The 56,155-nt window shown below is 72.0% G+C and carries 53 protein-coding genes and 7 tRNA genes (2 of these 60 running past the window's edge); 44 read left to right on the top strand and 16 right to left on the bottom strand.

The annotated features are described in order from the left end of the window. Nucleotides 1-47: the 3' end of a GNAT family N-acetyltransferase gene (locus tag ACWD11_RS12845; RefSeq protein ID WP_389419524.1), read on the top strand. The gene continues 451 nt to the left of window position 1, outside the view; the window shows 47 of its 498 coding nt (coding positions 452-498); its start codon lies beyond the left edge, outside the window; the stop codon is at nt 45-47. A 69-nt stretch (nt 48-116) separates the two neighbouring features. Here the strand turns inward: ACWD11_RS12845 and ACWD11_RS12840 are convergent, their stop codons facing one another. Together ACWD11_RS12840 and ACWD11_RS12835 are read right to left on the bottom strand one after the other, a co-directional pair. Next, nucleotides 117-539: a hypothetical protein gene (locus ACWD11_RS12840; protein ID WP_389419294.1), complete on the bottom strand. Its 423-nt coding sequence runs from the start codon at nt 537-539 to the stop codon at nt 117-119. A 1-nt stretch (nt 540) separates the two neighbouring features. Then, on the bottom strand, nt 541-900 hold the full coding sequence (locus ACWD11_RS12835; RefSeq protein ID WP_389419293.1) for a hypothetical protein: 360 nt from the start codon (nt 898-900) through the stop codon (nt 541-543). A gap of 69 nt (nt 901-969) precedes the next feature. On the opposite strand from ACWD11_RS12835, the gene ACWD11_RS12830 reads away from it, so the two are divergent. From ACWD11_RS12830 to ACWD11_RS12790, 9 genes are all read left to right on the top strand, one after another. Beyond that, nucleotides 970-1,620 carry an HAD family hydrolase gene (locus ACWD11_RS12830; protein WP_389419292.1) on the top strand — a complete coding sequence of 217 codons (651 nt, stop codon included), beginning with the start codon at nt 970-972 and terminating at the stop codon, nt 1,618-1,620. A 319-nt stretch (nt 1,621-1,939) separates the two neighbouring features. Beyond that, nucleotides 1,940-2,974, top strand: a complete 1,035-nt coding sequence (locus ACWD11_RS12825) for a methionine ABC transporter ATP-binding protein (RefSeq protein ID WP_451282886.1) — start codon at nt 1,940-1,942, stop codon at nt 2,972-2,974. After that, entirely contained in the window at nt 2,971-3,696 is a 726-nt protein-coding gene (locus ACWD11_RS12820; protein WP_250078125.1) for a methionine ABC transporter permease, read from the top strand. Before ACWD11_RS12825 ends, ACWD11_RS12820 begins: the two co-directional genes overlap by 4 nt. A gap of 54 nt (nt 3,697-3,750) precedes the next feature. Next, nucleotides 3,751-4,581: a MetQ/NlpA family ABC transporter substrate-binding protein gene (locus ACWD11_RS12815; protein WP_451282884.1), complete on the top strand. Its 831-nt coding sequence runs from the start codon at nt 3,751-3,753 to the stop codon at nt 4,579-4,581. Nucleotides 4,582-4,721: 140 nt separating this feature from the next. Next, complete coding sequence (locus ACWD11_RS12810) at nt 4,722-5,360, top strand: GNAT family N-acetyltransferase (protein ID WP_389419289.1); 639 nt, start codon at nt 4,722-4,724, stop codon at nt 5,358-5,360. Nucleotides 5,361-5,428: 68 nt separating this feature from the next. Then, nucleotides 5,429-6,640 (top strand): precorrin-6y C5,15-methyltransferase (decarboxylating) subunit CbiE, encoded by a 1,212-nt coding sequence (gene cbiE / locus ACWD11_RS12805; RefSeq protein WP_451282882.1) that lies wholly within the window; start codon nt 5,429-5,431, stop codon nt 6,638-6,640. Nucleotides 6,641-7,006: 366 nt separating this feature from the next. Then, entirely contained in the window at nt 7,007-10,630 is a 3,624-nt protein-coding gene (gene cobT / locus ACWD11_RS12800) for a nicotinate-nucleotide--dimethylbenzimidazole phosphoribosyltransferase (RefSeq protein ID WP_451282880.1), read from the top strand. A 182-nt stretch (nt 10,631-10,812) separates the two neighbouring features. Then, a complete protein-coding gene (gene cobA / locus ACWD11_RS12795) occupies nt 10,813-12,045 on the top strand; it encodes a uroporphyrinogen-III C-methyltransferase (RefSeq protein WP_451119585.1) in 1,233 nt (410 codons plus the stop codon). Nucleotides 12,046-12,109: 64 nt separating this feature from the next. Then, nucleotides 12,110-12,928 (top strand): TrmH family RNA methyltransferase, encoded by an 819-nt coding sequence (locus ACWD11_RS12790; protein WP_389419285.1) that lies wholly within the window; start codon nt 12,110-12,112, stop codon nt 12,926-12,928. Here the strand turns inward: ACWD11_RS12790 and ACWD11_RS12785 are convergent, their stop codons facing one another. After that, a complete protein-coding gene (locus ACWD11_RS12785; protein WP_451282878.1) occupies nt 12,929-14,332 on the bottom strand; it encodes a protein kinase domain-containing protein in 1,404 nt (467 codons plus the stop codon). A gap of 195 nt (nt 14,333-14,527) precedes the next feature. Between ACWD11_RS12785 and ACWD11_RS12780 the strand changes: the two genes are divergently transcribed. The 4 genes from ACWD11_RS12780 (at nt 14,528) to ACWD11_RS12765 (ending at nt 17,445) form a co-directional block, all read left to right on the top strand. Further along, the gene (locus tag ACWD11_RS12780; RefSeq protein ID WP_389419283.1) at nt 14,528-14,803 is read left to right on the top strand and encodes a hypothetical protein; all 276 of its coding nucleotides are present in this window, start codon (nt 14,528-14,530) and stop codon (nt 14,801-14,803) included. 195 nt (nt 14,804-14,998) lie between these two features. Next, nucleotides 14,999-15,178, top strand: coding sequence for a hypothetical protein (locus tag ACWD11_RS12775; RefSeq protein WP_389419282.1), 180 nt, complete (start codon nt 14,999-15,001; stop codon nt 15,176-15,178). A 948-nt stretch (nt 15,179-16,126) separates the two neighbouring features. Next, on the top strand, nt 16,127-17,074 hold the full coding sequence (locus ACWD11_RS12770) for a phosphotransferase family protein (RefSeq protein WP_451282877.1): 948 nt from the start codon (nt 16,127-16,129) through the stop codon (nt 17,072-17,074). Nucleotides 17,075-17,154: 80 nt separating this feature from the next. After that, the gene (locus ACWD11_RS12765; protein WP_389419280.1) at nt 17,155-17,445 is read left to right on the top strand and encodes a TFIIB-type zinc ribbon-containing protein; all 291 of its coding nucleotides are present in this window, start codon (nt 17,155-17,157) and stop codon (nt 17,443-17,445) included. A gap of 75 nt (nt 17,446-17,520) precedes the next feature. On the opposite strand, the gene ACWD11_RS12760 is transcribed toward ACWD11_RS12765, so the two are convergent. The 5 genes from ACWD11_RS12760 to ACWD11_RS12740 all read right to left on the bottom strand — a co-directional run bounded on the left by ACWD11_RS12760 (nt 17,521) and on the right by ACWD11_RS12740 (nt 17,984). After that, a tRNA-Val gene (locus ACWD11_RS12760) sits at nt 17,521-17,592 on the bottom strand. 34 nt (nt 17,593-17,626) lie between these two features. After that, nucleotides 17,627-17,698: transfer RNA gene (locus ACWD11_RS12755), tRNA-Val, on the bottom strand. A gap of 26 nt (nt 17,699-17,724) precedes the next feature. Next, nucleotides 17,725-17,796: transfer RNA gene (locus ACWD11_RS12750), tRNA-Val, on the bottom strand. A gap of 1 nt (nt 17,797) precedes the next feature. After that, nucleotides 17,798-17,871 (bottom strand) — tRNA-Cys (locus tag ACWD11_RS12745). A 40-nt stretch (nt 17,872-17,911) separates the two neighbouring features. After that, a tRNA-Gly gene (locus ACWD11_RS12740) sits at nt 17,912-17,984 on the bottom strand. A gap of 189 nt (nt 17,985-18,173) precedes the next feature. On the opposite strand from ACWD11_RS12740, the gene ACWD11_RS12735 reads away from it, so the two are divergent. The 3 genes from ACWD11_RS12735 to ACWD11_RS12725 are packed head-to-tail and all read left to right on the top strand — an operon-like array spanning nt 18,174 to nt 20,993. Next, on the top strand, nt 18,174-19,298 hold the full coding sequence (locus ACWD11_RS12735) for a chorismate-binding protein (RefSeq protein ID WP_389419279.1): 1,125 nt from the start codon (nt 18,174-18,176) through the stop codon (nt 19,296-19,298). Next, nucleotides 19,295-20,116, top strand: a complete 822-nt coding sequence (locus ACWD11_RS12730) for an aminotransferase class IV (RefSeq protein WP_451282874.1) — start codon at nt 19,295-19,297, stop codon at nt 20,114-20,116. Before ACWD11_RS12735 ends, ACWD11_RS12730 begins: the two co-directional genes overlap by 4 nt. A gap of 52 nt (nt 20,117-20,168) precedes the next feature. After that, the gene (locus tag ACWD11_RS12725; RefSeq protein ID WP_389419277.1) at nt 20,169-20,993 is read left to right on the top strand and encodes a GNAT family N-acetyltransferase; all 825 of its coding nucleotides are present in this window, start codon (nt 20,169-20,171) and stop codon (nt 20,991-20,993) included. Nucleotides 20,994-21,059: 66 nt separating this feature from the next. Here ACWD11_RS12725 and ACWD11_RS12720 read toward each other — a convergent pair whose 3' ends face one another. Next, complete coding sequence (locus ACWD11_RS12720) at nt 21,060-21,587, bottom strand: DsbA family protein (RefSeq protein ID WP_389419276.1); 528 nt, start codon at nt 21,585-21,587, stop codon at nt 21,060-21,062. Between the two features lie 189 nt (nt 21,588-21,776). Between ACWD11_RS12720 and ACWD11_RS12715 the strand changes: the two genes are divergently transcribed. Together ACWD11_RS12715 and ACWD11_RS12710 are read left to right on the top strand one after the other, a co-directional pair. After that, on the top strand, nt 21,777-22,208 hold the full coding sequence (locus ACWD11_RS12715; RefSeq protein ID WP_451282872.1) for a hypothetical protein: 432 nt from the start codon (nt 21,777-21,779) through the stop codon (nt 22,206-22,208). A 155-nt stretch (nt 22,209-22,363) separates the two neighbouring features. Continuing rightward, nucleotides 22,364-22,516, top strand: coding sequence for a hypothetical protein (locus tag ACWD11_RS12710; RefSeq protein WP_176711650.1), 153 nt, complete (start codon nt 22,364-22,366; stop codon nt 22,514-22,516). Between the two features lie 740 nt (nt 22,517-23,256). On the opposite strand, the gene ACWD11_RS12705 is transcribed toward ACWD11_RS12710, so the two are convergent. Then, nucleotides 23,257-23,817, bottom strand: coding sequence for a CGNR zinc finger domain-containing protein (locus tag ACWD11_RS12705; RefSeq protein WP_389419274.1), 561 nt, complete (start codon nt 23,815-23,817; stop codon nt 23,257-23,259). A 293-nt stretch (nt 23,818-24,110) separates the two neighbouring features. Then, entirely contained in the window at nt 24,111-24,524 is a 414-nt protein-coding gene (locus ACWD11_RS12700) for an SsgA family sporulation/cell division regulator (RefSeq protein WP_004002642.1), read from the bottom strand. Between the two features lie 191 nt (nt 24,525-24,715). Between ACWD11_RS12700 and ACWD11_RS12695 the strand changes: the two genes are divergently transcribed. The 7 genes from ACWD11_RS12695 to ACWD11_RS12665 all read left to right on the top strand — a co-directional run bounded on the left by ACWD11_RS12695 (nt 24,716) and on the right by ACWD11_RS12665 (nt 32,213). Further along, complete coding sequence (locus ACWD11_RS12695) at nt 24,716-25,168, top strand: TIGR02611 family protein (protein ID WP_389419273.1); 453 nt, start codon at nt 24,716-24,718, stop codon at nt 25,166-25,168. Between the two features lie 88 nt (nt 25,169-25,256). Next, nucleotides 25,257-25,328: transfer RNA gene (locus ACWD11_RS12690), tRNA-Val, on the top strand. 340 nt (nt 25,329-25,668) lie between these two features. Next, entirely contained in the window at nt 25,669-26,955 is a 1,287-nt protein-coding gene (locus ACWD11_RS12685) for an ABC transporter substrate-binding protein (RefSeq protein WP_389419272.1), read from the top strand. A gap of 14 nt (nt 26,956-26,969) precedes the next feature. After that, a complete protein-coding gene (locus ACWD11_RS12680; RefSeq protein ID WP_389419271.1) occupies nt 26,970-27,926 on the top strand; it encodes a carbohydrate ABC transporter permease in 957 nt (318 codons plus the stop codon). Beyond that, nucleotides 27,923-28,798, top strand: coding sequence for a carbohydrate ABC transporter permease (locus tag ACWD11_RS12675; RefSeq protein ID WP_389419270.1), 876 nt, complete (start codon nt 27,923-27,925; stop codon nt 28,796-28,798). Before ACWD11_RS12680 ends, ACWD11_RS12675 begins: the two co-directional genes overlap by 4 nt. 2 nt (nt 28,799-28,800) lie before the next feature. Further along, nucleotides 28,801-29,391, top strand: a complete 591-nt coding sequence (locus ACWD11_RS12670) for a hypothetical protein (RefSeq protein ID WP_451282868.1) — start codon at nt 28,801-28,803, stop codon at nt 29,389-29,391. 83 nt (nt 29,392-29,474) lie between these two features. Next, nucleotides 29,475-32,213: an exo-rhamnogalacturonan lyase family protein gene (locus tag ACWD11_RS12665; protein WP_451282866.1), complete on the top strand. Its 2,739-nt coding sequence runs from the start codon at nt 29,475-29,477 to the stop codon at nt 32,211-32,213. Nucleotides 32,214-32,274: 61 nt separating this feature from the next. Here the strand turns inward: ACWD11_RS12665 and ACWD11_RS12660 are convergent, their stop codons facing one another. After that, complete coding sequence (locus ACWD11_RS12660; RefSeq protein ID WP_451282864.1) at nt 32,275-34,569, bottom strand: SCO7613 C-terminal domain-containing membrane protein; 2,295 nt, start codon at nt 34,567-34,569, stop codon at nt 32,275-32,277. An 84-nt stretch (nt 34,570-34,653) separates the two neighbouring features. On the opposite strand from ACWD11_RS12660, the gene ACWD11_RS12655 reads away from it, so the two are divergent. Both ACWD11_RS12655 and ACWD11_RS12650 read left to right on the top strand, forming a co-directional pair. Continuing rightward, entirely contained in the window at nt 34,654-35,100 is a 447-nt protein-coding gene (locus tag ACWD11_RS12655) for an SRPBCC family protein (protein ID WP_389419266.1), read from the top strand. A 39-nt stretch (nt 35,101-35,139) separates the two neighbouring features. Continuing rightward, nucleotides 35,140-35,211: transfer RNA gene (locus ACWD11_RS12650), tRNA-Val, on the top strand. 38 nt (nt 35,212-35,249) lie between these two features. Here ACWD11_RS12650 and ACWD11_RS12645 read toward each other — a convergent pair. Next, nucleotides 35,250-35,975 carry an exonuclease domain-containing protein gene (locus ACWD11_RS12645; RefSeq protein ID WP_451282862.1) on the bottom strand — a complete coding sequence of 242 codons (726 nt, stop codon included), beginning with the start codon at nt 35,973-35,975 and terminating at the stop codon, nt 35,250-35,252. A gap of 168 nt (nt 35,976-36,143) precedes the next feature. Here ACWD11_RS12645 and ACWD11_RS12640 point away from each other — a divergent pair, with 168 nt between their 5' ends. The 3 genes from ACWD11_RS12640 (at nt 36,144) to thrS (ending at nt 39,995) form a co-directional block, all read left to right on the top strand. Next, complete coding sequence (locus ACWD11_RS12640; protein WP_451282860.1) at nt 36,144-36,710, top strand: DUF4365 domain-containing protein; 567 nt, start codon at nt 36,144-36,146, stop codon at nt 36,708-36,710. Next, nucleotides 36,707-37,927: a hypothetical protein gene (locus ACWD11_RS12635; protein ID WP_451282858.1), complete on the top strand. Its 1,221-nt coding sequence runs from the start codon at nt 36,707-36,709 to the stop codon at nt 37,925-37,927. Before ACWD11_RS12640 ends, ACWD11_RS12635 begins: the two co-directional genes overlap by 4 nt. A 91-nt stretch (nt 37,928-38,018) precedes the next feature. Further along, on the top strand, nt 38,019-39,995 hold the full coding sequence (thrS, locus tag ACWD11_RS12630) for a threonine--tRNA ligase (protein ID WP_389419262.1): 1,977 nt from the start codon (nt 38,019-38,021) through the stop codon (nt 39,993-39,995). 25 nt (nt 39,996-40,020) lie between these two features. On the opposite strand, the gene ACWD11_RS12625 is transcribed toward thrS, so the two are convergent. Next, on the bottom strand, nt 40,021-40,677 hold the full coding sequence (locus ACWD11_RS12625; protein ID WP_389419261.1) for a potassium channel family protein: 657 nt from the start codon (nt 40,675-40,677) through the stop codon (nt 40,021-40,023). A gap of 67 nt (nt 40,678-40,744) precedes the next feature. Between ACWD11_RS12625 and ACWD11_RS12620 the strand changes: the two genes are divergently transcribed. Continuing rightward, nucleotides 40,745-41,305 (top strand): HIT family protein, encoded by a 561-nt coding sequence (locus ACWD11_RS12620; protein ID WP_451282855.1) that lies wholly within the window; start codon nt 40,745-40,747, stop codon nt 41,303-41,305. A 42-nt stretch (nt 41,306-41,347) separates the two neighbouring features. On the opposite strand, the gene ACWD11_RS12615 is transcribed toward ACWD11_RS12620, so the two are convergent. Beyond that, the gene (locus ACWD11_RS12615) at nt 41,348-43,003 is read right to left on the bottom strand and encodes a hypothetical protein (protein ID WP_451282853.1); all 1,656 of its coding nucleotides are present in this window, start codon (nt 43,001-43,003) and stop codon (nt 41,348-41,350) included. 209 nt (nt 43,004-43,212) lie between these two features. Continuing rightward, nucleotides 43,213-45,411, bottom strand: a complete 2,199-nt coding sequence (locus tag ACWD11_RS12610) for an elongation factor G-like protein EF-G2 (RefSeq protein ID WP_389419258.1) — start codon at nt 45,409-45,411, stop codon at nt 43,213-43,215. 219 nt (nt 45,412-45,630) lie between these two features. Between ACWD11_RS12610 and pgsA the strand changes: the two genes are divergently transcribed. The 12 genes from pgsA to secD all read left to right on the top strand — a co-directional run. After that, nucleotides 45,631-46,380 (top strand): phosphatidylinositol phosphate synthase, encoded by a 750-nt coding sequence (gene pgsA / locus ACWD11_RS12605; RefSeq protein ID WP_389419523.1) that lies wholly within the window; start codon nt 45,631-45,633, stop codon nt 46,378-46,380. Next, nucleotides 46,377-47,285, top strand: a complete 909-nt coding sequence (locus ACWD11_RS12600; protein WP_389419257.1) for a phosphatidylinositol mannoside acyltransferase — start codon at nt 46,377-46,379, stop codon at nt 47,283-47,285. The genes pgsA and ACWD11_RS12600 overlap by 4 nt, the downstream gene beginning before the upstream one ends. Then, on the top strand, nt 47,282-48,454 hold the full coding sequence (locus tag ACWD11_RS12595; RefSeq protein ID WP_451282851.1) for a glycosyltransferase family 4 protein: 1,173 nt from the start codon (nt 47,282-47,284) through the stop codon (nt 48,452-48,454). The genes ACWD11_RS12600 and ACWD11_RS12595 overlap by 4 nt, the downstream gene beginning before the upstream one ends. Nucleotides 48,455-49,570: 1,116 nt before the next feature. Then, the gene (locus ACWD11_RS12590; protein ID WP_389419255.1) at nt 49,571-50,113 is read left to right on the top strand and encodes a LemA family protein; all 543 of its coding nucleotides are present in this window, start codon (nt 49,571-49,573) and stop codon (nt 50,111-50,113) included. A 115-nt stretch (nt 50,114-50,228) separates the two neighbouring features. Then, nucleotides 50,229-51,134, top strand: a complete 906-nt coding sequence (gene pdxS, locus ACWD11_RS12585; protein ID WP_389419253.1) for a pyridoxal 5'-phosphate synthase lyase subunit PdxS — start codon at nt 50,229-50,231, stop codon at nt 51,132-51,134. After that, nucleotides 51,134-51,739 carry a pyridoxal 5'-phosphate synthase glutaminase subunit PdxT gene (gene pdxT, locus ACWD11_RS12580; protein ID WP_389419252.1) on the top strand — a complete coding sequence of 202 codons (606 nt, stop codon included), beginning with the start codon at nt 51,134-51,136 and terminating at the stop codon, nt 51,737-51,739. The genes pdxS and pdxT overlap by 1 nt, the downstream gene beginning before the upstream one ends. Nucleotides 51,740-51,787: 48 nt before the next feature. Further along, the gene (locus ACWD11_RS12575) at nt 51,788-52,540 is read left to right on the top strand and encodes a YebC/PmpR family DNA-binding transcriptional regulator (RefSeq protein WP_389419251.1); all 753 of its coding nucleotides are present in this window, start codon (nt 51,788-51,790) and stop codon (nt 52,538-52,540) included. Nucleotides 52,541-52,657: 117 nt separating this feature from the next. Continuing rightward, nucleotides 52,658-53,188, top strand: coding sequence for a crossover junction endodeoxyribonuclease RuvC (ruvC, locus tag ACWD11_RS12570; RefSeq protein WP_451282848.1), 531 nt, complete (start codon nt 52,658-52,660; stop codon nt 53,186-53,188). Then, on the top strand, nt 53,185-53,790 hold the full coding sequence (gene ruvA, locus ACWD11_RS12565) for a Holliday junction branch migration protein RuvA (RefSeq protein ID WP_351980922.1): 606 nt from the start codon (nt 53,185-53,187) through the stop codon (nt 53,788-53,790). Before ruvC ends, ruvA begins: the two co-directional genes overlap by 4 nt. A gap of 21 nt (nt 53,791-53,811) precedes the next feature. Continuing rightward, nucleotides 53,812-54,882, top strand: coding sequence for a Holliday junction branch migration DNA helicase RuvB (gene ruvB, locus ACWD11_RS12560; RefSeq protein WP_389419248.1), 1,071 nt, complete (start codon nt 53,812-53,814; stop codon nt 54,880-54,882). A 185-nt stretch (nt 54,883-55,067) separates the two neighbouring features. Next, the gene (gene yajC / locus ACWD11_RS12555) at nt 55,068-55,559 is read left to right on the top strand and encodes a preprotein translocase subunit YajC (protein ID WP_389419247.1); all 492 of its coding nucleotides are present in this window, start codon (nt 55,068-55,070) and stop codon (nt 55,557-55,559) included. Between the two features lie 131 nt (nt 55,560-55,690). Continuing rightward, nucleotides 55,691-56,155: the 5' end (the start) of a protein translocase subunit SecD gene (gene secD, locus ACWD11_RS12550; RefSeq protein ID WP_389419246.1), read on the top strand. The gene runs 1,281 nt beyond the window's last position; 465 of the gene's 1,746 nt are visible here — the first part of the coding sequence; the start codon lies at nt 55,691-55,693; the stop codon falls past the right edge of the window.

The raw sequence follows: 56,155 nt of genomic DNA, 5'->3' as shown, positions 1-56,155 counted from the left end.
TGATCATCCTGGAGAAGGCGGTCGGCGACTACGCGGCCACGGCCTGACGAACGCGCCTCGAAGGGGCGCGGGGAACTGCGCGACCAGCCACGACCGGCCGGGTGTCGCCCGACGACTCAGGCGGCATCCCCCGGCCGCGCGGCCTTGCGCAGCCAGTAGATCGCCGACAGCGGCAGCAGCACCGGGATGAACAGGTAGCCCATCCCGTAGTCCGACCACACCGTCGCGTCCGGGAACCTCGACGGCTCGACCAGCGTCCAGGTGCCGACCACCAGCACGCCCAGCAACTCCGCGGCGCAGCACACCAGCGCCGCCTTGCGGGCCATCTCCCCGCCCCGGACCAGCGTGTACGTGATGAAGCCGTACACCAGCCCCGCCACCGCCGACAGCGAGTAGGCGAGCGGGGCCCGGTCGAACTCCGTGGCGATCTGCACCGCCGACCGCGACACCGCGCCGACCACCATCACGCCGTACAGCCAGACGAGCAGCATGCCGGGCCCGCTGATGAGCCGGGTGCGCTTCCCCTCCACGGCCGTCATCTCAGCCTCCCCAGATGTCGTAGAGCCGGACCTGGAGCACCGCGAGCACCACGCCCCCGGCCGCGACCGTGATCGACCCCCACTTGGTCCGCTCGGCCAGCGACAGGAACCCCGCGGCCGGCACGCACGCGAACGAGCCCAGCAGATAGGCGACGAAGATCGTCGTCCCCTGCTCGGGGTCCTCGCCGCGCGCCAGCAGCACGATCCCGACCACCAGCTGGACCAGCGCCAGCAGGGTCACCACGGCCATGCCGATGAAGTGCCAGTCCTTCGTCGGCTGGTCGCGGTACGCGGCGAAGCCGCACCACGCGGCGAGCAGCAGGGCGAAGACGCCGGTCACGAGCGTCAGGGCAGCAAGCATGCAGCGACCCTATTACGGGCCAAAAGGCCTGGTGCGGGCGGCCCCGGGTGGCACCGTAGGGTCGAGGGCATGCACATCCACGCCGAAGCCCTGCTGTTCGACAACGACGGCACCCTCGTCTCCTCGCTCGCCTCGGTCGACCGCTGCTGGACGCGGTGGGCGGGGGAGTACGGAATCACCGCCGAGGAGTTCGCCCGTATCGAACTGCACGGCCGGCCGGCCGCCGAGATAGCCGCCGACCTGCTGCCCGCAGGCATCGTGCCGCAGGCCGTGGCCCGGATCGAGACGCTGGAGGTGGAGGACGTGCCCGACGGGGGAGTCGAGCTGCTGCCCGGCACCCGCGCCTTCCTCGACTCACTGCCAGCCGACCGCTGGGCGGTCGTCACCTCCGCCACCCGCCGGCTCGCCGAGGCCCGTCTGGACGCCGTCGGCATCCTGCCCAAGACCCTGATCGCCGCGGACGACATCACCCGTGGCAAGCCCGACCCCGAGCCCTATCTGCTCGCCGCCCGCCGGCTGGGCGTCGACCCGGCCCGCTGCGTCGTCTTCGAGGACGCGCCCGCCGGTCTGCAGGCCGGCCGTGCCGCCGGGATGACCACCGTGGCCTTGGCCACAACCCACCAGGCCCACGAGCTGGACGCAGACCTGGTGGTCACCGACCTCTCGGTCCTGTCCGCGCTGGTCACCGCCCGGGGCGTGGAGATCTCCGTCCGGGGCTGACGCCTGTCCACCGCTGTCCGGATGCCGGACAGCGGTTCTCGCTCACCGCTCCATGTCTGCTTTACTGATCGCATGACCACGACGAGCTGCCGCACCCTTGCGACCGAGGCGACCATGACGCCCGGTGCTCGTTGTATGTGTCGAATGTGCGCCTTCTAGAGGGCCCCCGCACCACTTTTCGAGCCTCGCGCCCCGAAGCGAGCCGCCACGGCCTGTCCGTACGCCTCCAGCCGTACGTGACCCAGCTGCCCCGCGCACCTTTTCCCTCCCGTACCAGGGCACACCCACGCCCGCGTACTCGACAGTGACGGAAACCCCAGTGATCACCACATCGGGCCTGACCAAGGTCTACCGCACCCGAGGTCGAGAGGTCACCGCCCTCGACGGCGTCGACCTGCACGTCCGCGAAGGCGAGGTGTACGGCGTCATCGGCCAGTCCGGCGCCGGGAAGTCCTCGCTCATCCGCTGCGTCAACCTCCTGGAGCGCCCCACCGCCGGCACGGTCACCGTCGCCGGCCAGGACCTCACCGCGCTCGCGGGGCGCGGCCCGCGCGCCGGCCGGGAACTGCGGCAGGCGCGCAGCCGTATCGGCATGGTCTTCCAGCACTTCAACCTGCTGTCCTCGCGGACCGTGCGGGACAACGTCGAACTGCCGCTGGAGATTCTCGGCAGGTCCGGCAAGGAGCGCACCCGCAAGGCGCTCGAACTGCTCGACCTGGTCGGCCTCGCCGACAAGGCCGGGGCCTACCCCGCCCAGCTCTCCGGCGGTCAGAAGCAGCGCGTCGGCATCGCTCGGGCGCTCGCCGGCGACCCCAAGGTGCTGCTCTCCGACGAGGCCACCAGCGCCCTCGACCCGGAGACCACCCGCTCCATCCTCCAGCTGCTGCGCGACCTGAACCGCCAACTGGGGCTCACGGTCCTGCTCATCACCCATGAGATGGACGTCGTGAAGTCGGTCTGCGACTCCGCCGCGCTCATGGAGAACGGCCGCATCATCGAGTCCGGCACCGTCAGCGAACTGCTCGCCACCCCCGGCTCCGAACTGGCCTCCGCGCTGTTCCCGGTGACCGGCGACGCCACCGGCACCGACCGCACCGTCGTCGACGTCACCTTCCACGGCGAGGCCGCCACCCAGCCCGTCATCTCCCAGCTGGCGCGCACCTACAACGTCGACATATCGATCCTCGGCGCGGCCATCGACACCGTCGGCGGCCTCCAGGTCGGCCGGATGCGCATCGAGCTGCCCGGACGGTACGAGGACAACGTCGTGCCGATCGGCTTCCTGCGCGAGCAGGGCCTGCAGATCGACGTCCTGGGCCAGGAGCCCGTTCTGCTGAAGGAAGGTGCCAAGTGACCTGGTCCGAGATGCAGCCGCTGCTGGAGCAGGCGTGCTGGGACACCCTCTACATGGTCGGCTGGTCCACGCTCATCGCCGTCGTCGGCGGCCTTCCGCTCGGCGTCCTGCTCGTCCTCACCGACCGCGGCGGCCTGCTCCAGAACGTCGTCGCCAACAAGGTCATCGGGCAGGTCGTGAACGTCGCCCGCTCGATGCCGTTCATCATCCTGATGGTCGCGCTGATGGGCTTCACCCGCTCCATCACCGGCACGACCATCGGCCGCGAGGCCGCCATCGTGCCGCTCGCCATCGGCGCCATCCCCTTCTTCGCGCGCCTGGTCGAGACGGCGGTCCGCGAAGTGGACGGCGGGCTCGTCGAGGCCGTGCAGTCGATGGGCGGCAACACCTGGACGATCGTGCGCAAGGTCCTCGTACCGGAGTCCCTGCCCTCGCTGATCGCCTCCACCACGACCACGATCGTCGCCCTCATCGGCTACTCCGCGATGGCCGGCACGGTCGGCGCCGGCGGCCTCGGCGACATCGCCATCCGCTACGGCTACCAGCGCTTCGAGACCGAACTGATGTGGATCACCGTGGCCATCCTCGCCGTGGTCATCTCCCTCATCCAGTTCGCCGGCGACTACGCGGCCCGCTCGCTGCACCGCCGCAGCGGCACCTCGGGCCCCGCCCCCAGGCTTCGGCTGCTGAAGGCCGCGACGGCCACCAGCAAGACCGTCTGAAACCCCCCGTACAACCCATCACGGGGTCGCACCACCTCAGGAAAGGCACTTTTCGTGCGTAACACCGCCAAGTTCACCACCGCCGTCCTCGCCGCCGGAGCCCTCACCCTCGGGCTCACCGCCTGCGGCTCCTCCGACGGCGACTCCTCCTCCGACACCAGCGGACCGCTGGTAGTCGCCGCGAGCCCCGTCCCGCACGCCGAGATCCTCACCTACGTGAAGGACAACCTGGCGAAGGACGCGGGCCTGGACCTGGAGGTCCGGGAGTTCACCGACTACGTCACGCCGAACACGGCGACGGAGGACGGCTCGGTCGACGCCAACTACTTCCAGAACCAGCCGTACCTCGACGACTTCAACAAGAAGAACGGCACCCACATCGTGCCCGTCGTCACGGTCCATCTGGAGCCGCTCGGCCTCTACTCCAGCAAGGTCAAGAGCGCCGACGACCTCAAGAGCGGTGCCACGATCGCCGTCCCGAACGACAGCGTCAACGAGGCCCGGGCCCTCAAGCTGCTCGACGCCAACGGCATCATCACGCTCAAGGACGGCGTGGGCAACGAGGCGACCCCGGCCGACATCGTCAAGAACCCCAAGAACCTCAAGTTCAAGGAGCTGGAGGCGGCCCAGACCCCGCGCTCCCTCAACGACGTCGACGCCGCCGTCATCAACGGCAACTACGCCATCGAGGCCGACCTCAAGCCCGCCGAGGACGCCCTCGTCCTGGAGTCCGCCGACGACAACCCGTACGGCAACTTCCTCGCCGTGAAGGAGGGCGGCGAGGACGACCCGCGCGTGAAGAAGCTCGCCAAGCTCCTGACCTCCCCCGAGGTCAAGAAGTTCATCGAGGACAAGTACGCCGGTTCCGTCATCGCCTCCTTCTGACCGCAGCCGTCCGGCGACGCGCCGCAGCACGGGGTCCGCCCTCACCGAACAGGGCGGACCCCGTGGTGCGGTCCGGTGCTTTCATGCTGCATGCTGGGCAGTTCAGCAGGCCGACGGTTTCGAAGGTTACGGAGCGGCGCATGACGAGCACCTTCCCCAACATCTCCATCAGCACGGAGCGGTTGGTGCTGCGTCCCCTGGACGAGGACGACGTGCCCGCCCTGACCGAGATGATGAACGACGAGCAGGTCGCCGCCTGGACGGACGTCCCGCGGCCCTTCACCCGGGCCGGCGCGCACACCTGGATCACCGAGTACGCCCCCGCCCAGCGCACCGGGGGCCACGGTCTCGACCTCGCCGTCACCGAGTTCCTCACCCAGCGCCTGGTCGGCCTCGTCCAACTCGGCAGGACCGACTGGCACATCCGCTCCACCGAGCTGTCGTACATCATCGCCCCCTGGGCCCGCGGCGAGGGCTACGCCTCCGAGGCCGCCCTCGCCACCGCCCAATGGCTCTTCGGTGACCAGAAGTTCGAGCGCATCGAGCTGCGCACGGCCGCCGGCAACACCGCCTCCCAGCAGGTCGCCCAGAAGATCGGCTGCATCAGCGAGGGCGTCCTGCGCAACGCCTGCATAGCGCACGTCCGCGGCGACGACGGCACCTGGAGCGACCTGCGCACCGACTTCATCGTCTGGAGCCTGCTGCCGGAGGACCTGGAAGGCGCGGCGGAGCAGCCGGCCGACTCCGGCGGTTTCACGTCCTACTCCGACTGGAACTGACCCCGGCCGGACGGGATACCCTCAGGCTGCCCCGTCCACCTGCGCAAAACCCCTGGAGACTGACGACGATGGCCGACCGGGTCACGGTGATCGGATGGGACGGCTCGCCGCTGACCGCCGCGGCACGCTCCGCCCTCGGAGCCGCCACGCTGGTGGCCGGTGCCGCGCACCACCTGGCGCTGCCCGAGGTGCCCGCCACCGCCGAGCGCATCCGCCTCGGCAGCGTCGCCCTCGCCGCCCGCCGGATCGCCGGCCATCGCGGCACGGCGGTCGTCGTCGCGGACGGCGATCCCGGCTTCTTCGGAGTCGTACGCACTCTGCGCGCGCCCGAGTTCGGCCTGGAGGTCGAGGTCGTGCCCGGCGTCTCCTCGGCCGCCGCCGCCTTCGCCCGCGCCGGTATGCCCTGGGACGACGCCCATGTGGTCGTCGCACACCCGCGCACCCTGCGACGCGCGGTGAACGTGTGCCGGGCCCACCCCAAGGTCGCCGTTCTCACCTCGCCCGGCGCGGGCCCCGCCGAACTCGGCCTCCTGCTCGAAGGCGTCCACCGCACCTTCGTCATCTGCGAGGAACTCGGCACCGCACGCGAACAGGTCACCGTCGTCACCTCCGACAAGGCCGCAGACCACACCTGGCGCGACCCCAACGTCGTCATCGTCATCGGCGGCCCGGCCGGCGTCGCGGAGGACGGCGGCTGGATCGCCGGCCGCGACCCGTCCGCCACCCCGCGCGGCTGGACCCTGCCCGCCGAGACCTACGGCGGCCTCATGGGCGAGGGCGAGCTGGAACCGCTGCGCGCCGCCCAACTCGCCCGGCTCGGACCGCGCATGGGGGACCTGGTGTGGGACATCGGCTGCGGCAGCGGCGCGTTCGCCACCGAGGCCGCGCGGGCCGGGGCGGCCGTCATCGCCGTCGACCACGACCCACGGGCCTGCGACCGCACCGAGGCCAACGCCCGCGCCCTCGGCGTCCAGCTCCAGGTGGTCCAGGGCACCGCGCCGCACGTCCTGGAGAACCTGCCCGAACCGGACGTCGTGCGCGTCGGCGGCGGGGGAGCGGCGGTCGTCTCCGCGGTCGCCGACCGACGCCCGCAGCGCATCGTCACGCACGCAGCCACCCGCGACGAGGCCGAGATCGTCGGCCGCGACCTGACCGAGCACGGCTACCGGGTGGAGTGCGCCCTGCTCCAGTCCGTCGAACTCGACACCCGGGCCTGGACGGAGCGGGAGCGGAGTGTCGCGTTCCTGCTCAGCGGCCTGCTGCCGGACAGAACGGGCTGACCCCGATCCCGTCCCCGTGATCCTGTTGTCGTACCGCGCGCGGTAGGCTGGCCGATCGTTGCACCGCACTCGGACACCTGACGCTTCGTAGGTCAATGTCCCGAAAACACGCCCGGTTTGGGGTGGGTGTGGTACGGCACAACCGGAGGACGCGCAACGTGGCGCAGTCCACAGCGGGATCGTCGCGGATGAAGCTGTCGTGACGGGGGAACGGCCGCGACAATGCCAGTTAATGGCTTTGTCGTCTTTGTGGACGGGTCGTTCGTGCCGCTGGGCGCGCACGCTCGTTCTTCACTACGGGGCGGTCGGTGCGCCGCTCCGGGTGAGCTGGTCGTGGAAGCACTAACCGATGGGCGAGGGGTACGCATGACCGACACCGGCCAGGTCCCGGGCGAGGGACTGCCGGAGAACGCAGGCATGGTGGAGCAGCCGGGCGTCCCCGCGCCCGGTGCGTACACCTACCTCTCCGAGACCACCGCCGAGGACGACGACCTGTTGCTGCTGCCCGGTGCCCAGGGCGCCTGGGGCAACGAGGTCGCTCCGCCCGCGCCGGAGCCGGTCGTGGAGGCCCTGCACGAACCCGGTGCGCACGAGATGTCCGGCCGCGACAGCGGCTCGGTGGACCTCAGTGCGGTCCGGGTGCCGGGTCCGGCGCCGGTGCCTCCGACGACCCCGCGGCGCCCGCTGCACCTCGGCCCGCCGACCCCGGACGCCTCCGCCAGCCCGGTCCGCTCCCTCGCCGACCGCGGCGCGGTGGGCGCGCCGCCGGTACGGCAGCCGGGGCCGTCCATGGCGGGCCCGTCCGTGGCAAGTCCGTCCATGGCAGGTCCGGAGTACCTCGACATCCCGGGCCCCCAGCCGGCGACGCCCTGGGGCACCCCGATGCCCGTGCCCGCCGCCGCGCCGGTGAGCACCGAGGTCTCGGCTGCGGAAACGGTTGTTCCGGCGCCCGCCCCGGCTCCCGACCCGGCCCAGGCGGCCATGGCCCACGTTGCCCCGGAGACGGTGCCCGCGCCGGAGGACGGCTCGGTCGGCGGTTTCGAGGGTGTGCAGGCCGGGGAGCCGGTCGGGGACGCGGTGCCGGTGGCAGAGCCTGAGGTCGCGCCTGCGGATGGGCAGTCCGTCGAGGCTGTGCAGGCGCCGGGCGACGAGGTGGCGGCGCCGGAGGTCGCGGCTCCCGAAGCGGGGGTCGCGGAGCAGCTTCCGGTAGAGGCGGTTGCCCAGGAGGCTCCGGCGACTGTCGAGTCGGTCGTACCGGACGCGCCGGAGGTTGCCGAGGTCCCCCGGTCGGTCGTTGAGGACGCGCCGCAGACTCCCGAGGCCCCGGAGTCCCCGCAGGCTGCCGAGGTCGCGGACTCCGTCGCTGCGGATGCCCCGCGGGCCACCGAGCTGCCGGAGTCGGTCGTACCGGACGCGCCGGAGGCTGCCGAGTCGGTCGTATCGACCGCGCCGCAAGCCCCCGAGGTCCCGGAGTCCGTCGTACCGGACGCCCCGCAGGCCACCGAGCTGCCCGAGTCGGTCGTGCCGGGCACCCCGCAAGCCCTCCAGACCCCGGAGTCCGTCGTACCGGATGCCCCGCAGACCGCCGAGGCCCCCGAGTCCGTCGTACCCGACGCCCCGCAAGCGCACGAGGCCCCCGCGGCCCTCACCCCCGAGCCGGTCGCGGCCGTGGCCGAGGTGCCGCCCGCCCCGGAGGCCCCGCAGGCGGCACCCGTACCCGCCCCGGAGACCCCCGAGGCCCCCGCCGCCTTCGTGGACGCCCCCGCGGAGCCCTTGGTGGACACCCCCGCCGAGCCCGCCGCGCCCGTCGCAGCAGAGGCCCCGGCCGTCATCCCCGAGCCCACCCCGCACCCCGAGCCTGCCGCGGTCGAAGCGCACCCCGACGCCACCCCCGCCGAACCCCACCCCGTCCCCCCGCTCGCCGAGGCGCCGCAGGCACCCGCACCCGCCCCGCAGCCCTACGTCGCCGACCCGGCCGGGCCCCAGCTGCGGATGCCGGAGGCCGCCGTGCCGAGAGAGCCCGGGCCGGAGCAGCCGCTCGGGCAGTTCGTGCCGGTGGACGGCCAGGTGCCGACCACCCCGCACCTCGCGCCGACCCCGCCGCAGCCGATCGTCCTCCCCGTCGAGGAGGCCCCCGAGGTCCCCGCACCGCGCGCGGGCGACCCCGAACTCGTACAGCACGCGGAGGACCTGGACACCCGGGCCGCCGAGCAGGAAGAGAGCACGGCCCCCGTGGCAGAAGCACGACAGTCCACCGGCCCGGCCGCGCCCGCCTACGACGACGCCGAGCGCGAGGCCGTACTGAAGGTCATGCGCGAGCGCCGTGACATCCGCAACGGCTTCCGCAGCGACCCCATCCCGCACGAGGTGCTGCTCCGCGTGCTGGAGGCCGCCCACACGGCCCCGTCCGTCGGCCACTCGCAGCCCTGGGACTTCGTCGTCATCCGCTCCGCCGAGACCCGGCGGTCGATGCACGAACTGGCGATGCGCCAGCGCGACGCGTACGCGAAGTCGCTGCCCAAGGGCCGGGCGAAGCAGTTCAAGGAACTGAAGATCGAGGCTATCCTCGACACCCCGGTGAACATCGTGGTCACCGCCGACCCGACCCGCGGCGGCCGGCACACCCTGGGCCGCCACACCCAGCCGCAGATGGCCCCGTACTCCTCCGCGCTCGCCGTCGAGAACCTCTGGCTCGCCGCCCGCGCCGAGGGCCTCGGCGTCGGCTGGGTCAGCTTCTTCGACGAGCGCGAGATGGTCCGCGCCCTCGGCCTGCCCGACCACCTGGAGGTCGTCGCCTACCTGTGCGTCGGGTATGTCGACGAGTTCCCGGACGAGCCCGAGCTGATGCAGGCCGGCTGGTCCAAGCGCCGCCCGCTGTCCTGGGTGGTCCACGAGGAGACGTACGGCCGTCGCGCCCTGCCCGGCGAGGACCCGCACGACCTGCTCGCCGAGACCGTCGCGCAGATCCGCCCGCTGGACGCCAAGGCGCTCGGCGAGGCGTGGGAGCGGCAGAAGCGGATGACCAAGCCGGCCGGCGCGCTCGGCATGCTGGAGATCATCTCCGCCCAGCTTTCCGGGCTGTCCCGCCAGTGCCCGCCGCCGATCCCGGAGCCCGCGGCCGTCGCGATCTTCGCCGGCGACCACGGGGTGCATGCCCAGGGCGTGACCCCCTGGCCGCAGGAGGTGACGGCCCAGATGGTCGCCAACTTCCTCGGCGGCGGCGCGGTCTGCAACGCCTTCGCCGGCCAGGTCGGCGCGGAGGTGTGCGTGGTGGACGTGGGCGTGGCGGCGGACCTGCCCGCCACCCCCGGCCTCCTGCCCCGCAAGGTCCGCGCGGGCACCTCCGACATGACCACCGGCACCGCGATGAGCCGCGAGGAGGCCAAGCAGGCCATCGAGGTGGGCATCGAGACGGCCCGCGACCTGGTGGCGGCCGGCAACAAGGCGCTGCTGACGGGTGAGATGGGCATCGCCAACACCACCTCCTCGGCGGCCCTGATCTCGGTCTTCACCGGCGCCGACCCGGCCGAGGTGACCGGCCGCGGCACCGGCATCAACGACGAGACCCTCGCCCGCAAGACCGAGGTGGTCCGCCGGGCCCTCGAACTCCACCGGCCGGACCCGGCCGACCCCATCGGCGTCCTCGCCGCGATCGGCGGCTTCGAGCACGCCGCGATGGTGGGTTTGCTGCTGGGCGGCGCGTCCCTGCGGACGCCGGTGATCCTGGACGGCGTCAGCGCGGGCGCCGCGGCCCTGGTCGCCCGTGCCATCGCCCCGGAGGTCCTGGCCGCGTGCATCGCGGGCCACCGCAGCGCGGAACCGGGCCATGTGGCGGCGCTGAACAAGCTGGGCCTGCGCCCGCTGGTCGACCTCGACCTCCGCCTCGGCGAGGGCACGGGCGCGCTCCTGGCGCTGCCTCTGGTGCAGAGTACGGCGAGAGCGATGCACGAGGTGGCGACGTTCGACTCGGCGGGCGTCACCGAGAAGTAGGCGGCCGGCGCACGGCGTGGGCAGTCGTTCCGCACGGCGGAGCGACTGCCCACATCCCCGACTGCCCCACCCGGCGGTGACGCTGCTCAGCCATCGGACACCCGAGCCGTCCCCCGCACCCGCCCCGTAAAATCCGCACGTCAGGGCATCGCACCACTGCCGCAAAAGGGAGCCAGACCCTCATGGCCGAAAACCCCGCCTACCCCGTAGGCCTCCGCCTCACCGGCCGCCGGGTCGTCGTCCTCGGCGGTGGCCAGGTCGCCCAGCGCCGCCTCCCGGCACTCATCGCGGCGGGCGCGGACCTCCACCTCGTCTCCCCGGAGGTGACCCCCTCCGTCGAGGCCATGGCGGAGGCGGGCGAGCTCACCTGGCACCAGCGGCCCTACGCGGACGGCGACCTCGCGGACGCCTGGTACGCCCTCATCGCGACCAGCGACCCCGAGGCCAACCAGGCGGCCTCCGCCGAAGCGGAGCGGCACCGCGTCTGGTGCGTCCGTTCCGACGACGCCGACCGGGCCACGGCCTGGACCCCGGCCACGGGCACCAGCGAGGGCGTCACCATCGCCGTCCTCACCACCGAGGCCCGCGGCCGCGACCCCCGGCACACCGCCGCCATCCGGGACGCGGTCGTCGAGGGCCTGCGCGACGGCACCCTCGTCGCCCCCCACCACCGCACCCGCACCCCGGGCGTCGCCCTGGTCGGCGGCGGCCCCGGCGACCCGGACCTGATCACCGTCCGCGGCCGCCGGCTGCTCGCCGAGGCCGACGTGGTCATCACCGACCACCTGGGCCCGCGCGACCTCCTCGCGGAACTGCCGTCCAGCGTCGAGGTCATCGACGCGGCCAAGCTGCCGTACGGCCGGTTCATGGCCCAGGAGGCCATCAACAACGCCCTGATCGAGCACGCCAAGCAGGGCAAGTCGGTGGTCCGCCTCAAGGGCGGCGACCCCTACGTCTACGGCCGCGGCATGGAGGAGCTCCAGGCGCTGGCCGAGGCCGGCATCCCGTGCACGGTCGTGCCCGGCATCTCCAGCTCGATCTCGGTCCCGGGCGCCGCGGGCATCCCGGTCACCCACCGGGGCGTGGCGCACGAGTTCACGGTGGTCAGCGGCCACATCGCCCCCGACGACGAGCGCTCCCTGGTCGACTGGCCGTCCCTCGCCAAGCTGACCGGCACGCTGGTGATCCTGATGGGCGTCGGCACCATCGGGAAGGTCGCCGAGACGCTCATCGCGCACGGCAAGTCCCCGGACACGCCCGTCGCCCTGGTCCAGGAGGGCACCACGGCCGCCCAGCGTCGCGTCGACGCGACCCTCGCGACGGCCGCCGAAGCGGTCATCGCCCAGGAGGTCCGGCCACCGGCCGTCATCGTCATCGGCGAGGTCGTGAAGGTCGGCCCGGCGACCTTGCCGTAACCCGAGGTAACTCACCGACTCCCGAGCCGTTGGCACCGCACGCACGACAAGGCAGTATCACCCTGTGGCCGATCTCATCACCGTCGAGGACCCCGCCGACCCGCGCCTGCGCGACTACACGGGCCTGACCGACGTAGAACTGCGCCGCAAGCGCGAGCCCGCCGAGGGCCTGTTCATCGCCGAGGGCGAGAAGGTCATCAGAAGGGCCAAGGACGCCGGCTACGAGATGCGCTCCATGCTGCTGTCCGCGAAGTGGGTCGACGTCATGCGGGATGTGATCGACGAACTCCCGGCCCCCGTCTACGCGGTCAGCCCCGAGCTGGCCGAACAGGTCACCGGCTACCACGTGCACCGCGGCGCGCTCGCCTCCATGCAGCGCAAGCCGCTCCCCACGGCGGCCGAGCTGCTGGGGACCGCCCGCCGGGTGGTGATCATGGAGTCGGTCAACGACCACACCAACATCGGCGCGATCTTCCGCTCGGCGGCGGCCCTCGGCATGGACGCGGTCCTGCTCTCCCCGGACTGCGCGGACCCGCTGTACCGGCGCAGCGTGAAGGTGTCGATGGGCGCCGTCTTCTCGGTGCCGTACGCCCGTCTGGAGAGCTGGCCCAAGGGCCTGGAGTCGGTCCGCGAGGCCGGGTTCACCCTTCTCGCCCTCACGCCGGACGAGAAGGCCAGGTCCCTCGACGAGGCCGCCCCGCACCGGATGGACCGGGTCGCCCTGATGCTCGGCGCCGAGGGCGACGGCCTGTCCCGCCAGGCCCTGGTCGCCGCGGACGAGTGGGTCCGCATCCCCATGGCCCACGGCGTCGACTCCCTCAACGTGGGCGCGGCGGCCGCGGTCGCCTTCTACGCGGTGGCGACCGGCCGCCCCGAGGCGTGACTAGTCCGACGCCTCGAACGTCGACTCGTACCGCTGCGACATGAGCGCCCCGTCCGACGGCTGGTGACCCGGCGCGGGCGAGGCCGACCGCTCCTGCCGTACGACGTCCCGCTGGCCGCCCAGTCCCCGGCTCGGGCCCTGGCAGCCCTGGGCGGCGGCGATGCCGAGCGCGACCAGCAAGGTCACCACGACGAACACGATCAGCCGCTGGCGCAGCAGCTGCGGGTTGGCGGGCCGGCGGCCCGTGCCCGTGGTCCGCGGAGCCGTACGCCGGGTTCCGCTGCGCGGGCCGGGCCGGCTGCCGCTGCCCGTCCGTCCGGTGTTCCGCCCGGTGTTCCGCGAGGTGGGCGTGGGCCGCGGCCCCGACCGGCCGGACGAGGAGGGCGCCGGACCACCGCGCGCGGCGCCGCCCCGGGAGGGAGCGGTACCGCGGGAGCCGGGACCGGTGGCGCGCGGCGTGGGAGTCGTCCCCTGCGGGCGCCGCTGAGCACGGTCCGGGTAGCTCTCCGTGAGCCGTCCGGTCGGCCGGTCCCCGTCCCCGGCGCGGGGCGCGGGCGGACGCAGCTCGGCGACGCCCTGCGCCTCGCGGGCCGCGATCTCCTTGAGCCGCAGCGACAGCTGGAGCGTGGTCGGCCGCTCCTCGGGCGCCTTGGCGAGACAGGCCCGCACCAGCGGCGCCAGCGCGTCGGGCACGCCGTGGAGCTGCGGCTCCTCGTGCACCACGCGGTAGAGCATCACCTCGGAACTGCCGTGCCCGAAGGGCGAGTCGCCCATCGAGGCGTACGCCAGGGTCGCGCCGAGCGAGAACACGTCCGTGGCCGGGGTGACGGCGGCGCCGCGCACCTGCTCGGGCGCGAGGAAGCCGGGCGAGCCCACCGCCGTGCCCACGTGGGTCAGCGTCGAGGCCCCCGTGGCCCAGGCGATGCCGAAGTCGATGATCCGCGGTCCCTTGGGGGACAGCAGGATGTTGGACGGCTTGAGATCCCGGTGGACGACCCCGGCCTCGTGCACCGCGACCAGCCCCTCCGACAGGGCCGCCCCGATCGCGGCGACCTCGGCCGCGATCAGCGAGCCCTCGTCGGCGACCTTGTCGTGCAGGGACGGCCCGGGCACGTACTGCGTGGCGAACCACGGCCGGTCGGCGTCGAGATCGGCGGCGACGAGCCGCGCGGTGCAGCCGCCCCGGATCCGCCGGGCGGCGGACACCTCGCGCGCGAACCGCGACCGGAACTCCTGGTCCTCGGCCAGATCGGGCCGGATGACCTTCAGCGCGACCCGCTGCCCCTTCTTGTCGGAGCCCAGGTAGACCACGCCCATCCCACCCGCGCCCAGCCGCCTGTGAAGCCTGAACGAGCCGACGACGCGCGGGTCCTCGCGCCTCAGGCGCATCATCGCCATGTTCATCCCCGCTGCCCGGTCCTGTGACGAGCCACAGCTTACGTTTCCCCGGCCGCCCGCGCGCAGAGGCCGCGCCCTCTCGGCCCGACGGATTGTCAGTGCCGGGTGGGAGACTTGAGGGGTGGTCAGGGAGCTGGAGAACAGGCCGACTTCGCGTTGCCTGTGATCCCAACCACCCGTCACAGAAGGGGGATTGAACCCGTGAAGGGTGATCGCGTGGAGATAGTGGTGGATGCGGGGGACACGACCCGCACCTATGAGGTGGTGGCGAGCAGGGCGGGCCGCCGGGTGGAGACGGCGGTACGCCGGGGCGTGGTCGAAGTGAGCGAAGTCACCCGCAGCGGGACTGTCGTCCGTACGGCCCGGTTCATGGCGAACCGGGTGCTGGCACTGGTCGAGCAGCCGGTGCCGCGCGAGGACGGCTCGGAGAAAGCAGGGCACACCGGGCGACCCCTCGGGGAAGACCCTGAGACCTAGGACTCCGTCTCCACCCAGGGGAGTACTCAGCGGGTCATGGCTCATCCTCCGGGAGGCCCGGCAATCGGTACGAGGGCATGACGTCCGGCGGGGGCCGCGCCCGTAGATTTGAGGTCAAGCGGCGGGTGCAGCACTCGTCCCCCGAGGTCAGGCACCCGCCGCTGTCACGACAACCGAACGGTCAGGAGAGGGACCATGGCCTACACGGCACCGCGGACCCGCACGGCGCTCCGTTCCCGCCGCGACGGCCGTCGCCACCCGCTGGTGGCGACGCTGATGGCCCTTCCTCTGGCGGCCCTGCTGCTCCTCGTCTTCGACGGCTGGGAGACAGTGGCCACACAAGCGTCGTCCGTGGGAGTGATGCTGGGGCGCTGAGCGGCGACCCCAGGCCCGGATGAGCGGTCCGGGCGGGGACATCCACCCATGAAACCCCGTGGGGACGGGGGTGCGGCGGACGGCACAAATGCCGGCGCAGCTGGGGAGCTGCGCCGGCATTACTGTTGCCCATCTCCTTTACCGGACGGCTCTGCGGCTCCCGCGGGTCGGTCCACAGCCGGCCATGCCGACGCAGTTGGGCACCAGCCGTCTCACCGAAGCCGCTCGCGTTGTCGGAGGTCGTGTCGCCGAAGCCGGCCGGAGCCGTCGGCGGCGGTCTCGCTGGAGCCGCGCGAGTCGTGGCCGCCCAGGCGGCGGGCGGATGCCGGCGCAGCCGTGGGCAGTCGTACCGCCCGTGGCGCCGCCCAGCTTCAGGCGGCCGTTCCGACGTAGCCGCTCGCGCTGCTGAAGTCGTGCCGCCTCGGCTGAGGCACCCGCGCTGCGGTCATCGCCCCAGCCGCGGTCAGACGTGTCGCGGGCCTTGCGAAGCTGTGCCGTCGTAGTCGCCCCAGTCGGCGGGCTGCCTCGGCGCCCGTAGCCCTCGGTAACCGTCTCGCCGAGCCGCCTCAGCTCGTCGTAGTCGCCCAGCCGCGGGCAGTTGTGCCGCCCCACCCGCCCGCCCTGCTGGGCGCCGCCTCGAGCCGCACTAGCTGCGGGCACCCGTGCCACTGGGGCGTCACGGATGGGCGCTGGGGCTTCCTCCGGGGACACCCCGTCCGCGCGATCGAGCGAAACCCACCCCGCCACCCCCACCGCCCTGCACCCACGCTCCCGGCCCCAACTGGCTCCCGGGCTCCACCGACCTGCCCCCACACCCGGCCCGCCGCCAAGCACCCCCCCATACTCGGCCCGCCCGCAAGCACCCGACCCCATCGACCCACCCTCACCAGCCCACCCCCACCCCTGCGTACCCTCACCCCAGACCCACCCCCCCCCGCAGGGAGCCCCGTGACAGTCACCCGCCTCTTGCCTGACCTGGCCCGTGCCGCCACCGTCACCGCCCACGCACGCCGTTCCACCTGCCCTTGCGGGGTCACCGAAACGCTCGCCGATCGCCCCGATGCCGCCGTCGTCCGGCACGCCGACACCGTCGCCAAGGCCCACCCCCCGAACACCGACCCCGCCGACCTCACCCTCCGCCTCGCCACCGCCGCCGCCCTCCCCGGCACCCTCCTGCCCCCGCTCACCCCCTCCCCGGCGCCCCTCCACGACCGTCTGGTGACCTGCTGGCCGTACGGGACCCCCGTAGATCCGCACGACCCCGACACCGCCCCCTGGGAAGCCGCCGCCACCCTCCTCGCCCAGCTCCACCGCCACCCACCCCTCCCGGGGACCCCGCCCATGCGCGGCCCCGCCAAGGCCGCCCAAGCCATCGAGCGACTCAAGGCCACCGCGCCCGCCGGCAGCGAAACCGCCGCCGTCCTCCGCGCCTGGCGCACCCTCCCCACCTGGGCCCGAGCCGAGACCCCGATGCCCGGCGACGCCCCTCGCACCCTCTGCCACGGCGACTTCCACCTCGGCCAGCTCGTCCGGCACCCCGCCCCCCACGGCCCTTGGCGGCTCATAGACGTCGATGACCTCGGCACCGGAATCCCCGCCTGGGACCTCGCCCGCCCCGCCGCCTGGTATGCCTGCGGCCTCCTCGCCCCGGAAGAGTGGACCCGCTTCCTCACCGCCTACCGCGCCGCGGCCGGCCCGGCGGTCCCCCCGCACGGCGACCCCTGGCCCGCCCTCGACCTCGCGGCCCGTGCCCTGACCGTGCAGACCGCCGCGACCGCGACAGCCAAGGCGGCCCACGCCGGCCGTCCCCTCGACGAGATCGAGCAGTCCTTGATCGACGCCTGCGACCGAATCGCGTCCACCCCGCCCGAGTTGACGTACGAATCAGCCAAGTAGGGTGCAACCGACCACAGCCGGACAGAGTCTGTCCTGGCAATACGCGAAGCAGGACCGACCGGCGAGGAGTTGAGCCGACCATGCAGTGTCCGAAGTGTCGTGCCCCGATGCACACCTACAACCGCAACGGCGTCCAGATCGAGCAGTGCAGCGGCTGCCGTGGCATCTTCCTGGACTACGGCGAGCTGGAGGCCCTGACCCGCCTGGAGTCCCAGTGGTCCCAGCCGGCCCCACCCGCGCCCCCGGCCCCGCAGGCGTACCCGGCCGCCCCCGCCCCCGCGGCACCCGCCTGGGGCGCCCCGCAGCACGGCGGCGGTCACTACGGCCACAAGCGCCAGAAGAGCTTCGGCCACATGCTCTTCTCCAGCTGAGGACTGAGCACTGAGCAGCTGAGCGGCAGCACACACGAAGAAGCCCCCGACCACAAGGCCGGGGGCTTCGGTGCGTGCGCGATACTGGGATTGAACCAGTGACCTCTTCCGTGTCAGGGAAGCGCTCTCCCGCTGAGCTAATCGCGCGGGGAACCGTGACCCGGAGATCACGACTGCTGCGTGCGCGATACTGGGATTGAACCAGTGACCTCTTCCGTGTCAGGGAAGCGCTCTCCCGCTGAGCTAATCGCGCGGGTACAGATCTTCGAGAAGATCCAGTGGACGATACTGGGATTGAACCAGTGACCTCTTCCGTGTCAGGGAAGCGCTCTCCCGCTGAGCTAATCGTCCTTGGAGGTGGAGACGGGATTTGAACCCGTGTAGACGGCTTTGCAGGCCGTTGCCTCGCCTCTCGGCCACTCCACCAGGAGTGCGGGGGTTCGGGATGATCCCCCTTGCTCTTCCGAGCGAACGACGAGGTTCGAACTCGCGACCTCAACCTTGGCAAGGTTGCGCTCTACCAACTGAGCTACGTTCGCCTGTCCTTCCGACCCGCTTGCGCGGCCCGGCGACGTGTTGAACTCTAGCGGATTCCTGGGCCAGTACAAAAACGCGTTTGTGCAGCGTGCTGCGCCTCACCCCGGCCCGACCTGGTCCCGGACGTGGTCAGAGCCCCCGCGAGGACATGACCGGGCCACCCCGAAGACACCCGCCATAGACTCGACAGCGTGCTCGACCTCCCTCCCCTGGCCCGATTCGGCGACCGTCTCGCCACCGGCCTCCTCGACGTCACCAGCGACCCCGCGGCCCTGGACTCCACCGGCTTCTGGGCCGTCACCGCGGATTTCGAGGGCCGGCTGACCTGCGCCCGCTTCCGGGACGTCCGGGAGTCGCCCGTGCCCGCCCCGGTGCCCGGCGCCTGGCACGGCCCCGCGGCGGCCGACTGGACCTCCTCCCTCGACCGCGCCGCCTACACCGCGGGCGTGCGCCGCATCCGCGAGCACATAGCGGCCGGCGAGGTCTACCAGGCCAACCTCTGCCGGGTGCTCTCCGCCCCGGTCGCCCCCGACGCCGACGTGGACGCCCTGACCGCCCTGCTGGCCCGCGGCAACCCGGCGCCGTACGCAGGAACGATCCGGCTGCCGGAGCACGGCGTGGAGATCGCCACCGCCTCCCCGGAGCTGTTCCTGCGCCGGGACGGCCGGACCGTGGAGTCCGGGCCGATCAAGGGCACCGGCCGCACCGAGGCGGACCTGCTGGAGAAGGACTACGCCGAGAACGTGATGATCGTGGACCTGGTCCGCAACGACATCGGCCGCGTCTGCGCCACCGGCACGGTCACCGTGCCCGACCTGTGCGCCGTGGAGAAGCACCCGGGCCTGGTCCACCTCGTCTCCACCGTGCGCGGCGAGCTGCGCGCCGGCGCCGGCTGGCCCGAGTTGCTCGCCGCCGCCTTCCCGCCCGGCTCGGTCACCGGCGCCCCCAAGTCCAGCGCGCTGCGGATCATCGCCGCTCTGGAGACGGCACCCCGGGGCCCGTACTGCGGGGGGATCGGGTGGGTCGACGCGGACCGGGGGACCGGCGAGCTCGCGGTCGGCATCCGCACCTTCTGGATCGACCGCGCGCAGGGGGCGCTGCGCTTCGGCACCGGCGCCGGCATCACCTGGGGTTCCGACCCGGAGGGTGAGTGGCGGGAGACCGAACTGAAGGCGTCCCGGCTGCTCGCGGTAGCGTCGGGGGCGTACGAGGTGCACGGCGAGGCACTCACGTACTGTGCTGACCCGGGGAGCGACCCCCGCACCCCCGGCCGGCCCGACGCGCCCGGCACACTCACACGAGGTACTGACCAGTGAAGCTTTGGCTCGACGGCGGGCTCCAGGACATCGAGTCCGCCCGTGTCTCCGTCTTCGACCACGGGCTGACCGTGGGCGACGGCATCTTCGAGACGGTGAAGGCGACGGACGGCAAGATGTTCGCGCTCACCCGGCATCTGCACCGGCTGACCCGCTCCGCGCGCGGACTCGGCCTGCCGGACCCCGACCACGACGAGATCCGCCGCGCCTGTACGGCCGTCCTCGAGGCCAACCCGATGCCGCTCGGCCGGCTCCGCATCACCTACACCGGTGGTCACGGCCCCCTCGGCTCCGACCGCGGCGAGCACGGCCCGACCCTGGTCGTCGCCCTCGGCGAGACCACCCGCCGCCCCGACTCCACGGCCGTGATCACGGTCCCCTGGACCCGCAACGAACGCGGCGCGCTCACCGGCCTGAAGACCACCTCGTACGCCGAGAACGTCGTCGCCCTCGCCCGCGCCCACCAAGAGGGCGGCTCCGAGGCGCTGTTCGGTAACACGGTCGGGCAACTCTGCGAGGGCACCGGGTCCAACGTCTTCGTCGTCCTGGACGGCGAGATCCACACCCCGCCGGTCAGCTCCGGCTGTCTGGCGGGCATCACCCGCGAGCTGGTCGTCCAGTGGACGGGCGCCAAGGAGACCGATCTGCCGCTGGACGTCCTTCAGCGGGCCGACGAGATCTTCCTGACGTCGACGCTGCGGGACGTCCAGGCCGTGCACCGCGTCGACGAGCGCGAACTGCCGGGCGCCCCGGGGCCGGTGACCGCCAAGGCCATGCGGATCTTCGACGAGCGCTCCGGCCAGGACCAAGATCCGTGAACCGGGCGAAAAGAAGCTGACGTGGGCCTCCATCGCGGGTAGAACACCCGTGATGACCACGACCCTGCGGCCGACCGAGCCGCTCCAGCGAGATGCCGACGGGGTGCTGTCGCGCCACTTCCGGGTGTGCGTGAACAGCCGTCCCGTCGGCGCGATACACCTGGCGACGGACCCCCTGTTCGGGCCGGCCGTCGCGCGCATCAGCGACCTGCGCATCGAGGAGCCGGACCGCGGGCGCGGCCGGGGCACCGTGGCCGCGCTCGCCGCCGAGGAAGTGGCCCGCGGCTGGGGCTGCACCCGGATCGACATCAGGGTGCCGGGCGACTGCGGGCCCGCGCTGCGGCTCGCCACCGCGCTGGGCTACGTCCACCGCAACCGCGGCATGGAGAAGCAGCTCGGCACCACCCCGCCCGCCCTGCCGGAGGGCAGCCGGGGGCGGCCCATGACCCAGGGCGAGTACGAGCCGTGGGTGGAGCACGGCAACTCTCACTACGCGCAGAGCTGGATCGACCGCGGCGTGCCCGAGGACCAGGCGTGGGCCAAGGCGCTGAGCGACATGTCGACGCTCCTCCCGCAGGGCCTGGCCACCGAGGGCATGCTGATCAGCGTCCTGGAGCACGTCGGCGAGGCAGTCGGCACGCTGTGGCTGTCGGTGGCGGGGGACAAGGCGTTCGTCTACGACATCGAGGCCGACGCCCGTTTCCGCGGCCGGGGGCACGGCCGCACGCTGATGCTGCTGGCCGAGGGGCAGGCGGTGGCCGCCGGGAAGCGGACCATCGGCCTCAACGTCTTCGCGGACAACACCCCGGCCGAGCGCCTGTACGCGTCCCTCGGCTATGTGCCGGTGGGCTACTCCATGTACAAGAACCTGCTGTGAGAGTGCGAGGACCTGCGCTGAGTACGGGAAAAGGACCCGCGTTGAGTGCAGGAAGCCGCTCCGGGGTCAGCCCTGCCCGGCCTCGGCCAGCAGCCGGTCCACGATCTCCTCGATGCGTTCGCGCAGTCCCTCCTGGCTCTTGCCACCGTCGAGACGCTCGCCGCCGATGACGTACGTGGGCGTGCCGGTCACGCCGATCGCCTTGCCCTCGGCCTGGTCGGCGTCCACGATCAGGATGTGCCGGCCGTCGACGAGCGCGGTGTCGAACTCCTCGGCGTCCAGCCCGAGTTCTCCGGCCACCTGGACCAGGAAGGGCTCTCCCTGACGGTCCAGCTCCTCGACCCGGCCCAGCACCGCTTCGACGTACGGCCATCCCTGGCCCTGCTCCAGGGCCTCCTCGGCGGCCTGCGCGGCGGCGAAGGAGTGCTTGTGCTTCTCCAGCGGGAAGTGCCGCAGCCTGAGCTCCAGCCGGTCGCCGTAGCGGGCGCGCAGGGCTCGCAGGTCATCGAGGGCGGTACGGCAGTCCGGGCACTGGAGTTCGCACCACACGTCGAGGACGGGCGCGGTGGGACGGACGGGGGAGGAGTCGCTCATGGGCTCAGTCTCCCAGCCCGGTACCGTCCGGGCCCAATCAGGGATCCGCGAGCGGACCGGCACCTGCGGAGGAGCCGACCCGGAGATGTCCCTGATGTCCGGCGGGAGCATGGCCCGGCGGGGCCCGGCAGGTGCAGGATGGAGGGGACGAGGGCTCCGCGCCTGACCGAATCCTGTCTGGAGGACCGGATGATTGCCGAGACCGTCTGTTCCGCCGTAGCCGCGGCCGGCCTGGGCATCGCGGCGATCGCGGCGTACCGGAAGCGTTTCCTCTCTGCGGCCCGGATCGCGGCGTACTCCCTCGTCCCGCTGGGCCTGGTGATGACCGGAGTGGTCGAGTGGCTGGCGGACACCGCGTTCAGCCCGGCCGCCTGGGCGGGCTTCGGCGTGCTCGGTGTCTCCTGGGTGCTCTTCGCGAGCACCCGGGCCGTGGAGCGCCGCCGGGGCGGCGGCACCCGCAAGGAGCGCAGGCAGGCCCGGTCCGCGCAGCGCGAGGCGGTGGCCCCGGCGGCCTCGGCGCCCACCCTGGGCTCCGGCTCCCGGCCGACGGCCAGGCCCGCGGCGGCACCGCAGGAGGACTTCAGCGACATCGAGGCCATCCTGAAGAAGCACGGCATATGACGGCCCGCACAAAGGCTGAAACGACACAGGGGGTCGCCGTCCGCGCGTAATCGATCACGACCCGGACCGGACATTGCGGATTAAGGCGAACTACCGCTGCTTCCGGGCGTGTTGATCGCGCCGGGAGGGTTCACTGCGTCATCATCGCCCGCGAGATGCTGGACACGACACAGAGCGAGACCGCGCCGCCGCAGGACGAGCCGCGTGGATGCCTCTTCGCCCTTTCCCAGCCACCGCTGATGATCTTCCTTGCGGTGATCGGGTGTCTGCTGCTCATGGCTGCGCTGCACGACCTGCTGCTGCTCTGAGCCCTACCCGCGGCCCCCGGCGCCACCCGCCGGGGCCCGCGTCGACGCCGGTGCCCGGCCCCGGAGCCCCACGACGCGGGTGTCCGCACCCGCGATCCCGCACAGCGCCGGTGTCCAGCCCTGGAGCCCCCGCGATGCCGGTGTCCGCCCTCGAATCTCGCACGACGCCGGCGTCCGCCCCCGGGACCCCGCACGATGCCGGCGTCCGGCCCCGAAGCCCTCGTGATGCCGGTGTCCGCCCTCGAATCTCGCACGACGCCGATGTCCGCCCCCGAATCCCGCACGACGCCGATGTCCGCCCCCGAATCCCGCACGACGCCGATGTCCGCCCCCGAATCCCGCACGACGCCGGTTTCGCCCCCGCCCCCTAGGCCGCGGGTCCGCCCCTGGAGCCGGCCCGACGCCGGAGGGCTGCCCCCAGGACCCGCACGTGGCCGAGGTCCAGCCTCGGAGCCCACGATGCCGGAATCCGGCCCCGCGGCCTACGACGCGGGCGTCCGCCCCCGGAGCCAGCTCGACGCCGGGGTCTCTCCCGGCGATCCCGCACGACGCCGGTGTCCAGCCCCGAAGCCCTCGCGATGCCGGTGTCCGCCCCCGCGGCCCCCGGAGCCAGCTCGACGCCGGGGTCTGTCTCCGCGGTCTCGCACGATGCCGGTGTCCAGTCCTGGAGCCCTCGCGGTGCCGGTGTCCTGCGGAGCACCCCCCATGACGCCGGTGTTCGCCCCCCGCCCCCGGGGATCTCAGCCCGCCGCCTCCTTGCGTCGAGCCCGGTAGGCGGCGACGTGGAGGCGGTTGCCGCAGGTGCGGCTGTCGCAGTAGCGGCGGGAGCGATTGCGGGAGAGGTCGACGAAGGCGCGACGGCAGTCGGGGGCCTCGCAGCGCCGCAGCCGTTCCTGCTCTCCGGCGACCACGAAGATCGCCAGGGCCATGCCGCCGTCCGCCGCGAGGTGGTCGGCGACCGAGGCGCCGGGCGCGAAGTAGTGCACATGCCAGTCGTAGCCGTCGTGGTCGGTGAGCCGGGGAGTGGTGCCGGCGGCGGCGATCAGCTCGTTGATCAGACCGGCCGCGCTCCGGGCCTCCGGTGCCGCGAAGATCCCGGCGAACCTCGCCCGGATCTTGCGCACCGCGGACAGGTCCAGCTCGGAGAGCACGCCGACATCGCTGATCTCGTGCCGGCGCACGAAGTCGGCGAGGGCCGCGACGTCCGGCAGCGCCTCCTGCGTCCCGTCGTCGTCCGGTGCGGTGTTCACCAGATCCACGACAGCGTCGAGGGCGCACCGGGTGTCGTGGGTGATCAGCACATTTCGCTCCCTGGCCGGAGGGTCGGACGCGGGGGCGCCCGCCGATGCTGGCCGATGGTAGTAGCTTCGCCGACGGCGGGAGGGTCGCGCCAGGTGCCTGGTAGCCGGGGGCAACCGAATGGCGCCCCGGGCGGCGAGATCAGGCCGCGCCGGGGCCGGACCCACGCACGCCGACGCCGCCCCGTGAGTGACTCACAGTGACGGCGTCGGCGCATACCGTATGCAGTTGTTTGTCCTGGGCCCGAGCCGTCTCCCCGAGTCGACGGCGCCGGGCGGCTTCGTGGTGCCCCGCTTCAGCTCTCCGCCAGAATGTGCGAGAGCTCCTGGTCGAGGTCGAAGTGCCGGTGTTCCGTGCCGGGGGGCACGGCGGCGTCTGTTCGCTTCAGGAAGGACTCCAGGGCCCGTGCCGGGGCCTCGAGCAGGGCTTCGCCCTCCGGGGAGCTCAGGGCGATGCACACGACGCCCTGGCCGTGACTGCGCGACGGCCAGACTCGGACGTCGCCGGTCCCGGTGGGTCGGTGCAGGCCCTCGGCCAGAAGGTCGCGGGCGAACACCCACTCGACGGTTTCCTCGGCTCCGGTATGGAAGGTGGCGTGCACGGCGTAGGGGTCGGCCGTGTCGTACCGCAGGCCTGCGGGGACAGGCAGGGAGGACTCGCTCGACACAACGAGGCGCAGGTGCAGCTCGCAGCTGACCGTGGTGTTCATAAGCGCCAGGGCCTTTCGCTCAGTGTGCGCTCGGGGATTCGCACGTCGGCGAAATCGACATGCCACCTACGGTGCCGTTGTAAACCCCTCTGAGTGTTTTGCGTGCCTTTATGTAACTCTTCCGGCCGACGTCCCGTTCGCGAGGTACGACCATTCCGGTGACTCGTTTCTCTCCGGTAGGGTTTGGCCGTATGAACACGGGGAGTAGCGAGCCTGGCGAGGTGGCCATGGCGTCGAACGAGACCGAAGTGGACGGTGCGCGGAGCGAGCGGGCGCTCGGCTCCAGAGCGCCGGAATTCGTCAGGGCCCGCCGTCTGCTGCACCTGAGCTGGCAGGTGGGCGTCTTCATCATCGGCCTGGCGGTCGTCGGGGTCGGCATCGTGATGCTGCCGCTGCCCGGTCCCGGCTGGGTGGTGATCTTCGGTGGCATGGCGATCTGGGCGACCGAGTTCGTCTGGGCCCAGCTGGTGCTGCGCTGGACCAAGCGCAAGGTCACCGAGGCCGCCCAGCGAGCCCTGGATCCGAAGGTGCGCCGCCGCAACATCATCCTGACGTCGATCGGCCTCGTGATCGTGGCCGTCCTGGGCGGGATCTACCTCTGGAAGTTCGGCGTCGTGATGCCCTGGAAGATCAAGGACCAGTGATCCGCCGAGGGGGCGCGGGGGCCGGCCGGTCCATGTCCGTGCTGGTCACAGGCGCCCCCTGACATGGGGTAATGTTCTTCCTGCGCCCGGGCGATTAGCTCAGTGGGAGAGCGCTTCGTTCACACCGAAGAGGTCACTGGTTCGAACCCAGTATCGCCCACCCGGGACGACGGCCCGTCTGCTGCACAGCAGACGGGCCGTCGGTGTTCGGGGCGGCGCCGGACCTCCCGTGCGTGGGGACGACTTCCGGCTGAGCCGCCTTTTTGTCCGATGTCCCGCATTCCGTTCGGCCCGTCGACCCTGAGCGCCCCACCTGCGATGACTTGCCGCAGGGCGCCGCTGCCGGGCTCCGGGCGCGGCCGACCCGCCCGTCGCCTCCGCAAGAAATTCCTGTCCGAATCATTGACGCACCCCGGGGCCCTCCGTAACTTGTGCCAGCAAGCGCTTACTTGAAACGATTCATGCAGGCGGCGATGACGCTGCGGGGAGGTGGCCCAACCATGGGAACCAGCAGGAATGTTGAGAGGCGAACGATCCTGAAGGTGGCCGGTGCTTCGGCGGCCACGCTGGGTCTGGCGGCGACGACGGGGTGCGGCGGCGACAGCGGTTCCGGAGACGGGACGGTGACGCTCCGTTACGCCTGGTGGGGTGGCGAGCCGCGCACCATCGCCATCAAGAAGTCGATCGCGCTCTTCGAGAAGAAGTACCCGAAGATCAAGATCAAGCCGGAATTCACGGACTACGCGGCCTTCTGGGAGAAGTTCCAGACGCAGGCCTCCGGCGGGAATCCGCCGGATGTTTTCCAGAATGCGGTCGGCTTTCTGCGCAAGTACGACAAGCGCGGCGTTCTGATGGATCTCAAGTCGCAGGCGGACTCCGGGAATCTGAGCCTGGAGAACTTCCGCAACGGCGTTCTGGCGAACGGTCAGGTCGACGGCAAGCAGCTCGGCATCCCGGTCGGTGCCAACACCATGGCGCTGGTCATCGACCTCAAGGCCTTCGAGAAGGCAGGCGTTAAGGCGGAGTTCGGCTGGACCTGGGACGACTACTTCGACGCGCTCCAGACCATCCAGGACAAGCTGAAGATCGCCGGTGACACCGGCTACTTCGGCATCATGTACCTCTACGACCTGTATCTGCGTCAGAACGGAAAGGCCTTCTTCACCGACTCCGATCTCGGCTTCACCCAGGACGATCTGACGCAGTGGTGGGAGGACGGCTACAAGCGCGTGCGTTCCGGGCTGGTCGCCGACCCCAAGAAGATCGAGCAGGTCGCGCCCAAGTCCGGCCTGTCCGCGGGACTCGCCGCGTCCGAGTTCACCTGGGACAACTTCTCCATTCGCTACGAGGGTGAGGGCGAGTCGGACTACGGGCTGGCGCCGATCCCCACCACGGACGGCAAGGACACCGGCCAGTACCTCGGCTCCCTGATGCTCAGCGCCTTCTCCGGGACCAAGCACCCCAAGGAAGTCGCCCAGTTCATCGACTTCATGGTCCACGACCCCGAGGTCGGCAAGATCATGGGCTACGACCGCGGCATCCTCCCCACGACCGAGCAGTACGAGGCGTTCACGCCCACCGACGAGACCAACAAGGGCGTCAAGGCGTACGAGGAGGAGGTCGCCGCGGCGGGCGTGCTCGGGAAGATCACTCCGCACCCGTCCGGCGCCGATGTCATCGAGGCGGCGTTCCTGCGGCTCGGCGGTGAGGTCGCCCAGGGCAAGACCAAGCCGGCCGACGCCGCCAAGGCGCTGTTCAGCGAGGCCAAGGCCGCGTTCGCGGGCTGAGGGGACGTACCACCATGACGCTCGTCAAGGAAGCGCCCGTGCGCCCGGCCGGGAAGCGGTCCGCCGCACCCCCCGCCGGGCGGCGCGGGCGGCGCCGCGAGAACCTCGCCGGCTATCTCTTCATGTCGCCGTGGATCGCGGGCTTCCTGCTGCTCACGGCAGGACCGATGATCGCGTCGCTGTACTACGCGTTCACCAGCTACAACCTGTTCACGCCGCCCCGGTGGGTGGGGCTCGACAACTTCACGACGATGTTCCAGGACCCGCGCTGGCAGAAGTCGGTCGAGGTCACACTGAAGTACGTCGTCATCGCCACCCCGCTGAAGCTGCTGCTCGCCCTCGGTGTCGCGCTGCTGCTCGCCCAGAGCCGGCGCGGACAGGGCCTGTACCGGGCCGCGTTCTACATGCCCTCGCTCATCGGCGCCAGCGTCTCCGTGGGCTTCGTGTGGCGGGCGCTGTTCTCGGACGACGCGGTCGTGGACCGCACCCAGAAGATCTTCGGGCTGGACGTGGGCGGCTGGATCGGCAACCCCGACTACGTCCTGTACTCCCTGGTGGCCCTGAGCATCTGGCAGTTCGGCGCGCCGATGGTCATCTTCCTGGCCGGCCTCAAGCAGGTGCCGCGGGAGCTGTACGAGGCCGCCGAGGTGGACGGGGCCGGTCCGCTGCGGCGGTTCTGGAACATCACCCTGCCGATGATCTCGCCGGTGCTGTTCTTCAACGTCCTGCTGGAGTCCATCCACGCGTTCCAGGTGTTCGGCTCCGCCTACGTCGTCTCCGACACCCGGTGCGGGCCCGCCGACGCCACCCTCGTCTACACCTGTTACCTCTACCAGAAGGGCTTCAAGGAGGCCCAGATGGGCTTCGCCTCCGCGATGGCCTGGACGCTGGTGGTCGCGGTGGCGCTGGTCACGGCGGTCCTGTTCTGGTCGCAGAAGAAGTGGGTGCACTACGAGGAGGCCGCCAAGTGACCACCGCCACCAGCCCCGCCGCGCACGCCGCGAACGAGCGACGGCGCACCGGATCGATCGCCTGGCACGTGGGCGCGCTGCTCGTCCTCGCGGTCGTGCTGTATCCCGTGATCTGGGTCGTCGGTGCCTCGTTCAAGCCGAGCAAGGACATCATCGCCAGCCTCGACCTGCTGCCCACCGAGCCGGTCTGGGCGAACTTCTCCGGGCTCGCGGACGGCATCTCCGGCATCTCCATCAGCAGCTTCTTCTGGAACTCGCTGATGTACGCCGGTCTCGCCGTGGCCGGTGTCGTGGTGTCCAGCTCGCTGACCGCTTACGCCTTCGCCAAGATCGGGTTCGCCGGGCGGAACCTGCTGTTCACGCTGATGATCGGCACCCTGCTGCTGCCGTACCACGTGCTGCTCATCCCGCAGTACGTGCTCTTCCGCAACCTCGAACTCGTCGACACCCTGGTGCCGCTCGTCGCGGGCAAGTTCCTCGCGACGGAGGCGTTCTTCGTCTTCCTGATGGTGCAGTTCATGCGCGGGCTGCCGCGCGAGCTGGACGAGGCCGCCAAGCTCGACGGCTGCGGGCACCTGAGGACCTACTGGTCCATCGTGCTGCCGCTGAGCCGCCCGGCCATCATCACCAGCGCCATCTTCACCTTCATCAACGCCTGGAACGACTTCATGGGGCCGCTGATCTACCTCAACACCCCGGAGAAGTACACGGTCTCGCTCGGCCTGATGATGTTCCGCGACCAGGAGGGCATCTCCAACTACGGCAGCATGATCGCGATGTCGCTGGTGGCGCTGGTGCCGGTCATCGCCTTCTTCATGGCCTTCCAGCGGTATCTCATCGACGGTATGGCGACGTCCGGACTGAAGGGGTGACCATGGCCGAGGCCCGCACGAAGGCGCGCCGGGAATCCCTGTTCGGCGAGCGCTTCGCGCTCTTCGCCGAGGCGCTGCTCACCGGCGTGTGGATCGCCGTGGCCTGCCTCGGGGTGATCACCTACCCCGCGGCCTTCGCCGCCGGCGCCCGGCATCTGCGGCGCCGGGCCCGGCACGAGGCCGGTGGCGTGCGGGAGTTCGTCGCGGACTTCCGGGCGGCCCTGCGCGCGGGGTGGGCCGTCGGGCTGGCCGGCTGGGCGGCGGCCGCCGCGGTCTGGGTGGACGTCCAGGCCGCGCGGGCCGGGCTGCCCGGCGGGCCCCTCGTCGGCGCCGTCGGCCTGTTCGCGCTGATCGGCCTGGCCGTGGCCCTGCTGCGGGCGACGGCCCTGTGGGCACCGGGCCGCACCTGGCGGGCGCTGCTCGCGGACGCCGGACGCCGGACCGTGCTCGACCCCGCCGGTTCCTTTCTGATCATCGCCGGGCTCGCCGTGGTGGCCCTGTCCGCCGCGTTCGTCGCACCGCTCGCGATCCCCGTCCTCGGGGCCGTCGCGGCGGCGGCCGTCGCCGTGGAGGAGCGGTACCGGCACCGCTGACCCCGCACAGGTCGGTGCCCCCTGGGCGCCGTACCGCTGTCTGTCATGCCCCTGCCCATCCCCTCCGCACGGAAGGAACGGTCATGTCTCCCATCCCTCGCAGGTCCCTCCTCAAAGCGGCCGCCGTCGCCGGCGCCGCCGCGCAGTTCAGCTGGGCGCTCGGGGCCAAGGACGCGCAGGCCGCGCCCCGCGCCGTAGCCGGTGACGGCGACCCCGTGACCCTGGACTGGCTGGAGGACGGCGGCCTCGGCGCGGCCCCCGGCTCGACCCTCGGCGTGCCCTGGCCGAAGGGCACCTTCCAGGAGGACCAGACCTTCGCGCTGACGGACGCGGACGGCAAGGCGGTGCCCGTACAGACGTGGCCGCTCGCCTACTGGCCCGACGGATCCCTCAAGTGGACCGCTCACGCGGTGAGTTCGGGCGGCGCCGGCAAGCTCACCCTCGCCGCGGGCGAGCCCGCCGCCCCCGCGAAGAAGGTCACCGTCGACAAGAGCGGCGGCACCATCGACATATCGACCGGTGTCATCACCGCGCGGATCGGCACGTCCGGCGCCACGCTGATCAAGTCCGTCACCCGCGGCTCCACCGAGATCGCCAGGAACGGCAGGCTCGTCCTGCTCCGCCAGCCCGAGATCGAGGACGAGGACCAGGGCCAGGTCAGGACCGAGCGCTTCGACGGCGCCATCGCGAAGGTCGAGGTCGAGCAGGACGGCCCGGTCCGCGCGGTCGTCCGCATCGACGGCAAGCACCGCAAGGGCAACCGCAGTTGGCTGCCCTTCTCGATCCGGCTGTACTTCTACGCGGGCGCCGACTCCTTCCGCATGGTGCACACCCTCACCTTCGACGGCACCCAGGAGCCAGGCAAGGCGAGCGGCGACTTCATCCGCGGCCTCGGCGTCCGTTTCACCGTCCCCCTGCGCGACCAGTCCTACGACCGGCACATACGCCTCGGCGGCGAGGGCACCGGCATGCTCCGCGAGGCCGTCAAGGGCATCACCGGACTGCGCCGCGACCCCGGCGCGGCCGTCCAGGCGGCCCAGTTCGAGGGCAGGAAGCTGCCCGACCCGGCCACCTGGGACCAGCGCGTCACCACCCGCCTGCAGTACATCCCCGAGTGGGGCGACTACACCCTCTCCCAGCTGTCCGCCGACGGCTTCACCGTGCGCAAGCGGACCAAGAAGGGCCACGGCTGGATCGCCGCCGGCGGCGGGCGCCGCGCGAACGGCTTCGGGTACGTCGGCGGCGTCAGCGGTGGATTCTCCTTCGGCCTGCGGGACTTCTGGGAGAAGTTCCCCGCCCAGCTCGACATCCGCGACGCCCACACCGACGCGGCCGAGGTCACCCTCTGGCTCTGGTCGCCCGAGGCACAGCCGATGGACCTGCGCTTCTACCACGACGGCATGGGCCAGGACACCTTCCCCGAGCAGCTCGAAGGCCTCAACATCACCTACGAGGACTACGAACCCGGCTTCGGCACCCCCTACGGCATCGCCCGCACCTCCGAACTCCTCTTCTGGGCCAACGAGTCGACCCCCTCGGCGGACGCGCTGGCCCAGCAGGTCGAGGCGGTACGGGTGCTGCCACAGCTCGCCGCGCCGCCCCGGCAGCTCATCAAGGCCGGCGTCTTCGGCCCCGGCCTGTACTCCGAGCCCGACCGCTCCACCCCCGCCAAGGCCAGGATCGAGGACCACCTCGACTTCCTCTTCACCTACTACAAGGACCAGGTGGAGATGCGTCGTTGGTACGGCTTCTGGGACTACGGCGACATCATGCACACCTACGACACCGTCCGGCACCAGTGGCGGTACGACATCGGCGGCTACGCCTGGGACAACTCCGAGCTGTCGCCGGACCTGTGGCTCTGGTTCGCCTACCTGCGCTCCGGACGCGCCGACATCTTCCGCTTCGCCGAGGCGATGACCCGGCACACCGGCGAGGTCGACGTCTACCACCTCGGCGAATGGGCGGGCCTCGGCACCCGGCACGGCGTCCAGCACTACGCCGACAGCGCCAAGCAGCAGCGCATCGCCAACACCACGTACCGCCGCTACTACTACTTCCTCACCGGCGACGAGCGGGTCGGCGACCTCATGCACGCCAATGTCGACTCCGACGAGACGTTCCTCGTCCTCGACCCGATCCGCAAGATCCGCACCGAGCCGTACACGCCCGACCGGCACGCGCTGTCGGTCGGCTTCGGCACGGACTGGAGCGGACTGGTCTCCGCCTGGCTGACGGAGTGGGAGCGCAAGGGGCCCAAGTGGGAGAAGGCCAAGGCGCGGGTGCTGTCGACGATGGAGACCATCGCCGCGCAGCCCAACGGCTTCGTGCAGGGCACCGGCCTCTACGACCTGGACACCGGTCGCTTCGCCGTCGCCGAGAAGCCGGTGGTGGGGGTGTCGCATCTGTCCGCGGTGTTCGGGCTCAACGAGCTGTGCGCCGAGCTCATCGACCTCGTCGACATGCCGAAGTTCAACGAGGCGTACTTCGACTACTGCCGGTACTTCAACGCCACCAAGGCCGAGCAGGCGGCGCGCTACGGGTCCAACTTCGGGAACCTGCTGCTGTTCCAGGGGCACTCGCGGCTGGATGCCTACGCCGCCGTGAAGACGGGGGACGAGAAGCTGGCCAAGCGGGCCTGGGAGAAGTTCTACAACTCCGACGGTTACCGGGAGTCGGCGCCCTGGAAGACCGTGGAGCTGAGCGGGCCGGCGGCATTGGTGCCGGGCAGCGAGGCCGCCTGGGTGTCCACGAATGACACCGCGTTGTACGGGCTGGCCGCCATCGAGAATCTGGCGCTGCTCGGGCACAGGATGCCGTGACAGTGGTGGGGAACTGCGTGCCGGTGGGCGCCGGTCGCGCAGTTCCCCGCCCCTCTGTGGGTCAGTTCATCTTCCCGAGGATTCCCTGCACCCGCCGGACGTCCCTGATGCGCTGCTCGTACGTCGCGCCCAGGGCGAGCAGGAGGAGGCCGGCGAGGGCCGGCGGGGCCCATCGGGGGAGGGCGCCCGCCACCTGGATCAGGTAGGGGGCCAGTTCGTGCAGGGCGTCCAGGAGCAGGGTCGCGCCGCCGAGCAGGAGCGGTGCCTGGAGGTGGTGGCGGGCGCCCAGGAGGGTGACCGTGAGGGCCGCCAGGCCCAGCAGGAGGGGGCGCGTCCAGTGCGGGTCGGCCCAGACCGCGACCAGGCTCGGCAGCAGGGTCGCGGCCAGGCCCGGCCCGTACGCCGTCCAGGACGAGGTCCGTGGGTCACGGCGCCGGCGCAGGGCGCCCACGAGCAGGGCCGGGATCGTCACCGGGAGCGTGTACGCCTCCGGGGTGCCGACTTCCCAGGCCGCCAGGCGGACCCAGGCGGCCAGCACGAAGAGGGCGGCGGACGCGTAGCCGACGAGGCGGCGGTCCGGCCGGAGTGCCGTGGCCGCGGTGATCACGCCGCACAGCGCGAGGACGAGGGCCAGCACGGGCGGGTCGGTGATCGTCAGCGCGATGGCGAGCAGGCCCGCCGCGGCACCCGTCACCTCGACCGGGAGGGCCGCCCCGGCGCCGCGGGCGGCGAGCAGGGCGGCGGCCACCGGAACCGTCAGGACCAGCAGCGCGGTGTGCTGCGGTGCCCAGCCCGCGGCGGCGCCGATCGCACAGGCCAGCGCGGTGGCCCAGACGAGGGCGGCCGGCGCCGCCACGAGAGCGCGGCGCCGGGAGGCCGCCGCGAACAGGAGCGTCAGCGTGGTGAGGACGGCCAGCGTCGCGGACTGCGCGGCCAGGGCCAGGGAGGCCGCGTGCAGGGAGGCGGCCACGGCGAGGACGGTGGCCGTCGGCGCCGCCGGGACCAGGGCGAGGGCCGCCACCGACAGCGCCACCACCAGACCTGCCTCGTAGGGGAGTTGAAGCACCGGCGGCAGCACGAGCGCCGTGGCCCACACCACCACCAGCGCCGCCGTCCTCGCTCCGGGGCGCGCCGAGAGCGCCAGCACCGCGGCGACGGTGGCCAGGACCAGCGGCGCCGTCTGGGACAGCGCGGGCCACGGCACCTCGGCCGTCACCGCGGCCCGGATGTCCGCCGGCGCCCCGGACCAGGGGCGGCCGATCCAGGCGAGCGGGCCCAGCAGGGTGACGGCGACGACCGGTGCCGCCCACAGCACGGCGAGCGCCTGGACCGCCGCGGACGCCTGACCGAGGCCCCGGCGCACCGGCTCGGGCAACCGCCGCACCCGTACCGACGCCAACAGGGCGACTGCGCACGCCAGATGCACCGGTACCGTCCACATCTCCGGCAGCAGCACGCGGGGGACGCCGCCCGCGGCCGCGACCAGGAGCAGACCGCCCACGGGCGCCGTCACCGTCGCCGTGCGCCCGGCCGCCGCCAGGGCGATCAGCGCCGCGAGGAGGAGGAGCGCCGCCGCACGGGCGGCGGCGCTCGGACCGGTGGCCGTCCAGGACAGCCCCCCGGCCGTCAGCACGCCCCCGGCGCCCATGCCGTACGCGCCCACCGCGGCGGCGATCCGTACGGAACGGGCGGGCACCCGGAGCGCCACGGCGGTGTCGAGGCCGGCGGTGACCAGCAGCGCGGCGGCCAGCCGGTACGGCCCGGCGTCCGCCGCCAACGCCCACAGCAGCAGCGGGAGTTGGGCCGAGGCCAGAGCGGCGGGCAGCGGCAGCCGCAGCTCCGCCGTCCTCGGCAGCAGGCCGTACGCCGTCCACAGCGCCGCGAGCACCGCCGCCGCGACCGCCGTATAGCCGACCCCGTCCACCCCGCCCAGCGCGACCTCGTGCAGCGCGTACGCGTCCAGCACCGTCAGCGCCAGACCGAGCCCCGCCACCGCCTCCGCCGTCGAGCGCAGCCCACGGGCCAGCAGCGGCAGGGGTGCCGCGAGCGCCGCCACCGTGATCGCGCCCAGCACCGCGGAGCGACCGACGATGCCCAGGTGCCCCCAGCCGACCAGCGTGAACGCCATCGCGGCGATGGTGAGCAGGGCGCCGCCGAGCAGCAGGAGCACGTTCTGCACCCGCGGCGGTGCTGCCTCGGGGCGCGGCGGTGCGAGAACCGGCGCCGGGCGAGCCGCCTCCAGGGCGGCGACCAGCCAGCCGCGGCGGGCGAGCAACTGGAACCGGCGGGCGTCCAGTTGCCGCAGCTCGGCGTCGAGGAGCCGCAGCTCCTCGACGGGGGACGGAATGTGCGTCATGGCTTGGAGTGTGGTCCCCGTCACGCCGTACGACATGAGTGCGCGTACTCAGAACCTACTCACTTCCGGTGCCACACTCGGCCCATGGACTGGTCCCACTACCGATTCCGCAGCCTGTGGCCCCTGCCCGCGCCGCCCGCCGCCGTCTACACCGCCCTGGAGCGCGCCGACGACTACCCCTGCTGGTGGCCCCAGGTGCGCGAGGTGAACCGGCTCGACGACACCGGCGGCGTGGTGCGCATCCGCTCCCTGCTGCCGTACGACCTGACCTTCACCGCGCGGGAGACGCGGCGCGATCCGGCCGCCGGGGTGCTGGAGATCGCCCTCTCCGGCGACCTGGAGGGCTGGGCCCGCTGGACCGTCACCCCGGACGGCACCGGCAGCCTGGCCCGCTACGAGCAGGTCGTCGACGTGCGCAAGCCGCTGATGCGCGCACTGGCCGTGCCCGGACGGCCCGTCTTCCGCGCCAACCACTGGCTGATGATGCGGGCCGGACGGCGGGGCCTTGCCGCGCACTTGGAAGCGGTTTGAAGGAAACCCGCGAAGGCCTGTATGGTTCAGTGCGTTCCCGGGCGATTAGCTCAGTGGGAGAGCGCTTCGTTCACACCGAAGAGGTCACTGGTTCGAACCCAGTATCGCCCACCGGGAAAGAAGGCCGGTCCGTACGGACCGGCCTTTTCTCATGCCGCCGCCGGCAGATCCGGACGCAGCGGCCACGCCGGGTCCACCGCCTCCTCCGTGCCGCTGCGCGCGAACCACGCCTGGAGCCCCCGGGCCTGCGCCGCGTGCCACACCGCCTGCAGCATGTGCAGTTCGGCGGGTGAGAGCCGCTCGAGCCGCGCCGCGAAACGGCGCCCCACCGCCCGTACGACCTCCAGCGCGGCCAGCGCGTCCGCGCCCGCGTCATGCGCGCCGTCCAGGGCGACCCCGTAGTGCGCGCACAGGTCGGTGAGCGTGCGCCGGCCCTTGCGATAGCGGTCCAGATGCTTGTCCAGCACCCTCGGATCGAGCACCAGCAGCGGAGCCGTCTCGAACCAGTGGTCCAGGGACGACGCCCGATGGCGGCGCAGCTCACGATCGAGGATCGTCAGGTCGAACGGCGCGTTCATCACCACCAACGGGCGGCCCGCCAGGGCCTGTTCGGCCAGTCGTGCGGCTATCTCGTGCATCACCGGCGCGGGCCAGCGGCCGTTGCGCTGCAGATGCTCCTCCGTCAGTCCGTGCACCGCCGTCGCCGCCTCCGGCACCGGCACGCCCGGGTTCACCAGCCACCGGGTCACCCGCGGCCGGGCGCCCGGGGTGTCCTGGACCACGATCGCCGCCGACACGATCCGGTCGGTCTCGACATGTACGCCGGTCGTCTCCGTGTCGAATGCCGCCAGCGGGCCCTCATACCAGCTCGCCATATCTCCACAACCCCTCGCTCACCCACGGCAGCTGACGCACCGTCTTCTGCCGGTTCGGTGATACCCGGGCTGTTTGCGCCGTACGCCCGAAGGACACAACAGGAGTGCGGGTCCTTGCAGTTCAGCGGCCCGGCACGGGGATTCCTTTGGCGTGGAAGGCTGTTCGTCATGGCGATAGCGCAGCCCGAGCGGAGCGGGCTGCTGCCCGAGCGCACGGGCCCCCATCGCGGCACACTCGCCACCACCGCCTGCATGGAGACCTTGCAGGTGGGCTATCTGCACGCCGTCGCGGCGGCCGCCGGGTGCTCGCTGTCGCAGCCGTTCCCGGACAACGGCATCGACTGGCACGTCAGCCACAGCGCACCCGGCCACACGGTCGACGACGAGGTCACCATCAAGGTGCAGCTCAAGGCCACCTACCAGATCCCGCCCAACCCCCCGGGCCGCACCTTCTCCTTCACGCTGGACAACGACCACCTGCGCAAGCTCGCCCGCACCCCGGTCTCCGTGCACAAGATCCTCGTCGTGATGCTCGTTCCGCGCTCACCGGACGACTGGCTGCGCGCCAGCCACGACCGGCTCGACCTCAGGCACTGCTGCTACTGGGTCAACCTCGCGGGGCATCCGGTCACCGGCCGCACCCGGACCACCGTGCGGATCCCGACCGCACGCATCTTCGACGACCGTGCGCTGTGCGAGATCATGACGCGGGTCGGGACGGGAGGCAGACCATGACGCACCGCCCCATCGAGGAGCCCCGGCGGCCGGTCGGGCCGCACCCGGCCGACCCCGCCGGCTGGTACCGGCCCCCCGAGCCCGACCAGGTCGACCCCGCCGTCCTCAGCGCCCTGCTGCGCCGGCACGGCTGGCGGCGCCGCGGCGGCGCCGCGGGACGCTACGGCCGCTGGACCCCGCCCGGACCGGACGGCGGCGGGACCAGCCTGCTCGTACCCGAGAGCCGCGCCTTCCCCGACAGCGACGACCTGCTCGGCGAGGCGCTCGTCGCCCTCGCCCGCAGCGGCACCCCCTCCGCCCGCGAGGTGCTGGTCTGCCTCGCCGTACCGAGCGACGAGATCCGCTGGTGGCGGGACGTGCCCACCGGCCCCGCCGGCACCACCTCCTGGACCGTCGAGGAGCAGCTGCGCGGCGCCGCCCGCCAGACACTCCTCGCCGCCGCCCTCGCCACCCGCGCGCGTGCCGGCTACCACGGCGCCCGGCACCGCCGCCCCGCCGCCGCGATGCTGGAGAACGTCCTGGTCGGCTCCCCGGCCGGCGGCCGGAACCTGACCGCCTTCGTGCCCGTCGGCACCGGCCGCCCGCTCGCCGTACGCCTGCACCAGGCGCTGTACGCCGCCCGCGAGGCCATCGACTACCGGCGCGCCACCGGCGGCATGGACGCCTTCGACGGCGCCGTCGAGGCCGGCGTCAGCCGCGAACTCACCGAGGCTCTGATCGCCCTCGTCCGGGGCACCGAGGGCGCGCGCATCGCGGTGGAGTGGGCGCCCGCCGCCGCGGTCCCCGACGGCTGTGCGGCCGGTGCCGAGGCCGTCGAGTTCTCCCCGGGCGACCTGCCGGTGCTGCGCGAGGCCGGGGCCCGCTATCTGCGCGCGGAACCGTCCGTGGCGGTGCGCGTCACCGGCGCCGTGGTCCGGATGCGCCGGTCGGGGCCGCGCGGCGAGGGGGCGGTACGGCTGCGGGTGCTGGCCGGCGCCGAGATCCCGCACGTCCGGCTGACCCTGGACGAGGAGTCCTACCGGATCGCCGGTCACGCCCACCTGGTCGGACTGCCGGTGCGGGTGCACGGGCGGCTGGAGAGCCGGGGCGGCTTCCGCAAGCTCACCGGCGTCCGTGGCGTCGTACCCGTGCAGGTCGACGAGGCGGAACGGGACCGGCTGATGAAGTCGCTCCAGGAGAATCTCGACTGCTTCGAGGAAGCCTGCGGAGGGGATTGATTTCGCCCTGACCGGGTGCGGGTCGGTACGATCCCGTCATGCGTGCGCTCCCGGTATGGCGCCGCAGCCCCCCTTCAGTCAGGAGAGACCGGTGTCAGACGTCCGTGTGATCATCCATCGCGATTCCGAGCGGGAAGAGCGCGTGGTGACGACGGGCACTACGGCCGCCGAGCTCTTCGCAGGCGAGCGCTCGATCATCGCCGCGCGCGTGGGCGGCGAGCTCAGGGACCTGTCGTACGTCCTGGCCGACGGCGAGGAGGTCGAGGGCGTCGAGATCTCCTCCGAGGACGGCCTGAACATCCTGCGCCACTCCACCGCGCACGTCATGGCGCAGGCCGTGCAGGAGCTGTTCCCCGAGGCCAAGCTCGGCATCGGACCGCCGGTCAAGGACGGCTTCTACTACGACTTCGACGTCGAGAAGCCGTTCACGCCCGAGGATCTCAAGGCCATCGAGAAGAAGATGCAGGAGATCCAGAAGCGCGGGCAGAAGTTCGCCCGCCGCGTGGTGACCGACGAGGCCGCCCGCGCGGAACTCGCGGACGAGCCCTACAAGCTGGAGCTGATCGGCCTCAAGGGCGCCGCGTCCTCCGACGACGGCGCGGACGTCGAGGTCGGCGCCGGCGAGCTGACGATCTACGACAACCTGGACGCCAAGACCGGCGAGCTGTGCTGGAAGGACCTCTGCCGCGGTCCGCACCTGCCCTCGACCCGCCTGATCCCGGCGTTCAAGCTGATGCGCAACGCCGCGGCCTACTGGCGCGGCAGCGAGAAGAACCCGATGCTCCAGCGCATCTACGGCACCGCCTGGCCCTCCAAGGACGAGCTCAAGGGCTACCTGGACTTCCTCGCCGAGGCCGAGAAGCGCGACCACCGCAAGCTGGGCAGCGAGCTGGACCTGTTCTCCATCCCGGAGCAGATCGGCTCCGGCCTCGCCGTCTTCCACCCCAAGGGCGGCATCGTCCGCCGCGTGATGGAGGACTACTCGCGCCGCCGGCACGAGGAAGAGGGCTACGAGTTCGTCTACACCCCGCACGCCACGAAGGGGAAGCTCTTCGAGACGTCCGGGCACCTGGACTGGTACGCCGACGGCATGTACCCGCCCATGCAGCTCGACGAGGGCGTGGACTACTACCTCAAGCCCATGAACTGCCCGATGCACAACCTGATCTTCGACGCGCGCGGCCGCTCGTACCGTGAACTGCCGCTGCGCTTCTTCGAGTTCGGGACCGTGTACCGGTACGAGAAGTCGGGCGTCGTGCACGGCCTCACCCGGGCGCGTGGCTTCACGCAGGACGACGCGCACATCTACTGCACCCGCGAGCAGATGTCGGAGGAGCTCGACAAGACGCTCACCTTCGTGCTCGGGCTGCTGCGGGACTACGGTCTGACCGACTTCTACCTGGAGCTGTCCACCAAGGACCCGGAGAAGTTCGTCGGCTCGGACGAGGTCTGGGAGGAGGCGACCGAGACGCTGCGCCAGGTCGCCGAGAAGCAGGGCCTGCCGCTGGTCCCGGACCCGGGCGGCGCCGCCTTCTACGGCCCGAAGATCTCCGTGCAGACCAAGGACGCCATCGGCCGTACCTGGCAGATGTCGACGATCCAGCTCGACTTCAACCTGCCCGAGCGCTTCGACCTGGAGTACACCGGCCCCGACGGCTCCAAGCAGCGCCCGGTCATGATCCACCGTGCGCTGTTCGGCTCCATCGAGCGGTTCTTCGCGGTGCTGCTGGAGCACTACGCGGGCGCCTTCCCGGCGTGGCTGGCGCCGGTGCAGGCGATCGGCATCCCGGTCGGCGACGCGCACGTCGAGTACCTGGAGAAGTTCGCCGCGGAGGCCAAGCGCAAGGGGCTGCGGGTCGAGGTGGACTCGTCGTCCGACCGCATGCAGAAGAAGATCAGGACGGCGCAGAAGCAGAAGGTGCCGTTCATGATCATCGTGGGGGACGACGACATGAACGGCGGCACGGTGTCGTTCCGCTACCGCGACGGCTCGCAGGAGAACGGCATCCCCTTCGAGGAGGCCCTCGCGAAGATCGCGAAGGTCGTCGAGGAGCGGACGCAGGTCTGATCCGGCTGTCGGGCCCCCGGAGAGTTCAGCTCCCCGGGGGCCTTTCGTCGTCCTCCCGGGAGAACACCTGGATCAGCCACGACGAGAACGAGCCGGTGACCGCGCCGAGCAGGGCCAGGCCGCCCGCCATCATGCCGACGGCGATCAGCCGGCCCCAGAAGGTGACGGGGGTGACGTCGCCGTAGCCCACCGTGGTGAGCGTGGCGCAGGTCCACCAGACGGCGTCCCCGAAGGTGTGCATGGAGGTGCCGGGCGCCCCGCGCTCCTGCTGGTACACCGCCAGGGCGCCCGCGAAGCCGAGCAGCACGGCCGACACCCCCGCGTAGGTGATCACGCGCGCGTACAGCGACAGCCGGGGCTGCCCGTGCCGGCGCTGGACCGCCTCGTACAGCCGGACGATGCGCAGCGGGCGCAGCAGCGGCAGCAGCACCACCAGCGCGTCCAGCCAGTTCGTCCGTACGAAACGCAGCCCCTGGCCGCCGAGGCGCCAGCGGACCGCGTAGTCCACGACGAACAGCGCCCAGGCGCCCAGCATCACCGCCAGGGTCACATCCGGTCCCAACCCGGTCGGACCGGTGGCCAGGACGCGGACCGCGTAGGCGATGAGGAAGGCGACGGACGCCACAGCGAGCGGCACCTCGGTGCGCTGCTCCCAGCGGCCCCGACGGTCGTCTTCGTACACGGGCCCAGCTTCGCCCGAGCCGCCGTCCCGCGAGCCCCGGCGACACGGCTCGAACGGGCGACGCCATATGCTGCATGGCATGACGAGTGAGCCGGAGCAGCAGTGGGGAGTGGGGACGCAGGACGCGTTCCAGCGTCTGTGGACACCCCATCGGATGGCCTACATCCAGGGCGAGAACAAGCCGACCGGCCCCGGGGCCGACGACGGCTGTCCCTTCTGTTCGATTCCGGCCAAATCCGACGAGGACGGTCTCGTCGTCCGGCGCGGTGAGCAGGTGTACGCGGTGCTGAATCTGTACCCGTACAACGGCGGCCATCTGATGGTCGTGCCCTACCGCCATGTCGCGGACTACACCGATCTCACCGACCCGGAGACCATCGAGCTGGCGGCTCTGACCAAGCAGGCGATGACGGCTCTGCGCACCGCGTCCGGGGCGCACGGCTTCAACATCGGCATGAACCAGGGCACGGTCGCCGGTGCCGGGATCGCGGCCCATCTGCACCAGCACGTCGTGCCGCGCTGGGGCGGCGACACGAACTTCATGCCGGTGGTGGGGCACACCAAGGTGCTGCCGCAGTTGCTGGCGGACACCAGGAAGATGCTGGCGGAGGCCTGGCCGGCCGTATGACGTGGGGACGGGCGCCGTCCGCCGGACCGGCGCCCGCCGCCGTCACGCGTCGTACACGTCCGCCTTCCGGGGCGCCGGGTCCTGCACCGCCGTACTGAGGAACGCGGACCGTGCCCCGAACTTCTCGGTGTTCACGCCGTTCTCCTCCAGCACCTTGATCGCCGCCGCGTGCACCACCCGCAGCACCGGAGTGGCCGCCCGCAGGGCGTCGTCGGCCATGAAGCGGTGCCGCCACGGCTTGTCGGCCCAGGCGTGCCGCAGGCCGAACGGCTCCGGCAGGCTCAGGCTGCCGCCGAGCCAGTTCAGCAGCGGCGGGTACCAGCCGAGCGGGGCGCGGGCGGCGAGGCGTACCACCTCGTCGGCGTTGACCAGCGGCAGCTTGATCGTCCGGGTCTCCCAGGGCTTGAGGGACTTGCTGACCTCCCTGGTGGGGGCCTCGGACTTCGAGGTGAACAGCGGGTGCACCGGGCCGAGCGCGTGGCCGGTGACCTCGATGCGCAGGGTCTCGTGCAGCACGGTGACCGTGATCAGCATGGTGATGACCAGCTGTCCGTCCCACAGGGTCCACTGCACGCCCAGGTAGTGCCGGTCGCCCGCGCCGAACTGCTGCTTGTTGCAGATCTCCTGTATCGCGTGCTGCTTGACCTGGTAGGCCTCGACGTCGGTGCCGCCGGGCCGGGCCACCGCCTTGGCGTTCTCGCCGATCGGCGTGACGACCCAGTGCCGTATGGACGGGGTCGGGAAGCCGCCGGTGTTCAGCGGGCCGCGTGCCAGCATCTTCAGCTGGTCGTGGATGGACCGTATGACGTCCCAGCTGCGGAAGGGGTGGATCTCGCGGGTGGGGTCGGCGGAGACGAGATCCTCGGCGAGCTGCCAGCTGCCCCAGCGGGTGCCCATGCCGAGGATGCCCTTGGGGCCGGCGTAGAACACGGAGTTGGACTGCTGTTCGGCGCTGAGCTTGGCCAGGGACTGGCGGAGCTGCTCGGCCGCGTTCTCGCCGGGGCTGCTGGGGACGGCCTCGGGGACCTTGGCGCCGACGCTGCTGCCGGCCAGCAGGCCGTCCCAGCGCTCGCGCAGGTCCGCGGCCGTGCGCTCGCAGATCTGCTTGGCCAGGTACCAGCCGATGACGGGCAGGACGAGCGAGGCGCGCGCATACCAGGCCCAGAAGCCGGTGAACGGCATCTTGACCAGGAAGAGCACGGCGAGGGCGCCGACGGCGACGAGCAGCATGGTGGCGAGCGCGCCGACCCGCCGGTCCTCGCGCCTGGTCATGCTGGTGCGCAGCTGGAAGACGAGCAGCCAGGCGAGCAGTCCGGGCAGGAAGAGGACGCCGCACAGGACCATCACGACGGTCAGGCGGTTGTCGCGATCCTTGCGGATGTTGTTGGCCGCCAGGCAGTGCTCGACGACGACCTGCGGCTCGGCGCCGAAGGACTGGATGAGGGGCTTGCGGCCGGGGCCGATCATGCGGTCGACGACCGCGCGGGAGAAGGCCTCGCCGAGGTTCGGCCGGAACAGCTTGATCTTGCCCGCCTTGACGGCGGACTGGTGCCATTCGCTGTTGGCGTCCAGGATCTGCTCGACGCCGGTGTCGCGGTAGGCCGCCGAGGCCAGCGCGAACGTCGCCGTCTGTCCCTCGTCGCCCGTGCGCGGCACCTGGGGACCGAAGATGTCCCCGTAGCCGCTGTCAACGGTCATTCCCGCCCCCGATCGCCGCCACTGTCGTTCTGCGGCCTTCCCGACTTCCCTGCCCCGCACACCTGTTGATCAGGTCATCAGGGTATCCGCAGCCACCGGCAGTTCGTCGGCGGACGGCCGAAGCCGCCCGCCGGCGCGGAGGGGAGCGCTGCACAAAGGCCTTCCGGGCGGGACCCGTTCGGCCCCGCCCGGCTGGTGCCCGGTACCAACTACGCGGATTCCCGGGTCTGTTCGCGGACCCTCTCAGCGGCCTGCGGCGGCATCGGCTCGTGCCGCGCGTAGCAGCGGTTGAAGCGGGCGGTGCCGTGCGAGAGGGAGCGCAGGTCGACGGCGTACCGGCCGATCTCGATCTCCGGCACCTCGGCGCGGACCAGGGTGCGGTTGCCCGTGGTCTGCTCGGTGCCGAGCACCCGGCCGCGCCGCCCGGACAGGTCGCTCATCACGGCGCCCACGTACTCGTCGCCGACCAGCACACTCACCTCGGCGACCGGCTCCAGGAGGTGGATCCTCGCGTCGGCCGCGGCCTCCCGCAGGGCCAGCGCGCCGGCCGTCTGGAAGGCGGCGTCGGAGGAGTCCACCGAGTGCGCCTTGCCGTCGGTGAGGGTGACCCGGACGTCGATGAGCGGATGGCCGGCCGCGACTCCCTTGGCGGCCTGGGCGCGTACGCCCTTCTCGACGGAGGGGATGAACTGCCGCGGCACGGCTCCGCCGACCACCTTGTCCACGAACTCGATGCCCGAGCCGCCGGGCAGCGGCTCGACCTCGATCTCGCAGATGGCGTACTGCCCGTGCCCGCCGGACTGCTTCACATGCCGCCCGCGCCCGGCCGACTTGGCGGCGAACGTCTCCCGCAGGGAGACCCGGTGCGGTACGACGTCGACCTGGACGCCGTAGCGGTTGCGCAGCCGCTCCAGGGCCACGTCGGCGTGGGCCTCGCCGAGGCACCACAGGACCACCTGGTGGGTGTCCTGGTTCTGCTCCAGACGCATGGTGGGGTCCTCGGCGACCAGCCGGGACAGCCCCTGGGAGAGCTTGTCCTCGTCGGCCTTGCTGTGCGCCTGGATGGCCAGCGGCAGCAGCGGGTCGGGCATCTCCCACGGTTCCATCAGCAACGGGTCGTCCTTGGCGGAGAGGGTGTCGCCGGTCTCCGCGCGATTCAGTTTCGCCACGCAGGCGAGGTCGCCGGCGATGCAGTGGGTCAGGGCCCGCTGCTGCTTGCCGAACGGCCGGGACAGCGCGCCGATCCGTTCGTCGACGTCGTGATCCTCGTGCCCGCGGTCGGCGAGGCCGTGCCCCGAGACATGGACCGTCTGGTCGGGGCGCAGGGTGCCGGAGAAGACGCGGACGAGCGAGACCCGGCCGACGTAGGGGTCCGACGCCGTCTTGACCACCTCCGCGACCAGCGGCCCGTCCGGATCGCACAGCTTCAGCTCGCGCGGCTTGCCGTCGATCGTGGTGACCCGGGGCGCCTCGCGCTCCAGCGGGGTCGGGAAGCCGCCGGTGACCAGCTCCAGCAGCTCGATGGTGCCGAGGCCCTGCCGGGCGCCCTCGGCCGCGGGGGCGGCGGCCAGGACGGGGAAGAAGACCCCGCGCGCGACGGCCCGCTCCAGGTCCTGGATGAGTGTCTTGACGTCGACCTGCTCGCCGCCGAGATAGCGGTCCATGAGGGTCTCGTCCTCGCTCTCGGCGATGATCCCCTCGATGAGCCGGTTGCGGGCCTCCTCGATCCGCGGCAGCAGGTCCTCTCCGGGTTCGGACTCCTTGCGCTCCCCGGAGGAGTAGTCGAACAGCTTCCGCGACAGCAGCCCGATCAGGCCGGTCACCGGCGCGTGCCCGTCCGGTGCCGGCGGGCCGTGCAGCGGCAGGTAGAGCGGGAGCACGGCGTCGGGGTCGTCGGCGCCGAAGGCGTCCGCGCAGATCCGCGTCATCTCCTCGTAGTCCGCGCGCGCGGACTCCAGGTGCGTGATCACGATGGCGCGCGGCATGCCGACCGCCGCGCACTCCTCCCACACCATGCGGGTCGAGCCGTCCACGCCGTCGGAGGCCGAGACGACGAAGAGGGCCGCGTCCGCCGCTCGCAGACCGGCCCTGAGTTCCCCGACGAAGTCGGCGTATCCGGGGGTGTCCAGAAGGTTGACCTTGATGCCGTCCCATTCGACGGGCACCAGGGAGAGCTGTACCGACCGTTGCTGGCGGTGCTCGATGTCGTCGTAGTCGGAAACGGTGCCGCCGTCCTCCACGCGGCCCGCCCGGTTCACTGCCCCCGCGGTGAGCGCGAGGGCTTCCACCAACGTCGTCTTGCCCGATCCGGAGTGGCCGACCAGCACCACATTCCGTACGGACGCGGGGTGGTCGGCCGCTGTTGCCCTGCCGGCGGCTCCGGGGTGTGCGTTCGCCTTGTCGCCCATGGCCTTGCCTCCCGTGCACGGTGAGGTCTTCTGTGGGCGCGGACGTGCGACTCCGCGTTCGGTGGCGGCTCCGGTGACGCCCGCGGTTCTTCGAGCTTTCCACTCCCGTCACGGTGCGTCCATACGGCGGACGCGATCGCGCCCGCCGCTCCCGCCCGCCCCTCCTGCCCGTCCCGTGAACCGGCGCCCGGCCGCCGCGGCCACGCGCGCGTGGCTACGATGGGCCAGCCGGTGGCCAGCAGGGGCCGCGCGGCCACACCGAACCTCGGGAAGGCCATGCTGAACAAGTACGCGCGTGCATTCTTCACGCGTGTCCTCACACCGTTCGCCGCGTTTCTGATCCGGCGGGGCGTCAGCCCTGACACGGTCACGCTGATCGGCACCGCCGGCGTGATGGCGGGCGCGCTGGTGTTCTACCCGCAGGGCGAGTTCTTCTGGGGCACGGTCGTGATCACGCTCTTCGTGTTCTCCGACCTCGTCGACGGCAACATGGCCCGCCAGCTGGGCCGCTCCAGCCGCTGGGGCGCCTTCCTGGACTCCACGCTCGACCGGGTCGCCGACGGCGCGGTCTTCGGCGGCTTCGCGCTCTGGTACGCCGGGGGCGGCGACGACCTCGTCCTGTGCGCGGTCTCCATCTTCTGCCTGGCGAGCGGCCAGGTGGTGTCGTACACCAAGGCCCGGGGCGAGTCGATCGGGCTGCCGGTCGCCGTGAACGGTCTCATCGAGCGGGCCGAGCGGCTGGTGATCTCCCTGGTCGCGGCCGGACTCGCGGGCCTGCACGCCTTCGGGGTGCCCGGCATCCAGTACCTGCTGCCCGTCGCGCTGTGGATCGTCGCCGTGGGCAGCCTGATCACGCTGATCCAGCGGGTCGTCACCGTCCGCCGGGAATCCGCCGAGGCGGACCAGGCGGACGCGGCCGGGAGCACCGGGCAGGGGAGCACCGCGCGGGGGAGCGAGGCCGCGAAATGAGCGCCCGGGAGCGGCTGACGGACGCGCTGTACGGCCTGGGCTGGAGCACCGTGAAGAAGCTGCCCGAGCCGGTCGCGGTACGGCTCGGTCAGGCGATCGCGGACGCCGCGTGGAAGCGGCGCGGCCAGGGCGTGCTGCGGCTGGAGAGCAACTACGCGCGCGTGGTGCCCGACGCGAGCCCCCAGCGCCTCGCCGAGCTCTCCCGCGCGGGCATGCGCTCGTACCTGCGCTACTGGATGGAGTCCTTCCGGCTCCCGGCCTGGAGCGCGGAACGCATCAGGACCGGGGTCGAGATCAAGGACCTGCACCGCCTGACCGAGGGCCTGGCGGCCGGCAAGGGCGTTGTCCTGGCGCTGCCGCACCTCGGCAACTGGGACCTGGCCGGCGCCTATGCGACCACCGCGATGAACACACCGTTCACGACGGTCGCCGAGCGGCTGAAGCCGGAGACCCTCTACGACCGGTTCGTCGCCTACCGCGAGGGCCTCGGCATGGAGGTGCTGCCGCACAGCGGCGGCTCCGCGTTCGGCACGCTGGCCCGGCGGCTGCGCGACGGCGGCCTGGTCTGCCTGGTCGCCGACCGGGATCTGTCCGCCTCCGGCGTCGAGGTCAAGTTCTTCGGCGAGACGGCCCGGATGCCGGCCGGACCGGCGCTGCTCGCCCAGCACACGGGCGCGCTGCTGCTTCCGGCGACGCTCTGGTACGACGGCCCGCGCATGATGCGGGGCCGGGTGCATCCCCCGGTCGAGGTGCCCGAGACAGGTACCCGGGCCGAGAAGACGTCTGTCATGACACAGGCGCTGGCCGACGCCTTCGCCACGGGGATCGCCGAGCATCCGGAGGACTGGCACATGCTGCAGCGCTTGTGGGTGGCCGATCTCGACTCCGCGAAGGGCTCGTCGTGAGGATCGGCATCGTCTGCCCGTATTCCTGGGACGTGCCGGGCGGCGTCCAGTTCCACATCCGGGACCTGGCCGAGTACTTCATCCGCCTCGGCCACGAGGTGTCCGTGCTCGCCCCCGCCGACGACGACACCCCGCTGCCGCCGTACGTGGTCTCGGCCGGCCGTGCCGTCCCGGTGCCGTACAACGGCTCGGTGGCCCGGCTGAACTTCGGTTTCCTGTCGGCCGCGCGGGTGCGGCGCTGGCTGCACGACGGCGCGTTCGACGTCGTGCACATCCATGAGCCGTCCTCGCCGTCCCTCGGGCTGCTGGCCTGCTGGGCCGCGCAGGGCCCGCTGGTCGCGACCTTCCACACCTCCAACCCGCGCTCCAAGGCCATGATCGCCGCGTACTCGATCCTCCAGGCCGCCCTGGAGAAGATCAGCGCGCGGATCGCGGTCAGCGAGTACGCCCGCCGCACGCTGGTGGAGCACCTGGGCGGGGACGCGGTCGTCATCCCCAACGGCGTCGACGTCGACTTCTTCGCCAAGGCCGAGGCCAAGCCGGAGTGGCAGGGTGACACGATCGGGTTCATCGGCCGGATCGACGAGCCGCGCAAGGGCCTGCCGGTGCTGATGAAGGCGCTGCCGCGGATCCTCGCCGCGCGGCCGCAGGCCAGGCTGCTGGTCGCCGGGCGCGGTGACGCGGAGGAGGCGGTGGAGAACCTGCCGCGGGAACTGCGCTCGCGCGTGGAGTTCCTCGGCATGGTCAGCGACGAGGACAAGGCACGCTTCCTGCGCAGTGTCGACCTGTACGTCGCCCCCAACACCGGCGGCGAGAGCTTCGGGATCATCCTGGTCGAGGCGATGTCGGCGGGGGCGCCGGTGCTCGCCTCGGACCTGGACGCCTTCGCCCAGGTACTGGACCAGGGAGCGGCGGGCGAACTGTTCGCCAACGAGAACGCCGACGCGCTCGCCGAGGCGGCGGTACGGCTGCTGGAGGACCCGGCCCGGCGCGCGGAACTGCGCGAGCGGGGCAGCGCCCATGTCCGGCGGTTCGACTGGTCGACGGTCGGCGCGGACATCCTGTCGGTGTACGAGACGGTGACCGACGGAACGACAGCGGTAGCCGCGGACGACCGCACGGACCGGTTCCCGGGGCTGCGGGCACGGCTGGGGTTGGCGCGGGACTGAGCCCGGGGCGCCGCTTGGCAGGGCCGGCCGTGTGTGGAAGCTGGGGCGGCGGTACGGGTATGCGTGCGTAGGTTCGTCGTGAGGCGCGCGTATGGGTGGCGCGGTCTCAGCGGGCGTGCATTGGCGCGGTTTCAGCGGGCGTGCAGAGGGGCGGGGGTGGCTCGGCACGCACAGGTGCTGCGGGGCTCGTCGGGTCGGTGCCCGCATCGTCGTGCGCAGGTCGGGGGCCAGCGGCAAGGCGCGTGCCCGGAGGCCGGAGGAGTGTTGCGGGCACCCTGGGCCGCGTGGCGGCACCCTGAGGGGTCGGGCTGGGGCATGCGGGCGTGCGACTCGGCGCCGTTCTTGGCGTCAGCGCGCGTGGTGCCGGCCGGGGGCGGCGTGGGGTGCCCGGCCTTTGGGCTCCGGTCCGTTTGTGCGGGGGCTTGCCGCGTGGGGGCGTGTGGTCCTGGCCGGGGGGGGGCGTGGGGTGCCTGGCCTTTGGGCTCCGGTCCGTTTGGGCTGGCCCTCGCCGCGTGAGCGCGTGTGGTCCTGGTCGGGGTGGCGTGGGATGCCCGGCTCTTGGGCCCTGGCCTGTTTGGGCGGGGGCTTGCCGCGTGGGGGCGTGTGGTTCTGGTCGGGGTGGCGTGGGGTGCCCGGCTCTTGGGCCCTGGCCTGTTTGGGCGGGGGCTTGCCGCGTGGGGGCGTGTGGTTCTGGTCGGGGGGGGCGTGGGGTGCCCGGCCTTTGGGCTCCGGTCCGTTTGGGCGGGGGCTTGCCGCGTGGGGGCGTGTGGTCCTGGCCGGGGGGGGGGCGTGGGGTGCCTGGCCTTTGGGCTCCGGTCCGTTTGGGCGGGCCCTCGCCGCGTGAGCGCGTGTGGTCCTGGTCGGGGTGGCGTGGGATGCCCGGCTCTTGGGCCCTGGCCTGTTTGGGCGGGGCTTGCCGCGTGAGCGCGTGTGGTTCCGGCTGGGGCGGGACGTGGGGCGCTCGGCCCTTGGGCCTTGGCCCGTTTGGGCGGGCGCTCGCCGCGTAAGTGCGTGTGGTCCCGGCGGGGCGGCGTGGCACGCCTCGCCCTCGGGTCCGGCCCGCTTGCGCGTGGGTGCTCGTAGCGTGCCGGTGGGGTCTCGGTAACCTTGCCGCCCGTGACCGCAACCCTCATCTGGATCCTCGTCGCCCTCGTCGCGATCGGCCTGTATCTGAGCTGGACCGCGGGTCGTCTGGACCGGCTGCACGCCCGGATCGACGCGACCCGTGCCGCCCTGGACGCCCAGTTGCTCAGGCGGGCCTCGGTGACCCAGGAACTCGCCACCTCCGGAGTGCTCGACCCGGCCGCCTCGATCGTCCTCTACGAGGCAGCCCACGCCGCCCGGCAGGCCGAGGAGGAGCACCGGGAGGTCGCCGAGAGCGAACTCAGCCAGGCGCTGCGGGCCGTGTTCGCCGAGGCCCAGCAGGTCGAGGCGGTCCGCCAGGCGCCCGGGGGAGAGGAGGCCGCCCGCGAACTGACCGAGGCGGTGCGCAGGGTGCCGATGGCCCGCCGCTTCCACAACGACGCGGTACGCGCCGCCCGCTCGCTGCGCAGGCACTACAAGGTCCGCTGGTTCCGGCTGGCCGGCCACGCGCCGTTCCCGCTGGCCTTCGAGATGGACGACGAGCCCCCGTCGGCGCTAACGGACCGGTCCGCCTAGGCCGCCGCACCCGAAAAGGATCCACCGCCTGACCATTGGCCCTTGCTGTGGCCTGGCCCATTCGCGTTTCCTCGGTGCAGTAGCAACCCTCTTTTCACATATGTGAGGTCAACCCGTGTCCAGCACCGAGAACCAGGCTCCCGCAACCGGCACCGCCCGCGTGAAGCGCGGCATGGCCGAGCAGCTCAAGGGCGGCGTGATCATGGACGTCGTCACGCCGGAGCAGGCGAAGATCGCCGAGGACGCGGGCGCCGTCGCCGTCATGGCCCTGGAGCGGGTCCCGGCCGACATCCGCAAGGACGGCGGCGTGGCCCGTATGTCCGACCCGGACATGATCGAAGGCATCATCGAAGCGGTCTCCATCCCGGTGATGGCCAAGTCCCGCATCGGCCACTTCGTCGAGGCCCAGGTCCTGCAGTCCCTCGGCGTGGACTACATCGACGAGTCCGAGGTCCTCACCCCGGCCGACGAGGTCAACCACTCCGACAAGTGGGCGTTCACCACCCCCTTCGTCTGCGGTGCCACCAACCTGGGCGAGGCCCTGCGCCGCATCGCCGAGGGCGCGGCCATGATCCGCTCCAAGGGCGAGGCCGGCACCGGCAACGTCGTCGAGGCCGTCCGCCACCTGCGCCAGATCAAGAACGAGATCGCCAAGCTGCGCGGCTTCGACAACAACGAGCTGTACGCCGCCGCCAAGGAGCTGCGCGCCCCGTACGAGCTGGTCAAGGAGGTCAGCGAGCTCGGCAAGCTGCCGGTCGTGCTGTTCTCCGCCGGCGGCGTCGCCACCCCGGCCGACGCCGCGCTGATGCGCCAGCTCGGCGCCGAGGGAGTCTTCGTCGGCTCCGGCATCTTCAAGTCGGGCGACCCCGCCAAGCGCGCCGCCGCCATCGTGAAGGCCACCACCTTCTACGACGACCCGAAGATCATCGCGGACGCCTCCCGCAACCTCGGCGAGGCCATGGTCGGCATCAACTGCGACACCCTCCCCGAGGCCGAGCGCTACGCGAACCGGGGCTGGTGATGACCGCTCCCGTGGTCGGAGTGCTCGCACTCCAGGGCGACGTACGGGAGCACCTCATCGCCCTGGCCGCGGCCGACGCCGTGGCCAGGCCGGTGCGGCGCCCCGAAGAGCTCGACGACATCGACGGCCTGGTCATCCCCGGCGGCGAGTCCACCACCATCTCCAAGCTCGCCGTCCTGTTCGGCGTCATGGAGCCGCTGCGCGCACGCGTGCGTGCCGGACTGCCCGTCTACGGCACCTGCGCCGGCATGATCATGCTCGCCGACAAGATCCTCGACCCGCGCTCGGGCCAGGAGACCGTCGGCGGCATCGACATGATCGTGCGCCGCAACGCCTTCGGACGCCAGAACGAGTCCTTCGAGGCGGCCCTCGACGTGACGGGCATCCCGGGCGATCCTGTGGAGGGCGTCTTCATCCGCGCCCCCTGGGTGGAATCCGTCGGCGCCCAGGCCGAGGTGCTCGCCGAGCACGACGGCCACATCGTCGCGGTCCGCCAGGGCAACGCGCTCGCCACGTCGTTCCACCCCGAACTGACCGGTGACCACCGCGTGCACGGGCTCTTCGTCGAGATGGTGCGCGCCACCCGGGCGGCCGAGTCCTTGTAGGATCTCTGGCGTTCGTTCATAGACGGGTTACGCGAAGGAGACAGGCAGATGTCCGGCCACTCTAAATGGGCCACGACGAAGCACAAGAAGGCCGTGATCGATGCCAAGCGCGGCAAGCTCTTCGCGAAGCTGATCAAGAACATCGAGGTCGCGGCGCGCATGGGCGGCGTCGACCTCGACGGCAACCCGACGCTCTATGACGCCGTCCAGAAGGCCAAGAAGAGTTCGGTCCCGAACAAGAACATCGACTCCGCGATCAAGCGCGGTGGCGGTCTCGAGGCCGGCGGCGCCGACTACGAGACGATCATGTACGAGGGCTACGGCCCCAACGGTGTCGCGGTGCTCATCGAGTGCCTCACCGACAACCGCAACCGCGCCGCCTCCGACGTCCGCGTCGCCATGACCCGCAACGGCGGCAACATGGCCGACCCGGGCTCGGTGTCGTACCTCTTCCACCGTAAGGGCGTCGTGATCGTCCCCAAGGGCGAGCTGACCGAGGACGACGTCCTCGGCGCCGTCCTGGACGCCGGCGCCGAGGAGGTCAACGACCTCGGTGAGTCCTTCGAGGTGCTCAGTGAGGCCACCGACCTGGTCGCGGTGCGCACCGCCCTCCAGGAAGCCGGCATCGACTACGACTCCGCCGAGGCCAACTTCGTCCCGACCATGCAGGTCGAGCTCGACGAGGAGGGCGCGAAGAAGATCTTCAAGCTGATCGACGCGCTCGAGGACAGCGACGACGTGCAGAACGTCTTCGCCAACTTCGACGTCAGCGACGAGATCATGGAGAAGGTCGACGCGTAACCCTGCCGCGGACCGAGCGGATACCGGCGGGCCGGTGGGACACACCCACCGGCCCGCCGCCGTTGTCAGTGCCGGCGGATAGCCTGCACAAACAGGCGATCGAAGGAGGGGCGCTCAGTGCGCGTACTGGGGGTGGACCCGGGCCTGACGCGGTGCGGGGTCGGCGTGGTCGAGGGAGTCGCGGGCCGGCCGCTCACCATGCTCGGCGTCGGGGTCGTGCGTACGCCCGCGGACGCCGAGCTGGGGCAGCGCCTCGTCGCCGTCGAGCAGGGCATCGAGCAGTGGCTCGACGAGCACCGGCCCGAATGCGTCGCCGTGGAGCGGGTGTTCAGCCAGCACAACGTCCGCACCGTGATGGGCACCGCCCAGGCCAGCGCCGTCGCCATGCTGTGTGCCGCCCGCCGTGGCATCCCGGTCGCCCTGCACACCCCCAGCGAGGTCAAGGCGGCCGTCACCGGCAGCGGCCGCGCCGACAAAGCCCAGGTCGGCGCCATGGTCACCCGGCTGCTGCGGCTCAGCGCGCCGCCCAAGCCCGCGGACGCCGCCGACGCCCTCGCGCTCGCCATCTGCCACATCTGGCGCGCCCCCGCCCAGAACCGACTCCAGCAGGTCGTGGCCCTGCACGCATCGAAAGGCCGTACGACATGATCGCCTTCGTCAGCGGCCCGGTCGCCGCCCTCGCCCCCGACTCCGCGGTGGTCGAGGTGGGCGGGATCGGCATCGCGGTCCAGTGCACGCCGAACACGCTCTCCGGGCTCCGCATGGGCCAACAGACGAAACTCGCCACCTCCCTCGTGGTCCGCGAGGACTCGCTGACCCTGTACGGCTTCGTGGACGACGACGAGCGCCAGGTCTTCGAGCTGCTCCAGACCGCGAGCGGGGTCGGACCCCGCCTGGCGCAGGCCATGCTCGCCGTGCACGCGCCCGACGCCCTGCGCAGAGCCGTCGCGACCAGCGACGAGAAGGCACTCACCGCCGTCCCCGGCATCGGCAAGAAGGGCGCCCAGAAACTGCTGCTGGAGCTCAAGGACCGGCTCGGCGAGCCGATCGGCGCCCCCGCCGTCGGCGCACCGGTCACCCAGGGCTGGCGCGACCAGCTGCACGCGGCGCTGATCGGCCTCGGGTACGCGACCCGGGAGGCGGACGAGGCCGTGTCCGCGGTGGCGCCCCAGGCGGAGGCGGCCGAGGGCACGCCGCAAGTGGGGCAGCTGCTGAAGGCGGCCCTCCAGACGCTGAACCGCGCCCGCTAGCTCGTACCGAGGAGAACTGCCGTGAACTGGGACGACACGACCGACACCCCCGCCGAGGAGCGGCTCGTCGGCGCGTCCGCCGACCGGGACGACCAGGCCGTCGAGGCGGCGCTGCGCCCCAAGGACCTGGACGAGTTCATCGGCCAGGAGAAGGTCCGCGAACAGCTCGACCTGGTCCTGCGCGCCGCCCGCGCGCGGGGCGCCACCGCCGACCACGTCCTGCTCTCCGGCGCCCCCGGCCTCGGCAAGACCACCCTGTCGATGATCATCGCGGCCGAGATGGGCGCCCCGATCCGCATCACCTCCGGGCCCGCCATCCAGCACGCCGGCGACCTCGCGGCGATCCTCTCCTCCCTCCAGGAGGGCGAGGTCCTCTTCCTCGACGAGATCCACCGCATGTCCCGGCCCGCCGAGGAGATGCTGTACATGGCGATGGAGGACTTCCGCGTCGACGTGATCGTCGGCAAGGGCCCCGGCGCCACCGCCATCCCCCTGGAGCTGCCCCCCTTCACCCTGGTCGGCGCCACCACCCGCGCGGGACTGCTGCCGCCCCCGCTGCGCGACCGCTTCGGCTTCACCGCGCACATGGAGTTCTACGAGCCGCCCGAGCTGGAGCGCGTCATCCACCGCTCCGCCCACCTCCTCGACGTCGAGATCGACTCCGCCGGCGCCGCCGAGATCGCCGGCCGCTCCCGTGGCACGCCCCGCATCGCCAACCGGCTGCTGCGCCGGGTGCGCGACTATGCCCAGGTCAAGGCCGACGGCGTGATCACGAAGGACATCGCGGCCGCGGCCCTCGCGGTCTACGAGGTCGACGCCCGGGGCCTGGACCGGCTGGACCGGGGGGTGCTGGAGGCCCTGCTCAAGCTGTTCGGCGGCGGGCCGGTCGGCCTGTCCACCCTCGCCGTCGCGGTCGGCGAGGAGCGCGAGACGGTCGAGGAGGTCGCCGAGCCCTTCCTGGTCCGGGAGGGCCTGCTGGCCCGTACACCCCGGGGCCGGGTGGCCACGCCCGCCGCATGGGCGCATCTCGGCCTCACCCCGCCCCGCTCCGCGGCGGCCGGAAACGGACAAGGGGACCTGTTCGGGGCGTAGGACCCCGTGCCGGGGCTCGCCCGGCGCGGGCATTGGCCGGGTCAGGAACCTCGGTGCCATGCTGAGCGTTGTTCCTTGCACGCGGACTCGCTTAGACTCCGCCGATGCCGCCGTTGTCGGCGGCACATACACCCCCAACCATCAGGCCGCTCACCATCGCGGTCGTGTGAAGGAAGTTCCGACCCGTGAGTCTCGTGACCCTCCTCCCGTTCATCGTGCTCATCGGGGCCATGTTCCTGATGACCCGGTCGGCCAAGAAGAAGCAGCAGCAGGCCGCCGACATGCGGAACCAGATGCAGCCCGGTTCCGGCGTCCGCACCATCGGGGGCATGTATGCCACGGTCAAGGAGGTCAACGAGGACACCGTCCTCCTCGACGCCGGCCCGGGCGTGGACCTGCTCTTCGCGAAGAACGCCATCGGCGCCGTCCTCTCGGACGACGAGTACAACCGCATCGTCCACGGCGTCGAGCACGACCTGAAGGCCGACGCCGACATCGTTCCGGACGACGCCTCCTCCCTCACCGAGCCCGACGACGCTGCCGCCGCCTCCGACGAGAAGTCCGTCGACCTCGGGAAGAAGGACGCGGACGCGGAGCCCGCCGACGACGTCGCGGCCGCCGAGGCGAAGGCCGACAGCGAGCCGAAGAAGTCCGACGGCGAATCCGGCGCGAAGTAGCCGCTTCCCGGAGCGCGCGGGCGTGACCCGCGCGCCCCGGGCACGCGTGGCTCTCGAACGGCATCCCGACTACATGGCATGGCCGCCGGCGCCCACCCGGCGAGAGGCGGCCCGAGAGGGAGTACGAGAAGGTGGCAGCACCTAAGAAGGGCCGGAGCGCGAGCGCCCAGAGCAGGCCGGGGCGCTCGCTGGCCCTCATTCTGATCGCCATCGTGGCGCTCACCGGAGGAATGTTCCTCTCCGGGCACACCACCCCGCGCCTGGGCATCGACCTGGCCGGCGGTACGAGCATCACGCTGCGCGCGGAGGCCGAGCCGGGCCAGGAATCCGCGATCAACAAGACCAACATGGACACCGCCGTCGAGATCATGGAGCGGCGTGTCAACGGTCTTGGTGTCTCGGAGGCCGAGGTCCAGACCCAGGGCGACAAGAACATCATCGTCAACATCCCCAAGGGCACGAACTCCAAGGAAGCCCGGGACCAGGTCGGCACCACCGCCAAGCTGTACTTCCGCCCGGTCATCGCCACCGAGGCCGCCGGCGCCGCCGCGACGACCAGCCCGTCGCCGAGCGCCTCCAGCAGCGCCACGGACAAG

This window comes from Streptomyces sp. NPDC002776 (assembly GCF_053592195.1).
Note: the sequence above shows the minus strand (reverse complement) of the source record. Positions and strands in the feature narration are given on the sequence as shown.

Excerpts from the sequence above, each read along its gene's own strand:
- ACWD11_RS12840 (WP_389419294.1), bottom strand. The coding sequence starts at position 539 with ATGACGGCCGTGGAGGGGAAGCGCACCCGGCTCATCAGCGGGCCCGGC.
- ACWD11_RS12835 (WP_389419293.1), bottom strand. The coding sequence starts at position 900 with ATGCTTGCTGCCCTGACGCTCGTGACCGGCGTCTTCGCCCTGCTGCTC.
- ACWD11_RS12830 (WP_389419292.1), top strand. The coding sequence starts at position 970 with ATGCACATCCACGCCGAAGCCCTGCTGTTCGACAACGACGGCACCCTC.
- ACWD11_RS12810 (WP_389419289.1), top strand. The coding sequence starts at position 4,722 with ATGACGAGCACCTTCCCCAACATCTCCATCAGCACGGAGCGGTTGGTG.
- cbiE (WP_451282882.1), top strand. The coding sequence starts at position 5,429 with ATGGCCGACCGGGTCACGGTGATCGGATGGGACGGCTCGCCGCTGACC.
- cobT (WP_451282880.1), top strand. The coding sequence starts at position 7,007 with ATGACCGACACCGGCCAGGTCCCGGGCGAGGGACTGCCGGAGAACGCA.
- cobA (WP_451119585.1), top strand. The coding sequence starts at position 10,813 with ATGGCCGAAAACCCCGCCTACCCCGTAGGCCTCCGCCTCACCGGCCGC.
- ACWD11_RS12785 (WP_451282878.1), bottom strand. The coding sequence starts at position 14,332 with ATGAACATGGCGATGATGCGCCTGAGGCGCGAGGACCCGCGCGTCGTC.
- ACWD11_RS12775 (WP_389419282.1), top strand. The coding sequence starts at position 14,999 with ATGGCCTACACGGCACCGCGGACCCGCACGGCGCTCCGTTCCCGCCGC.
- ACWD11_RS12765 (WP_389419280.1), top strand. The coding sequence starts at position 17,155 with ATGCAGTGTCCGAAGTGTCGTGCCCCGATGCACACCTACAACCGCAAC.
- ACWD11_RS12725 (WP_389419277.1), top strand. The coding sequence starts at position 20,169 with ATGACCACGACCCTGCGGCCGACCGAGCCGCTCCAGCGAGATGCCGAC.
- ACWD11_RS12720 (WP_389419276.1), bottom strand. The coding sequence starts at position 21,587 with ATGAGCGACTCCTCCCCCGTCCGTCCCACCGCGCCCGTCCTCGACGTG.
- ACWD11_RS12715 (WP_451282872.1), top strand. The coding sequence starts at position 21,777 with ATGATTGCCGAGACCGTCTGTTCCGCCGTAGCCGCGGCCGGCCTGGGC.
- ACWD11_RS12710 (WP_176711650.1), top strand. The coding sequence starts at position 22,364 with ATGCTGGACACGACACAGAGCGAGACCGCGCCGCCGCAGGACGAGCCG.
- ACWD11_RS12700 (WP_004002642.1), bottom strand. The coding sequence starts at position 24,524 with ATGAACACCACGGTCAGCTGCGAGCTGCACCTGCGCCTCGTTGTGTCG.
- ACWD11_RS12695 (WP_389419273.1), top strand. The coding sequence starts at position 24,716 with ATGAACACGGGGAGTAGCGAGCCTGGCGAGGTGGCCATGGCGTCGAAC.
- ACWD11_RS12685 (WP_389419272.1), top strand. The coding sequence starts at position 25,669 with ATGGGAACCAGCAGGAATGTTGAGAGGCGAACGATCCTGAAGGTGGCC.
- ACWD11_RS12680 (WP_389419271.1), top strand. The coding sequence starts at position 26,970 with ATGACGCTCGTCAAGGAAGCGCCCGTGCGCCCGGCCGGGAAGCGGTCC.
- ACWD11_RS12670 (WP_451282868.1), top strand. The coding sequence starts at position 28,801 with ATGGCCGAGGCCCGCACGAAGGCGCGCCGGGAATCCCTGTTCGGCGAG.
- ACWD11_RS12665 (WP_451282866.1), top strand. The coding sequence starts at position 29,475 with ATGTCTCCCATCCCTCGCAGGTCCCTCCTCAAAGCGGCCGCCGTCGCC.
- ACWD11_RS12660 (WP_451282864.1), bottom strand. The coding sequence starts at position 34,569 with ATGACGCACATTCCGTCCCCCGTCGAGGAGCTGCGGCTCCTCGACGCC.
- ACWD11_RS12655 (WP_389419266.1), top strand. The coding sequence starts at position 34,654 with ATGGACTGGTCCCACTACCGATTCCGCAGCCTGTGGCCCCTGCCCGCG.
- ACWD11_RS12645 (WP_451282862.1), bottom strand. The coding sequence starts at position 35,975 with ATGGCGAGCTGGTATGAGGGCCCGCTGGCGGCATTCGACACGGAGACG.
- ACWD11_RS12640 (WP_451282860.1), top strand. The coding sequence starts at position 36,144 with ATGGCGATAGCGCAGCCCGAGCGGAGCGGGCTGCTGCCCGAGCGCACG.
- ACWD11_RS12635 (WP_451282858.1), top strand. The coding sequence starts at position 36,707 with ATGACGCACCGCCCCATCGAGGAGCCCCGGCGGCCGGTCGGGCCGCAC.
- ACWD11_RS12620 (WP_451282855.1), top strand. The coding sequence starts at position 40,745 with ATGCTGCATGGCATGACGAGTGAGCCGGAGCAGCAGTGGGGAGTGGGG.
- ACWD11_RS12615 (WP_451282853.1), bottom strand. The coding sequence starts at position 43,003 with ATGACCGTTGACAGCGGCTACGGGGACATCTTCGGTCCCCAGGTGCCG.
- ACWD11_RS12610 (WP_389419258.1), bottom strand. The coding sequence starts at position 45,411 with ATGGGCGACAAGGCGAACGCACACCCCGGAGCCGCCGGCAGGGCAACA.
- pgsA (WP_389419523.1), top strand. The coding sequence starts at position 45,631 with ATGGGCCAGCCGGTGGCCAGCAGGGGCCGCGCGGCCACACCGAACCTC.
- ACWD11_RS12600 (WP_389419257.1), top strand. The coding sequence starts at position 46,377 with ATGAGCGCCCGGGAGCGGCTGACGGACGCGCTGTACGGCCTGGGCTGG.
- pdxT (WP_389419252.1), top strand. The coding sequence starts at position 51,134 with ATGACCGCTCCCGTGGTCGGAGTGCTCGCACTCCAGGGCGACGTACGG.
- ACWD11_RS12575 (WP_389419251.1), top strand. The coding sequence starts at position 51,788 with ATGTCCGGCCACTCTAAATGGGCCACGACGAAGCACAAGAAGGCCGTG.
- ruvA (WP_351980922.1), top strand. The coding sequence starts at position 53,185 with ATGATCGCCTTCGTCAGCGGCCCGGTCGCCGCCCTCGCCCCCGACTCC.